General features: G+C 66.3%; 51 protein-coding genes and 1 riboswitch (2 of these 52 cut by a window edge). Of the genes, 19 read left to right on the top strand and 32 right to left on the bottom strand.

Translation table 11 applies throughout. The features are described from left to right. Positions 1 to 316, bottom strand: the 5' portion of a protein-coding gene (gene yaaA / locus PMI02_RS01515; protein WP_007677704.1) for a peroxide stress protein YaaA. It extends 437 nt beyond the left edge of the window; the window shows 316 of its 753 coding nt (coding positions 1–316); it begins with the start codon at positions 314 to 316; the stop codon falls past the left edge of the window. 167 nt (positions 317 to 483) lie between these two features. Between yaaA and PMI02_RS01510 the strand changes: the two genes are divergently transcribed. Next, on the top strand, positions 484 to 1356 hold the full coding sequence (locus PMI02_RS01510; RefSeq protein ID WP_007677703.1) for an SDR family NAD(P)-dependent oxidoreductase: 873 nt from the start codon (positions 484 to 486) through the stop codon (positions 1354 to 1356). Positions 1357 to 1459: 103 nt separating this feature from the next. Here the strand turns inward: PMI02_RS01510 and PMI02_RS01505 are convergent, their stop codons facing one another. The 14 genes from PMI02_RS01505 to PMI02_RS01445 all read right to left on the bottom strand — a co-directional run bounded on the left by PMI02_RS01505 (position 1460) and on the right by PMI02_RS01445 (position 15315). Further along, complete coding sequence (locus tag PMI02_RS01505; protein WP_007677702.1) at positions 1460 to 1807, bottom strand: UrcA family protein; 348 nt, start codon at positions 1805 to 1807, stop codon at positions 1460 to 1462. Positions 1808 to 1918: 111 nt separating this feature from the next. Further along, the gene (locus PMI02_RS01500; RefSeq protein ID WP_007677700.1) at positions 1919 to 2290 is read right to left on the bottom strand and encodes a hypothetical protein; all 372 of its coding nucleotides are present in this window, start codon (positions 2288 to 2290) and stop codon (positions 1919 to 1921) included. Beyond that, positions 2281 to 2442 (bottom strand): hypothetical protein, encoded by a 162-nt coding sequence (locus PMI02_RS26860; RefSeq protein WP_007677685.1) that lies wholly within the window; start codon positions 2440 to 2442, stop codon positions 2281 to 2283. Before PMI02_RS26860 ends, PMI02_RS01500 begins: the two co-directional genes overlap by 10 nt. Positions 2443 to 2533: 91 nt before the next feature. Beyond that, a complete protein-coding gene (locus PMI02_RS01495) occupies positions 2534 to 3472 on the bottom strand; it encodes a LysR family transcriptional regulator (protein ID WP_007677683.1) in 939 nt (312 codons plus the stop codon). 112 nt (positions 3473 to 3584) lie between these two features. Continuing rightward, on the bottom strand, positions 3585 to 4532 hold the full coding sequence (locus PMI02_RS01490; protein ID WP_007677659.1) for a hypothetical protein: 948 nt from the start codon (positions 4530 to 4532) through the stop codon (positions 3585 to 3587). Positions 4533 to 4577: 45 nt separating this feature from the next. Then, positions 4578 to 6347 carry an allophanate hydrolase gene (gene atzF / locus PMI02_RS01485; RefSeq protein ID WP_007677656.1) on the bottom strand — a complete coding sequence of 590 codons (1770 nt, stop codon included), beginning with the start codon at positions 6345 to 6347 and terminating at the stop codon, positions 4578 to 4580. Then, positions 6344 to 9940 (bottom strand): urea carboxylase, encoded by a 3597-nt coding sequence (uca, locus tag PMI02_RS01480; protein WP_007677654.1) that lies wholly within the window; start codon positions 9938 to 9940, stop codon positions 6344 to 6346. Before uca ends, atzF begins: the two co-directional genes overlap by 4 nt. Next, positions 9937 to 10575: an urea amidolyase associated protein UAAP2 gene (locus tag PMI02_RS01475; RefSeq protein ID WP_007677652.1), complete on the bottom strand. Its 639-nt coding sequence runs from the start codon at positions 10573 to 10575 to the stop codon at positions 9937 to 9939. The genes uca and PMI02_RS01475 overlap by 4 nt, the downstream gene beginning before the upstream one ends. A 17-nt stretch (positions 10576 to 10592) precedes the next feature. Next, positions 10593 to 11417, bottom strand: a complete 825-nt coding sequence (locus tag PMI02_RS01470) for an urea amidolyase associated protein UAAP1 (protein WP_007677650.1) — start codon at positions 11415 to 11417, stop codon at positions 10593 to 10595. Then, entirely contained in the window at positions 11414 to 11896 is a 483-nt protein-coding gene (locus PMI02_RS01465; protein ID WP_007677648.1) for a CopG family ribbon-helix-helix protein, read from the bottom strand. The genes PMI02_RS01470 and PMI02_RS01465 overlap by 4 nt, the downstream gene beginning before the upstream one ends. 13 nt (positions 11897 to 11909) lie before the next feature. Then, positions 11910 to 12692: an ABC transporter ATP-binding protein gene (locus PMI02_RS01460; RefSeq protein ID WP_007677646.1), complete on the bottom strand. Its 783-nt coding sequence runs from the start codon at positions 12690 to 12692 to the stop codon at positions 11910 to 11912. Beyond that, positions 12689 to 13504 carry an ABC transporter permease gene (locus PMI02_RS01455; protein WP_007677644.1) on the bottom strand — a complete coding sequence of 272 codons (816 nt, stop codon included), beginning with the start codon at positions 13502 to 13504 and terminating at the stop codon, positions 12689 to 12691. Before PMI02_RS01455 ends, PMI02_RS01460 begins: the two co-directional genes overlap by 4 nt. 39 nt (positions 13505 to 13543) lie before the next feature. After that, on the bottom strand, positions 13544 to 14623 hold the full coding sequence (locus PMI02_RS01450) for a putative urea ABC transporter substrate-binding protein (RefSeq protein WP_007677642.1): 1080 nt from the start codon (positions 14621 to 14623) through the stop codon (positions 13544 to 13546). A 179-nt stretch (positions 14624 to 14802) separates the two neighbouring features. After that, entirely contained in the window at positions 14803 to 15315 is a 513-nt protein-coding gene (locus PMI02_RS01445) for a CopG family ribbon-helix-helix protein (RefSeq protein ID WP_007677640.1), read from the bottom strand. 243 nt (positions 15316 to 15558) lie between these two features. On the opposite strand from PMI02_RS01445, the gene PMI02_RS01440 reads away from it, so the two are divergent. The 4 genes from PMI02_RS01440 (at position 15559) to PMI02_RS01425 (ending at position 21512) form a co-directional block, all read left to right on the top strand. Beyond that, positions 15559 to 16647, top strand: a complete 1089-nt coding sequence (locus tag PMI02_RS01440) for an MBL fold metallo-hydrolase (protein WP_007677638.1) — start codon at positions 15559 to 15561, stop codon at positions 16645 to 16647. 17 nt (positions 16648 to 16664) lie between these two features. Further along, positions 16665 to 17678 (top strand): MBL fold metallo-hydrolase, encoded by a 1014-nt coding sequence (locus PMI02_RS01435; protein ID WP_007677636.1) that lies wholly within the window; start codon positions 16665 to 16667, stop codon positions 17676 to 17678. Positions 17679 to 17942: 264 nt separating this feature from the next. Beyond that, positions 17943 to 18905 carry a sterol desaturase family protein gene (locus PMI02_RS01430; RefSeq protein WP_007677635.1) on the top strand — a complete coding sequence of 321 codons (963 nt, stop codon included), beginning with the start codon at positions 17943 to 17945 and terminating at the stop codon, positions 18903 to 18905. A gap of 198 nt (positions 18906 to 19103) precedes the next feature. Continuing rightward, the gene (locus PMI02_RS01425; protein WP_007677634.1) at positions 19104 to 21512 is read left to right on the top strand and encodes a TonB-dependent receptor; all 2409 of its coding nucleotides are present in this window, start codon (positions 19104 to 19106) and stop codon (positions 21510 to 21512) included. Between the two features lie 95 nt (positions 21513 to 21607). On the opposite strand, the gene PMI02_RS26855 is transcribed toward PMI02_RS01425, so the two are convergent. From PMI02_RS26855 to PMI02_RS01405, 4 genes are all read right to left on the bottom strand, one after another. After that, positions 21608 to 21775 carry an ethanolamine ammonia-lyase light chain EutC gene (locus PMI02_RS26855; protein ID WP_007677632.1) on the bottom strand — a complete coding sequence of 56 codons (168 nt, stop codon included), beginning with the start codon at positions 21773 to 21775 and terminating at the stop codon, positions 21608 to 21610. 66 nt (positions 21776 to 21841) lie between these two features. Next, complete coding sequence (locus PMI02_RS01415) at positions 21842 to 22903, bottom strand: HoxN/HupN/NixA family nickel/cobalt transporter (RefSeq protein WP_007677631.1); 1062 nt, start codon at positions 22901 to 22903, stop codon at positions 21842 to 21844. Then, positions 22900 to 24399: a PepSY domain-containing protein gene (locus PMI02_RS01410; protein ID WP_007677630.1), complete on the bottom strand. Its 1500-nt coding sequence runs from the start codon at positions 24397 to 24399 to the stop codon at positions 22900 to 22902. Before PMI02_RS01410 ends, PMI02_RS01415 begins: the two co-directional genes overlap by 4 nt. 11 nt (positions 24400 to 24410) lie before the next feature. Then, a complete protein-coding gene (locus PMI02_RS01405) occupies positions 24411 to 26384 on the bottom strand; it encodes a TonB-dependent siderophore receptor (protein ID WP_036501743.1) in 1974 nt (657 codons plus the stop codon). A gap of 170 nt (positions 26385 to 26554) precedes the next feature. Beyond that, a riboswitch (cobalamin riboswitch) is annotated at positions 26555 to 26798 on the bottom strand. 63 nt (positions 26799 to 26861) lie between these two features. Here PMI02_RS01405 and PMI02_RS01400 point away from each other — a divergent pair. From PMI02_RS01400 to PMI02_RS01390, 3 genes are read left to right on the top strand one after another with little or no spacing between them, the layout of a single operon-like run. Beyond that, on the top strand, positions 26862 to 27092 hold the full coding sequence (locus PMI02_RS01400) for a hypothetical protein (protein WP_036501740.1): 231 nt from the start codon (positions 26862 to 26864) through the stop codon (positions 27090 to 27092). A 36-nt stretch (positions 27093 to 27128) separates the two neighbouring features. Continuing rightward, positions 27129 to 28154, top strand: a complete 1026-nt coding sequence (locus PMI02_RS01395) for a glycosyltransferase family 2 protein (protein WP_007677628.1) — start codon at positions 27129 to 27131, stop codon at positions 28152 to 28154. Further along, on the top strand, positions 28075 to 29508 hold the full coding sequence (locus PMI02_RS01390) for a DegT/DnrJ/EryC1/StrS aminotransferase family protein (protein WP_052025402.1): 1434 nt from the start codon (positions 28075 to 28077) through the stop codon (positions 29506 to 29508). The genes PMI02_RS01395 and PMI02_RS01390 overlap by 80 nt, the downstream gene beginning before the upstream one ends. Positions 29509 to 29559: 51 nt before the next feature. Here PMI02_RS01390 and PMI02_RS01385 read toward each other — a convergent pair whose 3' ends face one another. Then, positions 29560 to 30786, bottom strand: a complete 1227-nt coding sequence (locus tag PMI02_RS01385; protein ID WP_238538942.1) for a glycosyltransferase family 1 protein — start codon at positions 30784 to 30786, stop codon at positions 29560 to 29562. Between the two features lie 318 nt (positions 30787 to 31104). Here PMI02_RS01385 and PMI02_RS01380 point away from each other — a divergent pair, with 318 nt between their 5' ends. The 8 genes from PMI02_RS01380 (at position 31105) to PMI02_RS01345 (ending at position 40666) form a co-directional block, all read left to right on the top strand. Further along, entirely contained in the window at positions 31105 to 32562 is a 1458-nt protein-coding gene (locus tag PMI02_RS01380) for a GMC oxidoreductase (RefSeq protein WP_007677623.1), read from the top strand. Beyond that, positions 32559 to 33005 (top strand): hypothetical protein, encoded by a 447-nt coding sequence (locus PMI02_RS01375; protein WP_007677622.1) that lies wholly within the window; start codon positions 32559 to 32561, stop codon positions 33003 to 33005. The genes PMI02_RS01380 and PMI02_RS01375 overlap by 4 nt, the downstream gene beginning before the upstream one ends. A 180-nt stretch (positions 33006 to 33185) precedes the next feature. Beyond that, a complete protein-coding gene (locus PMI02_RS01370; protein ID WP_007677621.1) occupies positions 33186 to 33449 on the top strand; it encodes a hypothetical protein in 264 nt (87 codons plus the stop codon). 143 nt (positions 33450 to 33592) lie between these two features. Continuing rightward, complete coding sequence (locus tag PMI02_RS01365; RefSeq protein ID WP_007677620.1) at positions 33593 to 34933, top strand: polysaccharide pyruvyl transferase family protein; 1341 nt, start codon at positions 33593 to 33595, stop codon at positions 34931 to 34933. Next, positions 34930 to 36264 (top strand): glycosyltransferase family 4 protein, encoded by a 1335-nt coding sequence (locus PMI02_RS01360; RefSeq protein WP_007677618.1) that lies wholly within the window; start codon positions 34930 to 34932, stop codon positions 36262 to 36264. Before PMI02_RS01365 ends, PMI02_RS01360 begins: the two co-directional genes overlap by 4 nt. 3 nt (positions 36265 to 36267) lie before the next feature. Beyond that, entirely contained in the window at positions 36268 to 37134 is an 867-nt protein-coding gene (locus PMI02_RS01355) for a glycosyltransferase family 2 protein (RefSeq protein WP_007677616.1), read from the top strand. Positions 37135 to 37136: 2 nt separating this feature from the next. Further along, on the top strand, positions 37137 to 39164 hold the full coding sequence (locus PMI02_RS25695; RefSeq protein ID WP_007677607.1) for a glycosyltransferase: 2028 nt from the start codon (positions 37137 to 37139) through the stop codon (positions 39162 to 39164). After that, a complete protein-coding gene (locus PMI02_RS01345) occupies positions 39161 to 40666 on the top strand; it encodes a lipopolysaccharide biosynthesis protein (RefSeq protein WP_007677605.1) in 1506 nt (501 codons plus the stop codon). The genes PMI02_RS25695 and PMI02_RS01345 overlap by 4 nt, the downstream gene beginning before the upstream one ends. Before the next feature lie 73 nt (positions 40667 to 40739). On the opposite strand, the gene PMI02_RS01340 is transcribed toward PMI02_RS01345, so the two are convergent. From PMI02_RS01340 to PMI02_RS01300, 9 genes are all read right to left on the bottom strand, one after another. Further along, positions 40740 to 41468, bottom strand: a complete 729-nt coding sequence (locus PMI02_RS01340; RefSeq protein ID WP_238538941.1) for a calcium-binding protein — start codon at positions 41466 to 41468, stop codon at positions 40740 to 40742. A 367-nt stretch (positions 41469 to 41835) separates the two neighbouring features. Next, positions 41836 to 43062 (bottom strand): cell wall hydrolase, encoded by a 1227-nt coding sequence (locus PMI02_RS01335; protein WP_238538940.1) that lies wholly within the window; start codon positions 43060 to 43062, stop codon positions 41836 to 41838. A gap of 125 nt (positions 43063 to 43187) precedes the next feature. Then, on the bottom strand, positions 43188 to 44285 hold the full coding sequence (locus tag PMI02_RS01330; protein WP_007677602.1) for a polysaccharide pyruvyl transferase family protein: 1098 nt from the start codon (positions 44283 to 44285) through the stop codon (positions 43188 to 43190). After that, positions 44282 to 45217 (bottom strand): phosphoribosyltransferase family protein, encoded by a 936-nt coding sequence (locus PMI02_RS01325; RefSeq protein ID WP_007677601.1) that lies wholly within the window; start codon positions 45215 to 45217, stop codon positions 44282 to 44284. The genes PMI02_RS01330 and PMI02_RS01325 overlap by 4 nt, the downstream gene beginning before the upstream one ends. Beyond that, positions 45217 to 46710 carry a hypothetical protein gene (locus PMI02_RS01320; RefSeq protein ID WP_007677600.1) on the bottom strand — a complete coding sequence of 498 codons (1494 nt, stop codon included), beginning with the start codon at positions 46708 to 46710 and terminating at the stop codon, positions 45217 to 45219. The genes PMI02_RS01325 and PMI02_RS01320 overlap by 1 nt, the downstream gene beginning before the upstream one ends. A gap of 28 nt (positions 46711 to 46738) precedes the next feature. After that, positions 46739 to 47902, bottom strand: coding sequence for a glycosyltransferase (locus tag PMI02_RS01315; RefSeq protein ID WP_007677584.1), 1164 nt, complete (start codon positions 47900 to 47902; stop codon positions 46739 to 46741). Continuing rightward, entirely contained in the window at positions 47899 to 50040 is a 2142-nt protein-coding gene (locus tag PMI02_RS01310) for a Wzz/FepE/Etk N-terminal domain-containing protein (RefSeq protein ID WP_007677582.1), read from the bottom strand. The genes PMI02_RS01315 and PMI02_RS01310 overlap by 4 nt, the downstream gene beginning before the upstream one ends. Before the next feature lie 57 nt (positions 50041 to 50097). Continuing rightward, the gene (locus PMI02_RS01305) at positions 50098 to 51309 is read right to left on the bottom strand and encodes an outer membrane beta-barrel protein (protein ID WP_007677580.1); all 1212 of its coding nucleotides are present in this window, start codon (positions 51307 to 51309) and stop codon (positions 50098 to 50100) included. A 50-nt stretch (positions 51310 to 51359) separates the two neighbouring features. Continuing rightward, entirely contained in the window at positions 51360 to 51983 is a 624-nt protein-coding gene (locus PMI02_RS01300) for a sugar transferase (protein WP_036501736.1), read from the bottom strand. Between the two features lie 582 nt (positions 51984 to 52565). Between PMI02_RS01300 and PMI02_RS01295 the strand changes: the two genes are divergently transcribed. Both PMI02_RS01295 and PMI02_RS01290 read left to right on the top strand, forming a co-directional pair. Beyond that, a complete protein-coding gene (locus PMI02_RS01295) occupies positions 52566 to 53105 on the top strand; it encodes a polysaccharide biosynthesis/export family protein (RefSeq protein ID WP_238538939.1) in 540 nt (179 codons plus the stop codon). Between the two features lie 438 nt (positions 53106 to 53543). Next, complete coding sequence (locus PMI02_RS01290; RefSeq protein ID WP_238538938.1) at positions 53544 to 54143, top strand: response regulator transcription factor; 600 nt, start codon at positions 53544 to 53546, stop codon at positions 54141 to 54143. Between the two features lie 303 nt (positions 54144 to 54446). On the opposite strand, the gene PMI02_RS01285 is transcribed toward PMI02_RS01290, so the two are convergent. From PMI02_RS01285 to PMI02_RS26850, 3 genes are all read right to left on the bottom strand, one after another. Then, positions 54447 to 55862, bottom strand: a complete 1416-nt coding sequence (locus PMI02_RS01285) for a thiol-disulfide oxidoreductase (protein ID WP_193372868.1) — start codon at positions 55860 to 55862, stop codon at positions 54447 to 54449. A 78-nt stretch (positions 55863 to 55940) separates the two neighbouring features. Then, positions 55941 to 56375 (bottom strand): DCC1-like thiol-disulfide oxidoreductase family protein, encoded by a 435-nt coding sequence (locus PMI02_RS01280; protein ID WP_007677564.1) that lies wholly within the window; start codon positions 56373 to 56375, stop codon positions 55941 to 55943. Then, on the bottom strand, positions 56372 to 56569 hold the full coding sequence (locus PMI02_RS26850) for a hypothetical protein (protein WP_157222315.1): 198 nt from the start codon (positions 56567 to 56569) through the stop codon (positions 56372 to 56374). Before PMI02_RS26850 ends, PMI02_RS01280 begins: the two co-directional genes overlap by 4 nt. A 484-nt stretch (positions 56570 to 57053) precedes the next feature. Here PMI02_RS26850 and PMI02_RS01275 point away from each other — a divergent pair, with 484 nt between their 5' ends. Next, positions 57054 to 57671 carry the 5' portion of a nucleotide sugar dehydrogenase gene (locus tag PMI02_RS01275; RefSeq protein WP_007677562.1) on the top strand. Its footprint extends 549 nt past the window's final position, so the window shows 618 of its 1167 coding nt (coding positions 1–618); the start codon lies at positions 57054 to 57056; its stop codon lies off the right edge, out of view.

The following is a 57671-nucleotide window of genomic DNA, read 5'->3' as shown; positions in this document are numbered from 1 at the left end:
TGCGGACGTGATCCTGCGCGAAAGCGACCCCCGCCTCGTCCAGCGTGTGCGCCTCGAAGCCGGTATAGACGTCGCCTGCAAAGGCGAACAGCGCCTGCCGCTGGGGCAGTTCGGCGAAGTCACGGAAACGGTCGGCGTTCAGCTTGGCGAGGCGCGGAGAGATATGCATCAGCTCCGACAGTCGCTTCTGCGTCAGGTTGGCGGCCGACCTGGCGAGCACTTGCGCTTCCTCGGCGAAATGGGGGGCGGTCATGTCGAGCGGCGGGAGCGCGCGTTCGAAGTCGAGGGTCTTGGCGGGAGACAGCAGGGCGATCATGGCACCGGCGGTAGCGGCGGCAGGCGCCGGCGTCAAACCGCCGGCGCCTCGCCTTGCCGGCCCCACCAGTGGACGGATCGGTGATCCATCGTCCCTGCGCTTGCGCCTGCATTGACGGGGCCGCTTCTCCGGCCAAAGAAGCGTCAAATTCGTGCGGGAGATCGATGATGGCGGATGAGGCGATGCGGGTCGCAGTGGTCACCGGTGCCAGTTCCGGCATCGGCAGGGAACTGGCGAAGGCTTTGGCCGGCCAGGGTTGGCGCGTCATCGGGACCGGCAGGAATCCGGCCCGGATCGCAGATGCGGAGGCCGAAATCCGCAGCGTGTCGACGAGCGGCCAGGTGGAAATGCTACGTGCGGACCTGTCGCTGATGGCGTCGGCACGGGAGACGGCGGACCGGATCGGCGCGCTTACCGATCGCATCGACCTTCTCGTCAACAACGCGGGCGGAATGGCCAGCGAAATGGTGATGACGCAAGAGGGTCTGGAAGCGAACTTCGCCGGAAATCACCTCGGGCCGTTCGTGCTCACCAATGCGCTGCTGCCCCTGCTGCGTGCTGCCGCGAAGGACCGTGAGCCGGGCGCAGTGCGGATACTCAACACTGCCTCCGACGCGAGCGAGATGGTCCCCGCCATCGACCTGGACGACATGCAGAGCCTGGAGCGTTTCAGCCCCGGCCTGGCCTATTGCACGGGCAAGCTCGCCAACGTGCTGTTCGCGCGCGCCCTTGCGACCCGGCTTGGACATGAGGGGATCGCCGCCCATGCGGTCCATCCGGGCGCGGTCGATTCGAATTTCTTTTCCTACGCCCCCAAGGATACGCAGGAGCGCGCCCTGGGCCTCGACAAGGCTACCGAGGCAGAGGGGGCGGACACGTTGATCTGGCTTGCTACGGCTTACGAAGGTTGGCGGACCAACGGTGGATACTGGTTCCGCCGGGAACTGCGCGCACCGAACCCGGTCGTCGACGACCCGGCCGTCGTCAATCGCTTCTGGATCGAAAGCGAACGGCTTGTGGAGACGGCCTCTCGGGCTTGAAGCGCCGCCTCAGCCAGCCATCAGCCGACGGCACACTGCGCCGTCGGCCGCTGCCAAGCGTCAAGGAGTCAGGTTCGCCCTCGAGGGGCGAACCCGCAGAACGTCAGCGCGCGCTTGCGAACTGGGTGCGCGAAACGGTCGAAGCGTCTGCGGTGCGTGCCTCGATCCGCGTGCGGATGTCGGCCATCACGGCCGCGCGGCATTCCTGCGACTTGCGCTCGAGCGAGAGGTGGATGCGCTCCATGCCTTCGCCGCAGACCGAGCGGGCAGCCTGGTCCATGCGGATGGCGAGGCGCTGCTGTCCTTCGGCGGTGGCGAGATCAAGCCCCTTGAGTTGGAGCACCGCCTGGTCCTTGGCAAACGGATTGTCGCCGCTGGTGGCAGGCGCGGTCGCCGCCGAGGCGGTGGTGGCAAAGGCGAAGGACGCCAGGGCCAAGAGGCCAATCTTCATCGTCATCTCCTGAATACATATCGAGGTCGCTCTGCGGCGACCCCACCGTACATAGCGTCCGGTAGGAGAATTGACAATGGAAGGATCGCGCCGCCGTGCGGCGCGCGGGTATCAGGCTCCGATGACCAAGGATGCAAGCTCCGTGACGTGGCCCAGCAGCCCGATGGGCAGGTCTGCGCGTTTGGTTGTTTCGGCGGCCGCACCGGGATCGCGAACCGTGACGTCGATGGTCCGGGCCATTGGTGCCGACCACGCGCGGACCGTATCGACGGGAAGGCGAACCTTCCAGGTCTGTCGCCCTTCGACCGGCACTGCATGGCCGTTGATGCGGACTTCGGAAGCGGCATCGGCGCGCTGACCGGAGACCAGCAGGCAGCTTTCTTCGCCGCACGAGACGAGCCGGGTGTCAGGCGCCGACGCGGCCATGGCGGACGGAGAAAGCGTTGCGGCGAGGAGTGCGGCGCCGATTGCGATCATGCGCATCGGTTGCGCTCCTGCGGCCGGCTGCCACCGATCGCCTGCGACCTTGCTTCGATGGCGGCGGCGATTACCTTGAAAATCGATGCGCCGATGGTCGCGACATGCCCGGCAAAGCCTTGCTTGCCCATGTGTCGGAGAATCGCCTTGTCGTGCATCTGCAGCCTTCACCTTGCCTTGGCCCCAAGGGTGCGCCGGGCAAGGCCATCAAGGCAGATGCAATTTTACAATGGCAGGCATAGTTTGAACCTATGCCCTCGGCAAAGCGCGGAGCCGGCGGAACACCTCGTCTATGAAAAGCTGCGTGGCCGTGTCGCGCGCGGGCTCCGCCCGGGCGAGGAGGAAGATGTCGTAAGAAGGCTGGAAATCCGCGTGTAGCAGCGGCCAGAGCGCACCGCTCGCCACTTCGGTCCGAACCACGGGCTCCGGCAGGAAGCCGATGCCGACGCCGCAGAGGATCAGGCGCCGCGCTTCGTTCACGTCCTCGGCAAGGCCGGCCACCTTGGCGCCCAGACCGTAACGGCGGCGCAGGTGGGTCACGCCCTCGAGTTCGTCCTCGCCGGTAAGCACGAAGGCTTCGGTCTTGAGTTCCTTGGGCTGGCCGATCCGGTAGCCGAACAGCGGGTGGCTGCGCGAGCAGTAGAGCTGCTGGCGCTCGACGAACAGCGGCTCGTAAACAAGGCTGCCACGCACGCTGCTGTCGTAGCCGATGCCCACTTCCACTTCGCCACGTTCGAGGGCGTCGAGCACCTGGCGCCAGGGCGAGACGCGGATTTCGATGCGGATGTCGGGGTTGCGCCGGTGGAAGCTGGCGATCGCCTCGTCGAATTCCGGCGAGACGATCGCCGAGACCATCTGGATCCGCACGATCCCCTCGACCCGCTTGGTGGCCTGCGCGATCTGGTGCGGCACCATCCGCGCCGTTTCCAGCATGTCCTCGCACAGCGCCATCATCGCCTTGCCGGCCGAGGTCATCTCGACGCCCGAGGCGGAGCGGCGCAGGAGAGTGGCGCCGACGTGGTCTTCGAGCCGCTTGAGCGCGGCGCTGATGCTCGGCTGCTGCTTGTTGAGCTGCCGGGCTGCCGCGCCGATGCCGCCGGCCCGGACGATCTCGACGAAAGTCCGCATCAGGTTCCAGTCGACCTGGCTGGCGAATTTCCGGTCGGGCAGCTGCGTGGGTTCACTCATGCGTCACGGTTCCATCGATGTGGTCGGGGCGGAGGTAGCCCATGCTCCGCCCCGAGCCATAGATGGAAACGATGAAAACCGGCAAATTGATGCGCCGGCGCTTATGCCCTCGTCACTTGGCGGGCTCGGGCTTCAGCGACTTCTTCGGCCACCAGGTGAGCGTGTGCTCGTCGTGCGCGGTGGTCCACACGCCGGACTTGGTCCAGCGCAGGGCTCCGCTGCCCGCCGGCTTGCCGAGACGCGACACCACGGTCATCGTCTTCACGTCGATCGCGGCGAAGAGCTGGTCGTCGGTGGTGCGCAGCCAGACCTTGCCGGCGCCGGTGTCGATATCGCCCCACTTGAGGTTGTCGCCAACCTTGACGCGGCCGGTCACTTCGCCAGTCGCCGGGTCGACGCGCGCGACGGTGCCGTCGCCCTGCTCCTGGACCCAGATGGCGCCCTCCCCCGCGGCAAGGAAGCCCGGCGCCTTGCCGAGCAGCGTCCGCTTGGTGACGGTGTTGGTCGCCGGGTCGATGCGCTGGATCGACTGCTGACCCAGGGCGACGGCCCAGATCGATCCATAGCCGGACACGACATAGGACGTTCCGGGATCGACGGTGACGGACGCCACCACGCTGTTGGTCGCCGGATCGACGCGCGCGATCACGCCTTTGACGTCGGTGGCCATCCAGATCGATCCGGCGCCCGCGGCGACCATCATCTCGGCGCCGCCGGTGAGCTTGGGGATGCCGGTGGGGATCGTCGCGGCCAGCTTGCCGGTGTGGATGTCGATCCGGTTCAGCGTGCCGTCCGCGCAATTGGCGACCCACAGGCTTTCGTTCGCGATCACCATGGCGCCGCAGGGGTGGGCGACGGCGACTTCGGCGAGCTTGCCCTTGCGGGACCACTGTTCCACCCGGCCCTTGTTGGTCGTCCAGACGGTCTTGCCGTCGACCGCCAGGAAGTCCGCAAAGCCGGGGACCTGGATGACCTGCTCGCCCTCGGCTTGGGCGGAGGCGGAAAACGCGGCGAGCCCCATGGTCGCCGCCAGCACTGCAATCGTCTTGAACCTGCGCATGTTTTCCCCCTGTGATCGTCCTGGAATGGTCCCCGGAGCCTGGCCTCAGGCGCCGCGTGCGATGTAGGCGCGCCAGCCCCCGAGGCTGGTGATGTCCTCTGCCCCGGTCAGCGCGCGCGGCTCGGAGACGAAGCCCTTGACGCTGCTGCCGTCGGCCAGCGTGACGGTGCCGATGGCGAGCGGCGCGGGCACGTCGACGACGAAGCTGCCGAACTCGGCGACGCCCAGTTCATAGACCTCGACCTTGATCGGGGCACCCTCTTCGCTGTGGACCAGCGCGGGCTTGGGCGGAACGCTCTCGGCCATGGCGTAGAGGCGGTAATTGGGCGCGGTCTCGAAGGCGCCGACGAACTTGGCGTCGCGCGAGGTGAGCTGCCAGTGGAGCGGCATGTCCTTCAGGTGGGCGCCGACGACGGCGAGTTTCACTGTCTGCATCTTTCCCTCGAAATCTAGTGGTGGCGGAGACGGAAGGTTGGCGGCCGAAAGGTATTCGTCGGCCGCCTCCAGCAAGGCGCGGTCGCTGTCGGCGGGGCCGATCAGGGTGATCCCGAAGCCGGTCGCATTGGCACGGATGCCGGCGGGCACGGCCAGCGCGGCCATGTCCAGCAGGTTCACGAAGTTGGTGTAGAAGCCCAGCGCGCTGTTGAGCGCGACCGGAGCCGCCAGCATTTCCGCGACGCGATAGGTCGAGCCGGTCGTCGGGAAGACCATCATGTCGATGGTTTCCCAAAGCTGGTCGGCGTGGCGCTTGATCTCGGCCATGCGGTAGATGCCGTTGAACAGCTCCACCGCGCTGACCGTCAGGCCCGGCTCGACGACGGCGCGGACCGTCGGGTCGATGGCGTCGGGGTTGTTGGCCAGCATGTCGGCCATCGCGGCGGTGCGCTCCGCGACCCAGGGGCCGCCGTAGAGCAGCAGCGCGGCTTCCTGCAGCGGGGCGTAGTCGATCTCGACCAGCTCCGCGGTTTGCGCGAGCGTTGCCAGCGCGCGGTCGTAGAGGTATTCGGACTCGGCATCGCCGAACCAGTTGCGCTGGGCGCGGCGCGGCACGCCGATGCGCGCCTTGCCGAGCGGGCGGTCGGCGAGCGGCTTGGAATAGGGGTCGGCGGGATCGAAGGCGGCCACGACCTGATCGACAAGGCGCGCATCGGCGGTGTCGTCGGTGAAGACGGTGATGCAGTCGAGCGTGCGGCAGGCGGGCACGAGGCCGCGCGTGCTCCAGCGGCCCTTGGTGGGCTTGAAGCCGACGAGGTGGTTGAAGGCGGCGGGGACGCGGCCCGAACCGGCGGTGTCGGTGCCCAGCGCGAAAGGCACCAGCCCCGCCGCCACCGCGACCGACGAGCCCGCGCTCGACCCGCCGCTGACGTAGGACAGGTTATAGGCGTTGCGCGGGATGCCGTAGGGGCTGCGCGAGCCGTTGAGGCCGGTGGCGAACTGGTCGAGGTTCGTCTTGCCGATGCAGATCGCGCCGGCTTCCAGCAGCCGCTCGATCACGCCGGCCGAGGCTTCGGGGCTGTAGGCGAAGGCCGGGCAGGCCGCCGTCGTCTCGAAGCCGGCGACGTCGATGTTGTCCTTCACCGCGAAGGGGACGCCGGCCAGCGGCAGGCTCTCCCCGGCGGCGATGCGGGCATCGACGGCGCGGGCGGCGGCGAGGAACTGCTCGCCGCTCGCCCGGCTGATCCAGACCTGCGGCTGGATCGCATCGTATGCCGTGACACGCGCCAGGGTTTCCTCGGCGACGGCGACGGCGCTGGTTTCCCCGGCGTTGACGGCGGCGGCGATGGCGGCCGCGCTGCGGCGATCGTAGGCCGTCATGCGCCGCGCCTCAGGGCGAGCATCGGCGCACCGGGTTCGAGCGACTGCCCCTCGCGCATGTAGAGCGCCGCGACCGTGCCCGAACTGGGGCTTTCCACCGAAGTTTCCATCTTCATAGCCTCTATGACTGCGATCCTGTCGCCCGCCTCCACCTTGTCCCCGGCGGCGACGAGCAGCTTCGTGACGCTTCCGCCATAAGGCGCTTCGACGAGGTCGGAGCCTTCGGGCAGGACGATTGCGTCGGCCGCGGGGGCTTCGACCTCACCGGCATCGGCGGCATGGTCGAACTCGCCATTGCGCTGCCATTCGGCGCGCTCTTCGTCGAAGGCTGCCTTGCGGCGCTCCTCGAACGCGGTGATGCCCGCCGCGTTCTCGGCAAGGTAAGCGCGGTAGTCGGCGAGGCGGAACTCGGACGGCTCGATGCGGATCGAGCGGCGGCCGGCCGGGAATTCCCGGCGCCAGTCGGTGAGTTCGTCCGCGCTGACCGGATAGAAGCGGATCTGGTCGAAGAAGCGCAGCAGCCACGGCTTGCCTTCGGTGAAGGCGTCGGTCTGGCGGTAGGTGTTCCAGACCTGGATGGTGCGCCCGAACAGCTGATAGCCGCCCGGCCCTTCCATGCCGTAGATGCACATGTAGGCGCCGCCGATGCCCACGACGTTGGGCGGCGTCCAGGTGCGCGCGGGGTTGTACTTGGTGGTGACGAGGCGGTGGCGCGGATCGACCGGGGTCGCGACCGGGGCGCCGAGGTAGACGTCGCCCAGGCCCATCACGAGGTAGTTCGCCTCGAAGATCAGGTTCTCGACGGCGGCGGCATCGTCCAGGCCGTTGATGCGGCGGATGAACTCGATGTTGTCCGGGCACCACGGCGCGTCGGCGCGGACGGTGGCCATGTACTTCTCGATCGTCTCGATCGTCGCCGGGTCCCGCCAGCTGAGCGGCAGGTGGACGATGCGCGAGGGGATCGTGAAGTCCTCGAGGTCGCCGAGGCGCTCCTCCGCCGCGATCAGCGTCTCCAGCGCGAGGGCGGGGGTCATCGCCGCGCCGTCGAAGTGAAGCTGGAGCGAGCGGATGCCGGGCACGATGTCGATGATGCCGGGTAGCGCGAGCCGTTCAAGCTCGGTCATCAGCGCGTGGACGCGGATGCGCAGCTCGATGTCGAGCACGATGGGCCCGTATTCGACGAGGATGTTGCGGTCGCCCTGCTGGCGGTAGACCGTGCGCGGACGGCCCGGGCCTTCGGGGATTTCGGCGAGGATCGGCGACAGCGTCTCCACCGCCCGGACCTCGGAAGGCGCGGGCGTTGCCCCCGTTGCGACGAGATTGCGCTGCGCGGCATCGGCGTCGGTCGCATCGGCGATGTTCACCGGTGCGAACTTCAGCTTGTCGCCCGGAGCGAGCTGGCCGATCTTCCAGCGGTCCGCCGCGATCACCACGAACGGGCAGACGAACCCGCCGAGCGAGGGCCCGTCGGGACCCAGGATGATCGGCATGTCGCCGGTGAAGTCCACGGCGCCGATGGCGTAGGGATTGTCGTGGATGTTGGACGGGTGCAGCCCCGCCTCGCCGCCGTCGGTACGGGCCCAGCGTGGCTTGGGACCGATCAGTCGGACGCCGGTGCGGTTGGAGTTGTAGTGGATTTTCCACTCGGCGGCGAGGAACGTCTGGACGTCCTCGTCGGTGAAGAAATCGGGAGCGCCGTGCGGACCGTAGAGCACGCGCAGCGTCCACTCGGTCGGGATCTCCGGTAGGTCGACCGAAGGGAGCCCCATGTCGGTCTCATGTCCGCCCAGGTGCAGTGTATCGCCGGCAAGGAGACGCCGCGCAGCATGGCCGCCGAACTGGCCCAGCTCGAAGGTGCTGCAGCTCTCGAGGTATGGCGCGATGTCCAGACCGCCCGCGAACAGGATGTATCCGCGAAGGCCGCCGACCGATGCCCGGCCGAGCGCCAGCGTCTGTCCGGCCGTAATGTCGGTAGGAACGCCGCGCTCGACGGCCACGCCGTCCAGCGTCGCGCCGAAGTCCGCGCCCATCAGGCAGATGCGCGCCGGCGCCACGAAGGCCAGCGTCGGACCGGTGACGGTCGCCTCAAGTCCCGCAGTTCCCTCGGGATTTCCGAGCAGGCGGTTGCCGAGGCGGAACGACTGGTCGTCCATCGGGCCCGAAGGCGGAACGCCCACGGCCCACAGCTTCTGGCGTCCCGGCCAGTCCTGTACCGTCGTCGCGGTGCCGCCGCTGACGACGCGGATCGAGCGGGGATTGTAGGCGATGCCGTCGAGCACGCGGGTCGAAACCTCGCCGCTGACGAAAGCGGGCGAGCGCACCACGTCGCGCAGCCAGCGCAGGTTGGTCTCGATGCCGTCGGCGCGGGTCTGGTCGAGCGCGGCCTGCGCGGCCTCGACTGCCTCGGCGCGGGTGGGCGCGTGGACGATGAGCTTCGCCAGCATCGGATCGTACCAGGCGCTGACCGCCGTGCCCGACGAGCACCATGTCTCGACACGGATGTCGGACGGGAACTGCAGGCAGGTCAGCGATCCCGAAGTAGGGCGATAATCGAGCGAGGGGTCCTCGGCATAAAGCCGCATCTGGACCGAATGGCCCTTGGGCGTGGGCGCTTCGCCGTCGAGGAAGGCGAAGTCGCCGGCCCCGCCGCGCACCATCCACTCGACGAGGTCGATGCCCATCACCGCTTCGGTGACGCCGTGCTCGACCTGGAGGCGGGTGTTCATTTCGAGGAAGAAAAATTCCTCGCGGTCGGCGTCGTAGAGGTATTCCACCGTGCCGGCCGAGCGGTAGTTCGCTGCCTGGCCGAGGCGGATGGCCGAGGCGATCAGTTCGCTGCGCACATGCTCGGGGAGCAGCGGCGCAGGCGCTTCCTCGACGACCTTCTGGTTGCGGCGCTGGAGCGAGCAGTCGCGCTCGCCCAGAGCCATGACCCTGCCCTCGCCGTCACCGAACAGCTGGACCTCGATGTGGCGCGCGCGCCGGACGTAGAGTTCGAGGAAGACGCTGGCATCGCCGAAATTGCTCAGGCCCTGGCGGGCGACGACATCGAACGCCTCGCGCAGTGCGGCTTCGTCCTCGCACACGCGCATGCCGATGCCGCCGCCGCCGGCGGTGGCCTTCAGGATCACGGGATAGCCGATTTCGGCGGCGGCGGTGACCGCCTCGTCCGCGTCGCTCAGCAGGCCGGTGCCCGGTGCCAGCGGCACGTCATGGGCGGCGGCGAGCGCGCGGGCGCTGTGCTTGAGGCCGAAGGTGCGGATATTGTCCGTGGTCGGGCCGATGAAGACGATCCCGGCCGCCGCGCAGGCCTCGGCGAACTCGACGTTCTCGGCCAGGAAGCCGTAGCCCGGGTGGATCGCGCCTGCCCCGGTCTTCTTCGCAGCGGCGAGGATCGCGGGGATGTTGAGATAGCTGTCGGATGCTCGCGCCGGGCCGATGCACACGGCCTCGTCGGCTTCGGAGACGTGGTTCGAACCCTCGTCCGCCTCGGAATAGACGGCGACGGACTTCAGCCCCATGGTTCGCAGGGTGCGGATGATACGGGTGGCGATCGCGCCCCTGTTCGCGATCAGGACGGTGTCGAAGCTCATGCGGCGGTTACGATCATGCGCACGGGCGTGGGGTTGAAGCCGTTGCAGGGATTGTTGACCTGCGGGCAGTTGGAGACGACGACGACGACGTCCATTTCCGCACGCAGGTCAACGGTCAGGCCCGGCGCGGATATTCCGTCGACGATGCCCAGCGACCCGTCGGACTCGACAGGAACATTCATGAAGAAATTGATGTTCGAGACGATGTCCCGCTTGCCCCGGCCTTCGGTGAGGTTGGCTTCGAGGAAGTTCTCCACGCAGGCGTGTTCGGCCTTGGTGTGGTGGCCGTAGCGCAGCGTGTTGGACTCGCACGAGCAGGCGCCGCCGATGGTGTCGTGATACTCGACCGAGGTCGACGCGATGGTCATCATCGGCCGGCCCTCGTTCGACAGCAGCCTGGTGCCTTCGCGCAGGAACAGGTTGCCCTGTGCGGAGACTGTGTCCTGCGCGCTGTAGCGCTCGGCGTCGTCGGCAGCCGAATAGAGCAGGAAATCGACGGCCTGGTTGCCTTCGAGGTCGACGATGCGCAGCGTCTGGCCGGCAGCGATGTGGTGCAGCCACGGCGCCCGGGCGGGCACGACGACATCATGGATCACGGCGCCGGTGAGGCCGGACATATGGGGATCGGCAGTCATTTTGGACCTGTCCTCTTTCAGCGGCGGAAGTAGTCTTCGACGTTCTTGAAGGCGCGCAGGCCTTCAGGCGTCGCGGTGCGGACAGCGTCGTCTTCGGTCGTCACCGGCCCGCGCCAGGCGGAAGCGCGCAGCGGGGTCACCGTATAGTCGTCGCGCGGGTCGAGGACGTGCGGGCAGTTGGCGATCACGACGATCACGTCCATCTCGGCGCGCAGGACCACGGTTCGGCCGGGCTCGAACGGGCCGATCTGCGGAGTGATCGCGCCGTCTTCCTGGATCCGCGCACCCTTGAACAGCGTGACGCAGGGGTGGACGTCGCGGCGGGTGAGCCCATGCTTGGCGGCGCCCAGCAGGAAACGGTCGCGGCCGCTGGGGTAGGGGCCGCTATTGGTGCCGTTGCCGTACTTGGCGGCGTTGGTCGCGGGATTGGAAGTGCCGCAGAACGTGTCGTGCGTGCCGGCATCGTCTTCGAGGATGCTCATAATGACGCGGCCCATGTCGGACAGCAGCAGCTTGCCCTCGCCGAGATAGGCGTTCCACTGCACCTTCACTGTGTCCGCGACGTTGAGCCGCTCGGTGGGCATTTCGGCGTTGAACAGCAGGATCGAAGCGCAGGCATCGCCGCGCAGATCGATCAGGCGCAGGCGCGAGCCGCGCGCGAGGCGCCGCGTGGCATAGCCGCCCGCCGCGATGGTTTCCTCCCAGAGCAGATCCTCGGGCGCCACTTCCGGCGGCAGGTCGTCGGCGACCGGCGGGAGCACGGGCATGCTCTCGATCACGGTACCTTCCATGCCGCGCGCGTGATCGCGGGCAGCAAGGGGATTGGCCAGGGTCTCGGTCATGCATTCGCTCCGATGATCGGGTTGGGATTTCCACCTTCGGGTTCGTAGAGGGGCGGCAGCAGTGAGGTCGTGGTGACCAGAGCCAGTTGCTGCACCCCGCGGACCCGCCTGATGGCGTCGCACAGCTCCTTCAGCCTCACGGCCGGACCTTGCACGAGCAGGACTTCGAGGGACTGGTCATCCTCCAGCACGACGTGCTGCGAGGAGATGACTTCCTTGAGATAACTCGCCTGCGTGTGGGAAAGCAGGTGGCGAACGCGCCCCCGCTCACCGCGGTAGACGAGAGTGATGGTGCCAGCGAGCATCTCTTCCGGCCGCATCAGCGAACCGTGCTCGGCAAGCGCGTGGCGGATCAGCTCGGCGATGAGCTGCGAGCGGGAAGGCAGGCCGCGTTCCGCCACCATCATGTCGAGCTGTCTGAAGAGGTCTGCCGGGAGGCTCATGCTGAGCCGGGCCAGGCTTGCGGATTCGGATCCCATGACCACCCTCTTTTCAATTATTACGAATTACGTCAACAGTAATATCGTCATTGTTTGCAGGAGCGGTTTCGTCGCGGTTGCGCAGCGGAATGTCGTAGACCGCCGTGGCACCGAAACGGTGCGGCGCGTGCGGATCGTGGCGGCGCTTGTCGAGCGCGAGCACGCGGGTCCCGAGGGTGAAGGCTTCCCGGATGTCGTGGGTCACCATCACGATGGTCAGCGAGTATTCGCGCCAGAGATTGCGGATCAGGACGTGCATGTCCGCCCGGATACCCGGATCGAGCGCACCGAACGGCTCGTCGAGAAGCAGCACCCGGGGCCGCTTCACGAGCGCCTGGGCGATCGCCAGCCTCTGCTGCATGCCGCCAGACATCTGCGCGGGATAGAGGTCGAGGCTGTGGCCGAGGCCGACCGCGTTCAGCATCGCCGTCGCCTCGTCCTGCGCGGCGCGGCGGGCCGCACCGAACAGGCGCCCGGAAAGCGGGGCCTGCGCGCACTCCATGCCGAGGATCGTGTTGCGCAGCGCGGAGAGGTGCGGGAACACCGAGTAGCGCTGGAACACGACGCCGCGGTCCGGTCCGCATTCGGGCGCCAGCGGCGTTCCGTCGAGCAGGATGGAGCCGCGTGACGGCGCCTCCTGGCCGAGGATGAGCCGCAGGAAGCTGCTCTTGCCCGCACCGGACGGTCCGACGATCGAGACGAAGGAGCCGGCCTCGATGTCGAGGTTGAGTTTCTCGATGATGATCCGGTCGCCGTACTCGACCCAGACGTCGCGGAAGCTGAGAAGCGTGCTCAATGGCTTTCTCCGTGCGCCCAGGGGAACAGCTTGCGGCTGAGGAATGCGAAGGTCACGTCCATCACGATCGCGAGGATCGCGATCCAGGCCACGTAGGGCAGGATGACGTCCATCGAGAGATAGCGGCGGACGAGGAAGATGCGGTATCCGAGGCCCACGTCCGAGGCGATCGCCTCTGCCGAGATCAGGAAGACCCAAGCAGGCCCGAGCGCCAGGCGCATCGCCTGAAGCAGCCGTGGCATCGCCTGCGGCAGCGCCACGCGGATCATCACCTGCCAGCTGCTGGCGCCGAGCGTCTGCGCCTTGATGATCTGTTCTCTCGGCAGCGCCGCAACATGGGCCGCGATGTCGCGGATCATGACCGGTGCGATGCCGATGACGATGAGCGTGACCTTCGCCGTCTCGCCGAGGCCCAGTGCGATGAACAGGATCGGCAGCAGCGCGATTGGGGGGATCACGGCGATCCCGGTGACAAGCGGACCGAACGTCGCGCGCACCGGCGGCAACACGCCGAGCGCAAGGCCGACCATGATCGCCATCAGCGTCGATATGCCGAGGCCGATGCCGAGGCGCTGCAGGCTCGCCAGCGTATCGGCCCAAAACACCAGTTGCCCGGTGAGTTGGTCAGGCACGAAGATGAGCGCCGCCATGCTCTGCGCCATCGTGCCCGGCAGGGGCAGGATCTTGTCCGACGGGTTAACGGCGTGACGACTGGCGGCCACGACGATGTAGATCACTGCCAGAAGCACTATCGGGAGGGCGCCGAGAAGCAGCCGATCCCCTCGCCGGACTTGACGATTCACCCAACGCATTGCGGTCATCTCACTCTTGATGAAGCGAATTCGAAGCGATCAGAGCTTTCCGTCGGCGGCCAGCTTCATGTAGCTGTCGTCGAAGCGAAGCGTCACGTGCTGCGCGTCGCCCAGCGTCTTGCCGCCGGGGAAGGACATGCCCACCGCATCGGCGGACGTGGCGCCCTTGAACAACCCTTGCGCGAAGCTGAAGTCTCGCACCCGCGTCATCGTCGTCACCAGCGACGGAGCCGAAGTCGCTGCAACCGCCGCCTTGGGATCGGTGTAGAGGTAAGTCGTGGTGAGCTGGCTGTCGAAGTCTTCCGGCGTCGCGCCGGCCAGCTTGGCCATGGCCGCGCGTGCCGCCTTGCCTTGCGCATCCTTGCGCGCCATCAGCGCCGTGGTCTCGTACCAGATGCCGGCGAGCGCCTTGCCGAGGCTCGGGTTGGCCTTCAGCGTGGCGGTGTCGACGACCATCAGGTCGAGGATCTCGCCCGGGATGTCGGCGGAGCTGAACACTTCCTTCGCGCCGGCCTGCGCCTTCATCGTCGAAAGCTGCGGGTTCCAGGCGACGGCCACCTTGACGTCGGGGCTGGCGAAGGCGCCGACGATGTCGGCGTCGCCGGTGTTCACCGTCTTCACGTCCTTCATGGCGAGCCCGACCGAGGACAGGCCGCGCGCCAGCAGGTAGTGGGAGACCGAAAGCTCGACGAGATTGATCTGCTGGCCCTTGATGGCGCGCAGGTCGCCCGCGCCCTTCATCAGGATGCCGTCGTTACCGTTGGAATAGTCGCCGACGATGATGGCGCTGGTGTCCTTGCCGCCCGCGGCGGGGATCGTCAGCGCGTCCATGTTGGCGACGCTCACGCCGTCAAGCTTGCCGGCGGTATACTGATTGACCGATTCGACGTAGTCGTTGACCTGCACCATGTTGATCTTGATGCCGTACTTGTCGGCCCATTTCTTCACGATGCCGGCCTGCTGCGCATAGGGCCAGGGCATCCAGCCCGCGTAGATCGACCATCCGATGTTGAACTCCTGCTTCTTCGGCGCATCGCCGGGCGCCTGGGAGCAGGCGGCAGTCAGAAGCACTCCGGCCAGCAATGCTGCCTTGGCAGTCCTACGGATCGTTACGATCATGAATCGGTCCCCTTTCGCAATGCAACATTGCTGCGATTGCAAACGCTGTCCATCAAAATTATTACGACACTTGAATTTTGTAATACTTTTGGCGGCTGATCACGCGCACGATCGGCGCGAGGCCGCTGCAGGGGGAGGTTTGCGCTCGCCGGGGCCGCGGTGTCAGGCGCCAGCCGCCGTCAGGCAGCGGCGACTTCGCTGCCGGCGCGCTGCTTGCGAGGCTTGGCAGCGTCGGCCGCGCCCACCTCGTCCTGCTCGTGGAGAGGCGGCAGCAGCGCCGTCGTGGTGACCAGCTGAAGCTGATGCACACCCCGGATCGCACGGAGGCTGTCGCACAGGTCCTTCAGCTTTGCAGCCGGTCCCTGCACGAGCAGCACCTCGAGCGACTGGTCGTCCTCCAGGAACACGTGCTGGGAGGAAATCACTTCCTTGAGATAGTCCGCCTGGCTTTGGGCAAGCTGGTGCCGCACCCTTCCCCGATCGCCCCGATAGACCAGCGTGATCGTCCCCGCGAGCATCTCCTCAGGCCGCGTCAGGGCTTCGTGTTCAGCCAGCGCGTGGCGAATGAGCTCGGAAATGAGCTGCGAGCGCGACGGCAGGCCGCGCTCCTCCACCATCGCGTCCAACTGGCGGAACAGTTCGGCGGGAAGGCTCATGCTGAGCCGGGCAAGGCTGCCGGGGTCGGTGCTCAAGCTGCGTCCCTCACCATCGTCAAATCCTCAAAAACGTCCGTCACGGCATCGGTGGGCATAGGCGTCACGCCGGTGCCAACAACCCTGCCCTATACCATGCAGGGCGACGATGACAGTCCATGATCGGCGATTTGCCGCGTACTTACCAGCTGAAATTATTACCATTGTCAGACAAGGTAATATCGATATCCTGCCCCTCGTTCGGCGGAGTGTCGCTACTCGCTGCCGACTATAAGGGGCATCATGGCGCAGAATTCGGCTTACAATCCGGCGTTGTCCGGCAATCCGCAATCAGCCACGGGACGCGCCTACCCCAACGGCAACCCCGACCTTGGATACAATCCTTCCGGTGTGCGCAATACCGACAGCGCCGTGCCCCTGCACCGCGACAAGCCGGTGCTCCACGACTACGCGTCCGACGGTCCGGCGCCGGGCGCTCTCGGGTTCCGCTGGACTTATGGCTCCAATGTGGCCGCCAAGAACCGAGATCCGCGCGTCCAGGTGGTGCAGTACAACGAAGACACCTTCGTCCTGCGCCAGAACGTCTGCGTCCACTGGGAGGCGCCGTTCACCTATCTGCTCTTCGGCAACAAGGGCGCCCTGCTGATCGACACCGGCGCCACTGCGGCGGCGAACCATTATCCCCTGCGCGAGACGGTCGACGCCATCATCGCGCGCTTGGCCAAGGCGCGCGGACGCAGCAAGGTACCGCTGACGGTGGCGCTGACCTCCGGCGAGGACATCGCCCAGAACCAAGGGTTAGTGCAGTTCGCCGGCCGCGAGGATACGACCATCGTTCCCAAGCCGCTGGAGGCGATGAAGCACTTCTACGGGGTCGGAGGCACCTGGCCTTCGGGCTCGGGCAAGATCGACCTAGGCGACCGTGTGATCGAGGTCATCCCGACGCCCGGCACGCACAGGGACGGCGTCACCTTCTACGACCCCTACTGCGACTTCCTGTTCACCGGCGACCTGCTGTTCCCCGGCAAGATCAACATCGGCAACGACCGGGATTTCATCGCCTCGCTCGAGCGCCTGCAGGCTTTCGCGGCGAACCGGCCCGTGAAGTGGGTCCTTGGCGGCCATGTCGAGATGATGTTCGTGCCGGGCAAGTACTACCCGCGCTTCGCCACCTACAAGCCCTACGAGCGCGTGCTCGAAATGACGCCGGACCTGATCGGCGAGGCGCTGAAGTACGCACAGGAGGTCCAGGGCAAGGACATGATGCTCATCCGCCCCGACTTCGCACTTTTCAACGGCGTCAGCCCCGACCAGCGAACGCAGGTCTGGCCCGAGGGCGTGCCCAACATCAACCCGCCGCGTCCGTTCTGACGACGAGGAGACCAGTCGTGGATAGACGCACTTTCCTGAGCTACAACGCCGCTGCCGCCGCCATCCCGCTGACGGGAGCGGCGCTCACCAGCCTCTCCGAAGCGGCCTCGGCCGCTGTTCGCCTCGCACCGATCGATTTCAAGAGCAACGTGCCCGCCGCGGGCAGCTTTCCCAAGCGCTGGATCTGCGGGTCCTCGTGCTGCATGGACAACACTGACCCGCCGGTGCAGGTCCACTGGTACAACCCGCATACGGCGATCCTGCGCCAGAACAAGGCGTACAGCTACGAGGCGCCGTTCGCCCCGCTCTACTTCGGCAACGACCGCGTGCTCCTGCTGGACGAAGGGTTCGTGCAGCTGCGCAACGACTGGGACCTGCGCGGTGTCGTGGACCAGTGCATCAACGAGTGGTGCCAGCGCAACGGCCGCGATCCCGCCAGCCTGGAACTCCTGGTCGCGTTCAGCCACCTCCATGCTGACCACTACGCGGCGACCAACCAGTTCGCCGACCGCCCCAACACCCGCTACATGGGCCTCACCCACGAGGAGATGGTCGGTTTCTGGGGCATGACCAACTTCCCCGAGGAACGCGTGACGCTGGACCTGGGCGGCCGCGAGATCCTTATCTGGGGTTCGCCCGGCCATGTCGTTTCCGAATTCGCCTACTACGACAGCTATACCCAGATCCTCTACACCGGCGACATGTTCTACCGGGGCCGCTGCTACATCAGCTTCTGGCAGCCCTGGTTCGACAGCATGAAGCGGCTGATCGACTTCTGCGACACGCATCCGGTGACCCACGTGATGGGCTGCCACGTGGAGATCAGCAAGGACGGGCAGGACTACGCCTATGGCATGACCTGGCAACCCGACGAGGCGCCCGTGGAAATGACGGTGCAGCAGCTGCGCGAAGCCTTCGCCCATGCGCAGACGATCACGAAGCCCGGCATCTATTTCACAGGCACCGTCTTCCTGTGCAACCAGACGCGCGGGACGACGACAATCGACAAGAACGCCTACCGGTATTCCTGACGCCGCGCGACTCGGTAGCAGTGCGCAAGCCCGCGAGCGCCGACCGGTTCGCATGGACCGTTCGGGAAAAGAAATAGTGTTACGCTGTTCCATCAAGACCGCAATAATCCGGGATTCGCAGCAAAACGTACCACCGCTAGATTAATACGCTTGACGCAAAACGTAATATCCATACCGTGTGTCGTGTCGCCAAGAAGAGCGATAAACCGGGAGAGAGAACTTTGTAACGGCAGGCCGGGGAACCGGCTTGGATGGGGGTTTTCGATGGAACAACTGCCAGTCTACAACACGGTTCTCTCGTCCCACGAGCGAGTGATCGGCGATGGCCGGGACGCCGGCGGAATGAAGCAGACGCTCTTCAATCTGGTGCCGCCCGCCTTCATCGCGATCGTCATTGCTTTCTGGGCCTATGGTCCCAAGTCGTTGGTTGACCACCCGTTGGCCCTCGTGGTGACTTCGTCACTGATCACCCTCGCCGTCCTCGGGCTCGAGTTCGTCCACGAGCGTCATTCCGACTGGCGCATGAACAAGCGCGAATTCGCCACGGACCTGTTCTACGTTGCCTTCATGTCCACCGTGATTTCCTGGGTGACGACCAAGCTGGCGGAAGATCCGCTGCTGGCGTTCAAGAAATCGCTGGGCATCACGACCGAATGGGCGATGCACCTGCCCTTCATCGTGCAGGTCGCGCTGGTCGTTTTCCTCATCGAGTTCGGCCAGTATTGGATGCATCGCCTGATGCACAACTGGACGCCCTTCTGGCTGACCCACGCGCCGCATCATCATCTCACGCAGCTGAACGCGGCGAAGGGCGCGGTGGGCAACCCGATCGAACTGTTCCTCATCAGCCTGAGCGTGGTGGCGCTGTTCGATCTTTCGACGCCCGCGATCTTCTGCGCGCTGAACGTCATGGGCGTGATCTCCACCTTCGCCCACGCCAACGTGCGATCCGACCCGCCGAAGTTCTACTCGTTCTTCTTCACGACGATCCGGCACCACAGCCTGCATCATTCGACGGACTACGAGAGCACCCGCTGCAACTACGGCAATTCGCTGATCCTCCTCGATCGTATCTTCGGCACCTATCGCGAAGGCGAAGCCATGGTCGTCGGCCAGGATGAACGCAAGCGCCTGTCCATCCGGGAGCAATTCCTGTTCCCGTTCCAGCCCGCGATCGAGTGGATCAGGGCGAAGCGCGGCACCCAGGCCGCGCGCTCGGCCTACTGAGCAGCCGCAAGCAGAGAGCAATACCAAGGGAGCGAACGCCTCGACGGAATTTTGAGAACGTCGAGAGCAGCGCGCCGGCAAGACATCCGTCAAGCGATGGCCGGCGCAAGAATGAGGTCCTCAAGCACAACGCCCCCCGGGTCCGACAGGAGCCAGGCCCGGGAGCGGCTCACTGTAACCAGAAAATGAGGGAAGCACATGACATATCGCGCGAAACTGAAGGCCGGCCTGCTATCCGCCACCATCTTCACGAGCACGGCGCTCGCCATGCCGGCCATGGCGCAGGATGCCAGCACCGCCGCTGACGAGGGCGACGCCATCGTCGTCACCGGCACCCGCCGCGCTACGACGATCATGGACACGCCGATCAACATCTCGGCGATCGGCTCCGAGGAAATCGCGCGCCAACGGATCGACGACGTGCGCGACCTCGCCGACTTCACCCCCGGCCTGACGATCTCCGACACCGGCCCGGGCACCACCGGCTCGATCGTGATGCGCGGACTCAACGCGTCGGATTCGGGCTCGAACGGCTCCAACTACGACGACTCGCTCGGCATCTATCTCGGCGAAGTTCCGCTCTACTACGACTTCAAGCTGCTCGACATCGCGCGCGTGGAGACGCTGCTCGGCCCACAGGGCACGCTCTACGGCCTCGGCACGCTGGCCGGCGCGATCCGCTACATCCCGAACCGTCCCGACGTGAACGAATGGGAAGGCGAAGCGCACGGCCGCGCCTATACCAAGAGCCACGCGGTCGACCTGGGCTACCAGGTGGACGGGATGATCAACATTCCGATCGTGAAGGACCACATCGCCTTCCGTTCGGCCACCGGCTACTACTACGATCCGGGCTTCATCGATTATCCGCTCCTGCTGCAGGAGCCGGGCGTCTCGCTGCCCCAGCCATCCGGCACCGGCGGCGTCTCGGGCGACGCCTACAACGCCAACCTGCGCAAGCGTGAGGATCTCAACTTCGAGAAGACCTTCACCACGCGCAACCAGTTGCTGTTCCAGACCACCGAAGACCTCAAGGTCATCTTCACCTACGCCTACCAGCAGACCAAGACCGACGGCGCCCAGTCCAACAGCGCCGGCGTGCTCGGCACGGGCAGGTACGAGAACGCCGGCCGCTACGAGGAACCCTCCAAGCGCCGCGCACACCTGGGAAGCATGGAGATCAACGCGAACCTTGGTGACATCGTCGACCTCGTGTCGACGACCGCCTATACCAACGTCAGGACGCGTTCGCAGTCCGACAACACCGACCTGCTGCTCGACCTCGACTATGACTACGAACTGTTCCCGGCCTTCTCGAGCTGGAACGAAAGCGATGGTCGCCGCAAGCAGTTCAACCAGGAAATCCGCCTGGTTTCGCGCCACGGCGGTCCGTTCAACTGGGTGCTGGGCGGCTTCTACAACGAGCAGAAGTACCACAACGACTATGCCGAGCACACGCCCGGCCTATCGGACTTCTACGGGGTTCCCGACAATCCCGAGGACCTGGAATATGTGAGCTACACCAAGTCCAAAGTCACCGAGAAGGCGATTTTCGGCGAAGGCACGTTCAAGATCACGCCAGAGTGGCAGGTCACCGGCGGCGCGCGCTATTTCAAGTACAACTCGGAAGTTCAGGGCGCGCTCGTGCTGCCGCTGCTCGGCGATCCGCTCAGCCCCTATGACCTCTCCCCCTCGGGCGGCAAGGCCAGCAAGGACGGCTGGGTCTGGAAGTTCAATACTTCCTACAACTTCACGCCAGACTTCATGGTCTATGCCACTTACAGCAAGGGCTATCGCATCGGCGGCCCCAACAGGGTTGCCCCCTGCCCCAACCCGGTGCCGGTCAACCAGCAGAACGCCTGCGCCCTGCCGAACGAGATCCAGTACGGCCCGGACACCACCAAGAACGCCGAAATCGGCATGCGCGCGCAGCTGTTCGATCGCAACCTGTCGTTCAACTTCAACGTCTACGACATCAAGTGGGAGGGCATCCAGGTCGATTCTGCGACGTTCTACGGCGTAACCGGGATCACCGTGAACGGCGGTGCGGCCAAGTCGCGAGGCTTCGAAACCTCGTTCCAGTTCAGGCCGGTCCCGGAACTCTCGATCCAGGGCACCTACTCGTACACGGACGCGAAGCTGACCGAGGACGTGCCGGGCATCATCACGGTACGCACCACGCCGAACAACTATGATGGCCGCCCGAAGTTCACCCAGCTCGACGCACTCGACGGCGATCGCCTGCCGGGTTCGGCCAAGAACTCGGGTAGCCTCGGCGCGACCTATACGATGCCGATGGGCGACGGGAACCTGATCGCCAACTGGACGGCGACCTACCGCGGAAGCGTCGTCTCGCGGCTCGGCTGGGATCGGGGTTATGGCGACAAGCTCAAGGGCTATGTCCTGAACCGCGCCACGATCGCGTATGAGACCGACAAGTACAGCGTCAGCCTCTTCGCGAACAACATCTTCGACAAGTACGCGGTGGTTTCCACCGGCCAGGACCGCTCGCGCATCGGCGTCAACGACGGCATCGCGGTGCGCTACTACCAGCAGACCGTGCTCAATCCGCGCACGGTCGGCATCGAAGCCCGCATAAAGTACTGACAACACGAGAGGCGCTTTCCCGAAGGGGAGAGCGCCTCTACTTTGCGGGCCTCGCGCCTCATCAACCTGCTCCGGCAGGCGATTGGGGCGCCGGCCTACTCAGCCGGCGGCAAGGCCGACGCGCAGACCAGACCGGCGTTCAATCGTTCGCCAATCGTATCCCCGATCGCGACACGGCCCATATGGGCCACCACGATCGGTGCGATGCGCCAGGCGGCGAGGCGGTCGATCAATTCGAAGGTCAGCGACGCGGCGTGGGCCATCGCGAGATGACGGCCGATCTGCGCTGCTACAGTGCTTGGACGCCGGCCGCGTTCCAACGAGGGTGACTACATGTCCACATCCGGGCGCCCCGAAACCGCAACGACTTCGACCCGGTCGAAGTCGCTCCATCGGTAGACCGCGTAGCTGATCACCCAGCACGCGACGAATATGCCGATGATGAGGAAACCAAGCGTGTTGAAATGTTCCGACAGGGCGGTGGCGGTGTCCCAGGGCCCACCGTTCAAACGGAACTTCTCGGCCAGCAGGGCGGCCGTCTGGATCGAGCCGATGACCAGCGCCACCAGCGCCGATATCGAGGTGATGGTAATGTTATAGTAGAGCTTGCGGATGGGCTTCACGAAAGCCCACTCGTAGGCGCCCAGCATGATGACGCCGTCGGCGGTGTCGACAAGCGCCATGCCCACGGCAAACAGGATAGGGAAGACGAGCAGCGTCGCCAGCGAGACACCCTCGGCGGCGTGGGCGCCGGACAGGCCCAGGATCGCTACTTCCGTGGCGGTATCGAAACCAAGCCCGAACAGGAAGCCGAGCGGCGCCATGTGCCAGCTTTTGCGCACCAGCCTGAAGACCGGGCGGAATATCCGCGCGAGGAATCCTCGCCCGGCGAGCAGCATGTCGAGGTCGTCGTCGGCATATGTGCCGCCCCGGCGGACCTGCTGGAAACGGGTCCAGACACCCTGCAGGATCACCAGGTTCATGATCGCGATGGCGAACAGGAAGCACGCCGAGACGATAGTCGCGATGACCCCTCCGGTCTGGCCAAACGCTTCGAAATCGGTGAGCGTCCCGGCGGCGAGCGCGATCGTCGTAGCCGCGATCAGCACGATTGCCGAGTGGCCGATGGCGAACCACAAACCGACCGTGATCGGACGCTGCCCGTCCTGCATGAGCTTGCGGGTCACGTTGTCTATCGCGGCGATGTGGTCGGCATCGACCGCGTGGCGCAGGCCCAGGCTCCACGCGAGCAGCGCGGTGCCGATCATCAGCGCGTCGCCGTGGAAGGCGCTGAACGCCCAGGCCCACGCCGCGGCGTTCGCGCCGAGCAGCGCCGCGAACAGGACGAGGATGCGCGGTCGCAGCCTCGGATTGACGGAGGGTCGGGTCATGCGGTGGCTCCTTGGGAAACGAGCGCCTTGCGGCGGCGGCGGCGATTGCGGGATCGGCGCAGGTCGCGGCGGACCTTCTGGATGCCCATCCATGCGCCCGTCCCGCAGATCAGCGTGACCATGGCGAGCAGCGGCAGGACCACGAGGTCCCACAGCGGACGCGCGCGAAGGCCCGGCAGGTCGAAGCTGTGGAGGCCGTTCATGAGCCAGCGGAAGCGCCTTCCGTTGGCGTCGAAAGCACGGATCAGGCGGCCGGTCGCAGGGTCGATGTAGAGGCGGGTCGCCTGCGGGTCGGCTAGCACCGCCCGCCATACCGGGAACGGCGCCGGGTTGTGGTGGGTGTAGTAATAGGCGTCCGGCTCGTGCAGCAGTTCGAGCGATGCCACGGGGGGACCGTTGGCCAGCGCCGCGCGCAGCTCCGGCTCGCCGAGCACGGATAGATTGCCGTCACCATCGATACGGCGTCGGTCGCCGTCGGTCGCCAGCACCGTGAGGAAAGTCCTGCCGCCGAGCGGCGCGGCCTCGATCCGGACGGTGCCGGCGGGTAGCCCCTCCACGTTGGCGAGCGCCTTGCGCAGGTCTCCCCAATGCAGCGGACCCGATAATCGCTCGCGCTCGGCAAAGCCCGCCATGCTGTCGAGGAAACCCCATGGGTTCATCGAGAACAGGCCGCTCGCGACCCATGTCAGCGTAAGAATGCCGAAGAACAGCCCGGCCATATGGTGCCACCACCACAGCCCGCTATAGGGTGAACCGAGCCGCCCCTCCCGGTTGCGCCGCAGGCGGGCGACGCCGATCCACAGGCCCGTCACGGTGAGGAAACAGCCCAGCAGCGAGGTCCATATCACCACCTGCGACCACAGCGCGCCGTTCTGCCGCAGTAGCGTGGGATAGAGCCAGTGCGGCACCGCGCCCAGCCATCCCCAGAACCGCTCGGCACGCGTGGTCTGCTGCACTACCTCGCCTGAACCGGCGACATAGGCCGTGGCGCCGCCTTCATAGTCGATCCGCCAGAGCGGCTGGTGGCGCCGCGCGGTCTGGACGGTCCACTGGTCGATCACGACGGGCGTTGCCGAAAGCGCCGCGCCATCGATCCCGAAGCTGGCCCCGAACGAGCGCCCCTGCGCCAGCGCTTCGGCGCGGGACAGCGGCTCGACCGGACGACCGGAGACGAGGTCGATGTTCTCCGGCGCCGCCCGCATCTGCGCGATGGGGCCTGCCGGATCAAGCGCCGGGGTCACGCGCAGGACCGTGCGCTCCCCCAGCCGCTCGATCCGCGCTGAGGACAGGATGGTATCGTCGGCGAGGCCGAGGTGGGCCCAGTCGATGCCGGCCGGCAGCCGTAGGGGCGCGAGCCCCCGCAGCTGCTCGGCCGGCTGCAACCGGGGATAGGACGAATAGATCATGACGAAGCCGGACAGGCACCAGACCGTCATGACCACGCCGACGATGATCCCCAGCCAGCGGTGGAGGAAAAGGATCGGACGCAAGGTCATTGCCCCCTCCCTCAGAACGCCAGGCCGTAGCTCATCCGCAGCGTTCGGGGCACGCCGCGCGTGAAGTAGAGGAAGCGCCCGCTGCCGTTGTCGCGCAGTGCAGATCCGAGACCCGAGGCGTAGTCCTTGTCGAAGATGTTCTCGACGTTCAGCCCGAAGCGGTGCCGCCGGGCGTCGCCATCCGGGTAGATGTGCAGGCCCGCGTCAACGACGAGGTACTGCCCGTAGTTCCGCCGTCCAAACCCGGATACCGTCCGCCAGGTGTCACCCACCCAGTTGACCGAGACGTTGGCGCCGAAGGGTATGTCGGTCGGGCGCCAGGCGATCGCGCCGCGCGCGAAATGCTCCGGTGTGCGGTCGCGCTGGAGGCCCGAGCCGGAATTGCGCGAGCGGGTGTAGGTGTAGCTCGCCGAAAGCTCCCAGCCGTCGCCGATTTTGGCGCCCAACTGCAGTTCAGCGCCGCGCACGTTCACCTTGCTGTCGACGTTGGTGTAGATGCCGTCGGGATAGGCGGGATCGTCGTAGTCGATGTCGATCAGGTTATCGATGCGCCGCGCGAAAGCCGTCGCCTTCCAGGTCACGGCTCCGCTCGCGAGCCGGCCGCCGACACTGACGTTGACGCCGAGGCTTTCCTCAGGCTCGAGATTCGGGTTGCCCTTCTCGCAGCACGGATCGATCTGATAAAGCTGGGACGCGGTGGGGAGCAGGAACGAGGTCCCCCCGTTCGCCTCGAGATAAAGGTCCTCGCTCACGTCGAAGCGGCCCGAGACGTTCCAGACCGTCTTTTTCGACCCGCTGCCGTCGTTGTAGCGCAGGCCGGCCGACAGGCGCGCGCGGTCGGAGAGGTCGTCGGTGGTGCGCACCTGCAGGACGCCGGCCTGCACCTTCTCCTTGGTCTTGCCGATCAGCAGGACGTCGTCGCGGCCTTTGAAGTTCTGGAAGTCATAGCCGACCAGGTACTCCAGCCCGCGATGCGGTCGCAGCTTGACCACGGCGCTGCCGCCGAAGTCCTTGTAGCCCCAATAGGTCCCGGCCGGGTAGATCACCACCGGCTCGCCGGTCGTCAGGTCGTTGCGGATCTGGACGTAGGCGGTGTTCCAGTCGTGGTAATAACCCTTGAGGAAGAGCTGCACCGTGTCACTGCCGACATAGTCGAGGCGGATGCTGGCGATCTCCTCGTTACGATCGTTGCGGCTTTCACGCACGCGGATCGCGGAGAGGTTGTCGAGCTTGGCCTCGGTATGCTGGTACTGCAGGTTCAGCAGCAGGTCGGAATTGAAGTCGTACTGGTACTTGCCGCCGATCGACCACAGGTCGTAACCGCGCTTGCGGTCGGTCGCGCTGGGCTCCATCTCGCTGTAGGGCCGGTAGCCCTCCGAGCGATTGTGCGAACCCCAGGCGACGAAGCGATGCCTGCCCACGCTGCCCCGGACGTAGCCATCGACGTTGGTGCCCGCACGGCTGTCCACCTGCGCGTTGACCTGCCCGCCGAACTCGTCGCTGAACGAGCGGGTGACCACGTTGATGACGCCCGCCGCCGCCTGCGTGCCGTAGAACAGGCTCTCGCCGCCTTTCAGCACCTCGATCCGCTCGACCATGCTGGCGGGCAGCGTGTCGTTGGGCGAGGTGCTGCCGTAGAGCCGGTTGTTGATGCGGATGCCGTCCACCGTCCAGAGAACGTCCTGCGTGCGCGATCCCTGCAGCGAGACGTCGACGTAGCTGAACGGCCCGCTGCCCGGCATGACGTAAAGGCCCGGCACCGTCTGCAGCGCGGCGGCGACGTCGACCGCGCCCCGGTCGTCGATGTCCTGCTCGCTGACCTGGTAGAGGTCGCTGCCGTAGCGGCTGAGTTCCTGCGGCAGCGTCTCCTCGACGCTCGTGCCGGTAACGATGATGGAATCCGCGTCCTCGTCGGCCGTGGCCACGCCGGGCGCAAGCAGGAGGGCGGCGACAAGCGCCGTGTGCGAAACGTATCGTGATTGCATTGCAAATAGCCCCGTCGGCGCCAGCGAAACTGACGAGGGCTTCCGCGCGAACGGCCGGTGCACGCGCCGGACGGACGCCATGAGCGCCCGGCACATGTGCCGGTGCGGCCCTCGCCGCACATGCGTCGCTCAGACGGAGTTCCGTGCCGCAGCCATCCCCTGGACCAAGGCAAGAGCGACCATGCGCGGGCAGGTCTCCTGGCTCACGGGTCAATGCGTCGATGCACGGCCTTCCCAGGCCTCGCATGACTTAGCGTCCGGCCCAGTGGCTGGCGGCGTGGAACCTTGTCCCGCCGCACATGTGCATCGCGCTCGCCGCTTACAGTTGCAGGGACAGCCTCGGATTCGGACAAGAAGTCCTCACCGTGTTCCCTATTAAGCCCCTTGCGGGGCACCAGCGCGATCTTGCCGAAGTACTGTTGAGTGCTTCGACTGCGCCGCATGTAGACACAGGCTTTTGTAACCGCAAGACGTTCGATGCATATCGCGGCCACGGTCCGATTCCGCATCCTGCTGCAAGGCGGCGACGCCGCCCTCGGCCGCCGTAGACGGGCGCGCGTGTCCATGATTTCGGGAGGATGGAAACGCCATCCGGTAATCAAGGGAATTGCCGATGAGCCGCACAATTCTGCGGATTACGACAACTGGCGAAAAATGCTCAAGATTTCGCCGTATGGACGTGCATCGCAGCTTGTGATGTATTTTTAGGTGGCAAGGGAATGCCTGTTGCAATCGGGAAATAATATGCCGCGAATTTCGATCTGCATCCCCACTTACAATCGATCGACTTGTCTCGCAGAGCTCCTCGACAGCATCATTGCGCAGGCCACGCCCGAAGTCGAAGTCGTCGTCGCCGACGACGCGTCCCCTGACGACACGGCCGAAGTGCTGGAGCGATATCGCGACCGGATACCCGGGCTCGTCAGTTTTCGTCACCCCGTCAACGTCGGCGTCGACCGCAACATCGCCGCCGTGACCGCGCGCGCGACCGGCGATTACGTCTGGCTCATGGGAGACGACGACCGGGTGGAACGCGGCGGCGTGCGGCGCGTGCTCGCGGCGCTGGCGCAGTGGCCCGAAGCGGTTGCCGTCACTGTCGGCGTGGTCGACTACGACGTGACGATGCGCAAGATCACCGGCATAAGACAGATGCCCCGGACACAATACATCAAGGGCGCCGGACCGGCATTCAGCCGCCTCGCGGAACTGCTCGGGTACATATCCGCCACTCTCGTGAAACGCAGCCGTTGGGAAAAGGCAGCGGCCGACCCCCGGTCGGCGTCGATGGCGAACCTTTACTCGCAGGTCTTCATCGCCGGGCTGGCGGTCGGACGCGACGGCGGGTGGGGCGTGGTCCACGAACCTTGCGTGGGCTTCCGCTCCGGCAACGACCAACTCAAGCGCCGGGTCGGGTGGCTCGAGCGACTGCGGGTGGACGTGCGAGCCTACGACGAGATCGCCGGCGCCCTCTTTGCCGACGACCGCGCAGCGCAGCGGGCCATGAGCAGGCGCATCTTCGACACCCACGTGATCGCACGCGTCGTCAATGCCAAGACCGAAGGCGCCTCCTTCGGGGAGACGGTGCGCGCGGCGATGTATCTGGCCGGTCGCTACGCCTCGGTTCCGCGCTTCTGGGCGCTCGCCCTGCCGCTGCTGGTCACGCCGGGAGCGATGGTGCGGGCGGTTCGCCGTGCCTACCAGCGCACCGTCCGAACGTCCGGCACCGGCAGAGGGCGGCAGTTCCTGCTCCAGGCGCCCAGCGGTCGCTGATCGTCCGGGCCGCACTTTCGCATCGCATACAGGAGACAGCGTCATCGGCTTCTTTTCCCCCGGCACGCGGCAACCATCGCTGACCGACGATGCCGAAACACCCGGCGACTTCGGACACCTGTGGGCGATCGGCAGCGCCGGCTGCCCCGCCCCGGCCGACCGATGCCCGACCTTCGCCAGCACGACGCACCGCAGGCTGCTGGCCTACGAACCGCTCTTGCCCACGACCGACGCCATGGCACCCTACTTACGGCAGATCGACCGGTCGCGGATGTACTCGAACCAGGGGCCGCTGGTCACGGCGCTGCAAAAGCGTCTGGCGGCGCGGTTCGAACTGGCGGACGGCAGCGTCGTTGCCGCCAGTTCGGGCACCGCAGCGCTGGTCGCCGCCATCCTGGCCCATGCGGGACCGGCGCGTCCGGAACGTCCGTACGCCATCTGCCCCGCCTATACCTTCGTCGCCACCGCCGCTGCGGTCAGCCAGTGCGGTTACGAGCCCTATCTCGCCGACGTCTCCCCGGAGACATGGACGCTCGATCCCGACCGGTTGGCGGAGCACCCGATGCTCGACCGCGTGGGCGTGGTGGTGCCGGTCTGCGCCTACGGACGCCCGCTGGACGTCGAGGGGTGGGCGCGGTTCCAGCACGCCACCGGCATACGCGTCGTAATCGACGCCGCCGCCGCCGTGGAGGCGCTCGCCGACGGCAAGATGCACGGCGATGCGCGCGTGCCGCTGGCGCTGAGCTTCCATGCCACCAAGGCGTTCGGCTGCGGCGAGGGCGGCTGCGTCGTCTGGCCGGACCCGGCGCTAGCTGCGAGGACGATGCAGGCGACGAACTTCGGCTTCATGGGGTCACGAAACAGCCAGGGGGCCAGTCTCAACGGCAAGATGAGCGAATACCACGCCGCCGTCGCGCTGGCGGAGCTGGACGGCTGGGCCGGCAAGCGCGCGGACTTCGACCGCTCCACGCGCGCCTACCGCGCGGCGTTCCTGCACGAAGGGCTGCCCTCCGGAGACCTCGTCGTGCATCCGCAGATCGCGTCGAACTACATCCTCTACCGTTGCACCGACCCCGCACGCGCCGAAGATCTCCGGCGGGTACTGGAAGAGTCGGGTATCGAGGCGCGGTTCTGGTACGGCGGAGGCATGCACATGCACGACCACCTGCGCGAAGCCCGTCGGGACGCCCTGCCGGTCACCGAAGACCTGTCCCGCACCCTCCTCGGTCTGCCCATGGGCTCGCGCATGGCCGCAGCCGACATTGCCAGGGTCGTGTCAGCCCTGGCGGCAGCGCGCGGACGCGTGCAATCGGTAGAGATACCTTCCGTACGCACCCTGCCCGCGATCGCCTGACGCCGATCAAAAGGGGTATCAGGCGGGTCCGACGAGGCCCGCCGGATCATCCTACCCGAGGACTGCCGCGCATAGGGTCGCGGCCTGCTCGCTCCAGCGCCTCTCACGAGCCATGTCATGCCCGGCGGCTATCGCCTGCTCGCGTTTTGGGGAATCGCCCAAGACCTCGCGCATCGCGCGCAGGATCGATTCCACCGAGGTCGGGTCGCAGTAGGTCGCGCCCCGTCCGCAGCGCTCCCACATGGCGGGGATGTTGGAAACCACCGCCGGGCAGCCGAAATGCGGCGCCTCCACGGGAGGCAGCGGGCAGGCTTCGTACAGCGAGGGGAACAGCAGCACGCGGGCGTCCCGGTAAATCCGGGAGAGGCGCGCGGGGTCGTTGACCTGGCCGACGAAATGGATGCGGTCTGCGACGTCCGCAGGCACTTCGCGCCGAGGCTCGCGCAGCACCTTGCCCGCCGCGCCGACGAATACGAAGTGCAGACCGTCCTCGCGTGCCAGGCGAATGGCGGCGGCGAGGGTCCGGCCGAAGTTCTTGCGATGCGACAATGACCCCACATAAAGCCCGTAGCCCGGCGGCGGCAGCGCTGGCTCCGCTCCCGCGGCCGGGCCGGGAGCTGCCTCGTCTGCGCTCCATCCGCCGTTGGGTGCCACGGTGATGCGCGGCGCGCTTTCGGGGACGAGCCGCTCGAGCCGCGCCCTTTCTGTCTCGGATACCGTGAGGATGGCCCGCGCCCGTCGCATCAGCAGTGGCAGCATCAGCCTGTGACCAAGCCGATAGAGGAACTTGTAGGCTCCAGGATAGTCGAGGAACGACACATCGTGGATCATCACGGCCACGCGCGTCTTGGGGTCCAGCAGGGCGCGGGCCGGGGCACTGTTGCCCAGGCAGAGCAGCGTGCCCCCCTTCACATGGCCAGCAAGCGCCACCTGTTCCCACAACAGCCCTCTAAATCTTCCGATCGTCTCAACCCTGATGCGATTCAACGATAGACGCTGGACCCACGGGCCCGGGGGCACCAGCAAGGTGATATCGGCGCAAAGCTTTCCGTTTTCGAGCATGCGATCGATCTCGGTGGTTATCTCCCGGGCAACGCGCTGGACGCCGGTCACCTGCTGCACCAGGAAGCGGCCGTTGATGAACAGCCGGGGCTGGTCGGGAGTGGGTACGCGTTGCGATGGCCAGTCGATGAGCGGACTGGCATGCGCGGATAACTGGGTTGCCATGGTCGATCCCACCATTGCCGAATTGTTGTTAAGCCGCTTTCCATCGCTCATCCCGACTGACGCTCCAAGTACCCCATGGGATTACTCCGATTTCGCGCGCACGCGCGGGTAGCAGATGGAGCAATCACGCCGTTTTTCACGGCGGACGATCGGCTGCCGCGAAGGTCCTGGCTACCCGATAGGACTAATCCCTCAGGTACGATTGCCGCCGCGTCCGAAATGGAATTTCCTTGTGTCGCAAAACCGGAGGGCCGGTCCGTCCGGCAATGCCCGGAGCGTCATCTGGAGATACCAAGAGTGCAGCAGAACGAGGGGGCCGGACGCGGACCGATGGGGAAGCCCGTCGGCCATTCGAGAAACGCACGCTAGGTGGCGACGCTCCAGACACAGGTCAGGGCGCAGGACGTTGCGGGCGGCCATTTCGACACCGTCATCATCGGTTCCGGCTTCGGCTCGGGGTTCTTTCTCCATGAGGCGCTGAAGCATGCCCGCTCGGGCCGTGTCCTCGTCCTGGAATGGGGCGAGATCCGCAGCCATTCCGATCAGTGGGAAGACGGCAGGCAAAGCCATATCGCGCCCGGCTCCACCTACGACAACGCCGGCCCCCGCCCCTGGAACTTCACCATCGGCTTCGGCGGCGGCACCAACTGCTGGTTCGCCCAGACGCCGCGTTTCCACCCTTCCGATTTCCAGCTGCACACGCGCTACGGCGCGGGTCGCGACTGGCCGTTCACCTATGCCGATCTGGAGCCATTCTACTGCGAGGCCGAGGACGTCATGTCCATCTCGGGGGACGAGGAGATGGCCCGTGTGCTGCCTCGTTCGCGCCCGTTCCCCCAGCCACCGCACCACCCCTCCGCGCCCGACGCGCTGCTGAAGCGGGCGAGGCCGGACCTCCACTTCGTCATGCCAACCGCCCGCGCTCGGCAAGCGACCGAGACGCGCACCGCGTGCTGCGCCAACCACCGCTGCTCGCTGTGCCCGGTCGATGCGAAATTCACGGCCAACAACGGATTGATGGATGTCTTCCAGAACCCGCGCGTCAGCGTCTGCCCGGGCGCCGAGGTCACCCACCTCAACACTGCCGCCGGCGCGGTGCGCTCGGTCCGGTTCAAGTCCGGGGGGAAGGAGTACACCGTCCACGGCGACCTCTTCGTGCTGGGCGCGAATGCGATCCATTCGCCAGCGATCCTGCTCCGCTCCGGCATAGATCAGGGACCGGTCGGCAAGGGTCTGCACGAGGCCTACGGCGTCGAGGTGGAAGTCATGCTCGATGGGGTCGACAACTTCGGCGGGAGCACGATCACCACGGGGCTCGACTACGGCGCCTATGACGGGGCATTCCGCGGCAAGTCGGGTTCGGCCCTCCTCTATTTCGAGAACCGGTGGAAGTTCGGGTTCCGTCCCGAGCCCGGCAAGTGGCGCCAGACCCTGCCGATCGTTATCGTCGCCGAAGATTTGCCGAACGACGACGACGCCGTGGTACTCGGCGCCGACGGGGGTGCGAAGGTCGTCGGCGGGGAGCCCGGCGCTTATGCACTGGCCGGGGCGGAGCGGGCTTTCGCCCAGCTCCCCTCCATCCTCGCCGCCTTGCCGGTGGAGCGGATCGAGCGGCGATTGGTGCGGCCGACGGAAAGCCACCTCCAGGGGAGTTTACGCATGGGCAACGAGGCAGGTGCTTCGGTGGTCGACGCGCAGCAGGTCCATCACACCCTGCGCAATCTCGTCGTCGTCGGCTCGAGCGTGTTCCCGACATGCTCGGCAAGCAACCCCAGCCTGACGGTCGGGGCGATGTCCATCCGCTCCGCCCGGAGCGTGCTGGCGTGAGCGGGGGCGGCAGGATCAGCCGGCGGGGCGTCCTTGCCGGGATCGGCATCGCGGGACTGGGCGGCGTCGGGGCGCTCGCGGTGTTTGCGGGCACCGGCGACCAGCGCGACGCGATCCGGGCGATCCTGCACCGCCTCGTCGGCCCCTTCACCATGGCCGATGCCGATTTCAACCGCTTCGTGACGGATTTCAGCGCCGGCACCCGGGAGCTGAAATCCACGGAGGCGGACATGCTGCGGCTCCTGGAGATCGTGCCCGGAGCCCAGGCGCTCGCTCACCTCGACCACGGCCTGGCAGCGCGATCCGCCGCGTTCGACCGCAAGCTGCTCACCGAATTTGCCCTCGCCACCGGGCTGGACGGGTTCGGGAAAGCCGGGCAGCTGGAGTACCGCGGGCTGTTCCGCGACAACCCCTGCACCAACCCCTTCGCGCAGTTCGCGTGACCCGGCGCCCCCTCTTAAGGGCTAGGATGCCGCCGGGGCCCGCTCGAAGTGATGAACACTTCATAGAAATGGCGCTGTTCGGGCACCTTCCCGATACAGGCAGGCCGATTCAGGGGCCGCCCAAATACCTTCCCGAGGCGCGCTTCCGTTTTCGTATTCCTCAAAAGTTCGAGGTGGACGATGCACGATGTTTCCCCCGTCAAGCGCATGCTGCAGTACGTCAGCACGGCGGACATCGACTACCGCGATCTCGCGCCCGCCTCGCACGAGCTTACGGCGATTTATGCTCGCATGATGAACACCGGGCTGCCGGCGAACGCGCTGGCGCTTGCCATGCTGGGAGCGACCGTGAACTTCTACGATTGCTTCGACATGTCGGGCGAGCTTCCCGAACTGCTGCGCGCGCTGGCCGACAAGCTGGAGTTCGACGGGGCGGCCTGTTGAACGCGCCGTCCTGCGCGTCCTGGGCCCCGCGCCCGCCTCTACCCCTTCGGTAGCCCCCCTTTCGCGCCTCTTCGCCCTTGGGGCGCTGTCCCATACCCTCGTGGTCATGACGGCACATGATGCAGGCAACGCAAGGATCATCCATGGAAGCCGTTGACCAGCTGTCGTTCCGCCGCCCGCCCCACGATCCGCCGGCCGGCGGCGGCCCCGCGCATGGCGATGGAACCGCCGCCGCTCACCGCATCGCCATCTTCAACGTTAAGTACAGTCCCAACCTCGGCGACGGCATCATCGCCGAATGCCTCGAGGGGGAACTGCGCCGCGCCGACCCGCTCATCGATCCCGTGTCCATCGATCTTGCCGGCCGCACCGGCTTCAGCCGGCGGCATGGCCGCAGCCGCATGGGGATGCTCTCGATCATCGAGATGCTGCCGCCCCAAGTGCGGTCGGTGCTCGTGCCCGCGCTGCTGATGGTGCTGGTTCGTTTCCGCTTCGCCCCGCGCTGGCGCCGGTGGCTCGGCAAGTGCGACGGTGTCATCGTCGGCGGCGGCGCGCTGTTCCAGGACGTCGACCAGAACTTTCCGGTTAAGATCGCCCAGGGCCTGAAGCTCGCCAATGCGCGCAAGCTGCCGGTCGCCATCGCCAGCGTTGGCGTGTCCGGCGGTTGGTCGGCGGCGGGGCGAAACCGCCTCGCAGCGCGGCTGCTGGGCGCGCGTCTGGTCAGCGTTTCGGTGCGCGATGTCGATTCCGTCGCGATGTGGCGGTCGGTCATGGGTGCTCTCGGCGTCGGGGAAGCTGCTCTGGCTCCCGACCCGGGACTGCTCAGCGCACGCCAGTACGGAAGCCCTCGCAAAGCGGCTGAGACTGGCGGCATAGGGCTTTGCGTGACGGCGCCCATCGCGCTGCGCCTCCATCACGAAGGCGCCCACGATGACGGGCAGCACGAGGCGTGGATGCGCGCCGCCGCGCGAGAGCTCATGAAACTAGGCCGAGACGTCGTGATGTTCACCAACGGCAGCCCCGAGGACCGGCTGTTCCGCGACCGCCTGCAACTGGGCCTCGAGCGATATCCCGGCATCCGCTTCGCGCCCGACTTCAGCTGCCCGGAGGAACTGGCGCACGCGCTCGCGGGGTTCGACTGCGTACTGGCCCACCGGCTCCACGCCTGCATCGTCGCCTATTCCTACAAGGTGCCGACGGTGGGCTTCGCATGGGACCGCAAGCTGCGCAGCTTCTTCGAGCAGACCGGCCGGGCCGGCTTCGTCATCGACCCGCGCGAGACCAGCCCGATGCACCTCGCCGACCTCGCCTCCATCGCCATCGAACTGGGGATCGACGAGGACGTGCACGCCGACCTGGTCGGAGGTGCGGCCGGTGCGATCCATGCGCTGGCGCGAAAGCTGACGGCAGACGCCGCCGAGATGCCGATGCGACCGATGCCGGTAAAACTGGCTAGCGCTACAGCGGGAGCGGCGGCGCGATGATCGACCGCATCGTCGTCATCAACGATCTTGCGCAGCCGCGAGGCGGCGCGTCCCAGCTGGCGCTGGAATCGGCGGTCCAGTTCGCCCGGCGCGGCCTGCGCGTGACGGTCCTGTGCGGATCGGAGGGCAACGACGACCTCGTGCGCGAAGGGATCGAGGTCGTCGCGCTGGGCCAGGCGCGGTTGCTGGAGGGTAGCCGCGCGAAGGCGATGGTCCAGGGCCTCTACAACCGCTCGGCCGTAATGATGATCAGGGGCTGGATCACAGAAAACGACACGCCGCGCACCGTCTATCACGTCCACGGATGGTCGCAGGTGCTGTCGCCGGCGCTGTTCAGCGCGCTGGCGGCGGTGCGCGGGCGGACGCTGGTCCACGCGCACGATTTCTTCTTCACTTGCCCCAACGGGGCGATGTTCCATTTCGGCAAGGATGCGCCCTGCCCGGCAACGCCGATGAGCCTCTCGTGCATCACATCCGCCTGCGACCGGCGCGGCGCGGTGTCGAAGGCCTGGCGGGTGGCGCGCCAGGGCGTCCAGAACCGCGTGCTTGCGGACTACCTGCCGCCGCTGCTGCTGATCCATGGCGGCATGGCCGGCTACTTCGCCCGCTCCGGCCTGACGCCGAGCGATATGTCGGTGCTGCCCAATCCGGTGCGGCCCTTCGTGACGGAGCGCATCGCCGCCGAGCGCAATCACGGCGTCCTCTTCGTCGGCCGCATGGAAGCGACCAAGGGCATCGACCTTGCCGCCGAGGCATGCCGGCGCGCCGGTGTGAAGCTCATCGCGGTGGGTACGGGCGAGATGCTGGATGAACTCAGGCGCCGTTACCCGGAGATGGACTGGGTTGGCCGGCACCCCCCCGAGGCGGTCGGCCAGTTCGCGCGCCGGGCGCGCGTCGCCGTCATGCCGAGCCGGCACATCGAGCCCTTCGGCCTCGCCGCCGTCGAGGCCCTGTGGAGCGGACTGCCGGTGATCTCCTCGCGTGACGCGCTTATCGCGCCGGACATCGTCGCCGCCGGGGCCGGCCTGGCGGTAGACCCGAGGAACGTCGATGGGTTCGCCGCTGCCATCGGCTCGCTGTTCGACGACGACGATCGGACCCGCCGCATGAGCGAAAACGCGCAGCTGCGTACCTCCGCCCTGGCCCTGTCGCCCGAGCATTGGATCGACGCGCTGCTCGAGGGCTACGAGGGATACCTCGACGCCGGACGGGTTGGCCTCATCGCCGCCGTGCGGCGCAGTGTCGATGAGGCGGGGCGGGACCCGCAGGATGGTCCCGCGCCTTCCGTGGTCGTGCCGCTGCACGGCCGCCGCGCCGCAAGGGGAATGTAATTCATGCGCATCCACGTCGTCTTCGCCACCGTCGGCCGGGCCGAGCTTCTCGCCCGCACCGTCGATCGCATGGCCGACCAGTCCCGCCCGCCCGACGGCATCGTGGTCTCCGCGACCCGGCCCGACGACGTGCGGGGGATCGAGCAGGGCCGCGTGCGGGCCGAGGTTCTGTTCGGCGAGAAGGGCCTGTGCCGCCAGCGTAACCGGGCCTTGCGACTGCTCGCGGGGCGCAGCGACATCGTCGTCTTCTTCGACGACGATTTCGTTCCCCACAACGATTACCTCGCGGTGATCGAGGAGACGTTCGCGGCCGATGCGGGCATCGTCGGCGCGACCGGGGAACTCCTGGCGGACGGCATCCACGGGGACGAGATCCCCTTCGAGGCGGCGGCGGCGCGGCTGGATGCCCATGTCGTGCCTTCGGCTGCGTCGATCCGGCGGCGGGAAGCGCTCTACGGCTGCAACATGGCGGTGCGCCTGTCCGCCACGGAAGGCCTCTGGTTCGACGAGGCGCTGCCGCTCTATGGCTGGCAGGAGGACATCGACTATACCTACCAGCTGTCGCGGCGCGGGCGCCTGGTCGCGGGCGAACGGCTGACCGGCATTCACCTCGGCACCCGCAGCGCCCGTTCTCCCGGCAAGCGGCTCGGTTATTCGCAGGTGGCGAACCTCGTCCACCTGTGGCGCAAGGGCACGATGCAACCGAAGCTGGGGCAGCGGCTGCTGGCGCAGAACCTCGCCTCCAACGCGGTGCGCAGCCTGTTTCCCGAACCGCACATCGACCGGCGTGGCCGCCTGCTCGGCAACCTGATCGCCATCGGCGACTGGGTGACCGGCCGGATCGATCCGCGCCGCGTGGAAACGATGTGACGATGCCGCAGCCGATCTATTTCAACGGCAAGTTCTACGGCGGCGGCCTTAACGGCGTGCACCGCGTCGCCGACCGCCTCATCCGAGAATGCGACCGCGCACTGGCGCTCATGCCGCCCAACCAGCGCCCGCGGGCCTATCTCATGACTTCGGCCGATGCCAGCTGGGTGCCGCCCCTGAAGGTCATCGAACGGCGCAACTATGCCCGCACCGACCAGATCTGGGAGCAGGTAACGCTGCCGCTGGCGGCACGCGACGGCGTTCTGGTCAACCTGGCCAACCTCGCGCCGATCGCGCACCGCAACAAGATCACGATGATCCATGACGTGCAGTTCCTGTTCGCGGACTGCGGCTATCCGGCGCGCCAGCGGATCGGCTACCGCTGGCTGACGCCGCTGCTGGGCCGATCAAGCCGGGTGACGCTCACCGTGTCCGAGTTTTCGCGCCGGATGCTGGACCAGCATTCGATCTCGCCGATGGCGCGCACGCGGGTGATCGCAAACGGCGCCGACCACATCCTCGACGCCGAGGAGGACCCCGCCCTGCGCATGGCGCTGGGGCTGGAGGAACGCAGCTACGCGGTGATGTTCGGCAGCCCGAAGGGATACAAGAACAACGCTGTAGCCTTCGCCGCCTTCGCCTCGGGCGCAGCCGGCCCGACACGCCTGGTCGTGGTCGGCCCGGGCCGCGAGCAGCTCGTCACTGCGGGGCTGGCGCCGCCGCCGGGCACGGTCTTCGCCGGCCGCCCCGACGACGGCGCGCTCAAAGGCCTGCTGTCGGGCGCGCTGGGAATCCTGTTTCCCTCGCGCACCGAAGGGTTCGGACTGCCCCCGCTCGAGGCGATGCTGTGCGGCTGTCCCGTCGTCGCCAGTCCGGCGGGCGCGATCCCGGAGGCCTGCGGCGACGCCGTCCTCTACGCCGGGACCGACAGCCCCGGGGAATGGGCCGATGCGCTCGAGCGGCTGCGCAACGATCCGCAGCTGCGCGCCGACAAGATCGCGCAGGGCCGCCTGCAGGCTGCGCGCTTCACGTGGAGCGCGGCGGGCACGCGGCTCATGGACGTCATCAACCAGGTTCGAGGAGAAGCAGCGATGACGCAGACAACGGATAATAGCATGCCGGATCTCAGCGTCGACGTGGTGATCCCCACCTACAACCGGCGCGACCTGCTGCCCGCCGCGATCGCCAGCATCAAGGCGCAGACAGTGCCGGTGACGAAGATATACGTGGTCGACGACGGCTCCACCGACGGCACCATCGACTGGCTGCGCGAGGTCTGCGCGCAGGACGAGACCATCGAGCTGGTCGAGATGCAGCACGGCGGAGCCAACCGGGCGCGCAATGCCGGGATCGGACTGGCGGGGTCGCAATGGGTGGCCTTCCTCGATTCCGACGATGCCTGGGAGCCGGACAAGCTGGAGCGGCAGTTCGCCTTGCTGGATGCCCGGCCCAACCTCGTCGGCCTGTTCTGCGGCTTCCGCCTCGTCGGCGGGAACGTCGAGCTGATCCACCGCCCGCGCGACAACCCCTCGCTGCTGGACCTGCGCTGCGCCAACGCGCTGGGCAGTACCTCGGGCGCGGTGATCCGGCGCGAGGCGCTGCAGACGGCAGGCGGCTTCGATCCTCAGCTCCCCAGCTGCCAGGACTGGGACCTGTGGTTCCGCCTGCGCCATATGGGCCCGATGGGCGTCGCGCGCCTTCCGCTGGTGCGCTTCAATTGCGGCCCGCACGAGCGCATCACCACCAACATGAACAAGGTCCTCGCCGGCCACCGGGCGATATTCGCGCACCTCCTCGCCGATGTCGATCGGGCCAGCGAGCGCGCCACGATCGCCGCCCAGCACAAGCTGGTCGAAGCCGACATCAAACGCCGCTTCGGGGAAAACCGCGCCGCGCTGATGCTCATCGTCCGCTCCTTCCTGCAGGTGCCCAGCAAGCGAGCACTGGCGGTGGCATGGCGGACGGCGCGCGCCATGTGGCGCGACGGCATCCGGCGCGAACCCCAGCCCGGCCCGGCCGCGGCGGCATGAGCAAGGCCGGGGTCGCCAGGGGCGCCGCCGCGCTCGGCGTGACACGCGTGGTGACCAACCTCGCCAACCTGGCGGCGCTGGTGGTGCTGGCGCGCCTGCTCACGCCGCAGGACTTCGGCCTCGTCGCGATCTGCACGACGGTGCTGGGCATCCTGGTCGCGCTGACCGAGCTGTCCGTCGGCTCCGCCCTCGTCCAGCGCCGCGAGGTCACGCGCGAGCACATCGACAGTGCCTGGACCATGGCGCTCGTGCGCTCGGCGATGATAGCGGGAGGCTTCGCGCTGGCGGCCCAGCCGCTGGCGTGGCTCTACGGCGACGACCGGCTGGCACCGCTGTTCGTGCTCTCGGGCATCACCGGCGCGCTGAGCGGCCTGACCAATCCCCTCGTCGTGCTGCGCACGCGCGAGATGAGCTTCAAGCCGATGATCCTGCTGCAGATCGTCCAGAAGCTGTCGGCACTGGTGATCTCGATCGCCCTTGCGCTTTGGTTGCGCAATTACTGGGCGATCATCGTGGGCTCCGCGATCGGCGGCGCTCTCGGCACCATCCTGAGCTATCTCGTCGTTCCCTACCGCCCGCGCTTCACGCTCTCTCGCTCCAAGGACCTGCTGGGCTTCTCGAGCTGGCTGTTTCTCGGCCAGGCGATGAACGTGATCAACTGGCGCTTCGACCAGCTCATCATTGGCCTGTTCCTGCCGCCGGCACAGCTGGGCGCCTATTCGATGGCCGACAACATCTCCGCCATACCGAGCCGCGAGGCGACGACGCCGCTGGTCCAGACCCTGTTCCCCAGCTTCGCCCGGATGCAGGGCGACAAGGAACGGCTGCGCAGAGCCTACCAGGTCGCGCAAGGGGCCATCGGCATCGTCGCGCTGCCGGTCGCGGTAGGCTTCGCGCTGCTGGCCGAGCCGATGGTACGCGTCGCCCTCGGCCCCAAGTGGATGATCGCTGTCCCGCTGATCGAGATCATTGGCCAGTGCTACGCGATGCAGACCCTCGTCACCGGCTCGCGCCCGCTGGCCATGGCGGAAGGCGCCACGCGCGCGCTGTTCGTCCGCGACCTCTGGGGCCTGATGCTGCGTGTCCCCTGCGTGACCGCCGGGCTGGCCGGATGGGGCCTCATGGGGCTGGTCTGGGGACGCCTGCTCAGTTCGGTGGTCGGACTGGTCATCACCTCGGCGCTGGTGACCAAGCTGACCGGCCTGTCCGGCCTCGACCAGCTCCGCGCGCATCGCCGTACCATCGCTGGAGTGGCGGTGATGTCGGCCGCCGTCCTTTTGGCGGATCACGAACTGCTGAAGCTGGGCACCGGCCCCATGGCGCGGATCGCGCTGCTCGCGCCGCTCGGCGCCTTGGCCTACGTGGGCTCGCTGCACCTGCTGTGGCTGGCCAGCGGCCGCTGTGCAGGCGCCGAAGCCGAACTGCTGGGCCTGCTGCGCGGGGCGATCGCGCGGGTGCGAAAGAAGTCCGTTTCGCCGGTGGTCTCGACGGGGGTACCGTAAGGACAGGCCGCCGCCCTGAAGGACAGGACGGCGGCTGCCTTACAGCCGGGCCTGCGCCCGGCCTTCTTAGATGTTACGCGATCACCGACTTGATCGCCGCCACTGCGGGACGGGGGCTCAGGTCGTTGTTGAACAGCCCGAAGTTGGTCATTTCGCTCGTGCCCTTCCACGCGAACAGTTCGTAGATGCTGATCGTGTGGACATAGGACTGCGCCAGCGCGGCGCGCACGTCCGAGGCCAGCAGGGTCGCCTGCTGGCTTAGGCTCACGGGCGGAGAGGTGCTGTTCTTGGCGCCGCCTCCGGTGGTGCGGCCCCACTCGGTGATGACACCCTGGCTATGCTTGCCCTCGACGACCTTGGTGCGGAAGCCGGCCACCCGCGCCTTCACGTCCGACGGCGGCGTGGGATAGATGTGGGAATTGGCGAAGTCGCAGTACCGACCCTGCTGCGACTGCATGAAGTCGTTGCTGGCGATCAGCGGGATCGAGCACAGGACCGGGTCCACCTTGATGGCGGCGTGGAAGTCCTTGATGAATGCCATCAGCGCGGGTGCATTGCCGGTGCGGAAGCCCATGCGCTTGTCGGTGACGCCGTTGTAGCTCACGGGGTTGAGATCGGGCTCGTTGGGGAACTCGATCGCCCAGATGGAGCCGGGCGCGGCGACCAAGAAGGCCTTCATGTCGGCGATGCTGGTGCGGATGTCGCGCACCGAGAGCGTGAAGCAGAACTTCACGCCTTCCTTCGCCAGGCCGACGTAAGTCGCCCAGCCGGCGGTTCCGCGATAGGGCTCGCGGCAGCGCATCTTGCGTACGCCTCCCAATTTGTTAAGCGCGGGCAATATGTTGGCGAGCTTATAAGGGGAGCCGGTATCCTGCGGCCTTCCCTGGACCATGAGCCTGTTGATGGAGGATGAGGATGCGGCCTTGGCGACAGCGGGCACAAACGGTGCCGCTGCCAGCGCACCGATCAGGGTGCGCCGGGATATACTAAACGGTTTTTCGGACATGCTTTGCGATGCTCCATTGCGACTCGCAATGGGGCCTAGATGAACCCCTAAGGGTAATCACCTAGGGCAAACTTGACTTAAGGTGAGCCGTTGTTCACGCACGTTAGCTTGTGGAACTAAACAAAAGTTTAGGCGTTTACTTCGGCTTAATTTGCATCAATCCTTAATTATCATTAACTTGTATTTGAAGCAGGCGCCTGACGGCAGCGGCGTTGGCCGGCATGCACTGCCGCTGGTCGGGCCGGGGCACCAGGGCGCAGTCCCAAAGGACGAACTCGCTACGCGAGGCTGCATTGCGGATGAAGATGAACGCCGGGACGTCGCGCTGTTCCAGGGCACGCATGCGGTTGGATTCGAGCTGGGCGGCGGATTTCCAGCCGATCACCTGGCAATTCGCCTTCTGCGCGCAGCGGGACAGCGCATCCATGGCCCACCGCCCGGCGGGCACGGCCGGATCGACCGCCAGGAGAATCGCGTTTCCGCCCGCTGCGACACCGCCCGCAAGGGGCGCGGGGTGGGCGGGCACCAGAGCGGCCGCGGACGCCGCCGTCACCGGGAGGGGTGACGGACCGACGGACGGCTCCTCGCCTACGAGCGCCGCCAACTGCATCACGACCGGCTCGGGGCCGTTCAGTAGCGCGGTGGGCTTGCCGCCGCTGCGCCCGGGGAAACGGTAGAACACGTGCGCGCCCACCGACGCGATCTTGGTCAGACTGGGCGCCCAGTACGGATAGACGTAGTTCGCATGGTAATGCGTTGCCTCGCCCACCACCGGGTCGACCGCCCCCTCGAGCGCGGCCCGGGCCAGCGCGCGGGCGCGGTCCCACGCCGGCCCGCTCGGCCGGCGCGCAAGGGCACCGTCGCAGGCGAACGTGAACTGGCAGCCGGTTGCGAGTTCGGAGCCTTGGAACACCACCCCGCAGACACTCGCAGGATAGGCGCCGTGGCGCAGCCGGTTGAGCACGACCTGGATCACTGCACGCTCGCCGGCGGCATCGTCCCCCGCCTCGTACCAAGCCGCGGCGGCAAGGCAGGCGAGCGCCCTGCCCCGGTCCAGCTCCGCCCCGGCGAAGCCGAACGGACGGCCCAGTCCGGGCGCAGCGTCGAGCGGCCTTTTGAAGTTGATGAGACGGGCCGCATCGGGAGAGCCGGCGGTGTCCGCCTCCGGTGCCGCCGAACCGAACGGCGGCCGCGCGGCCGGCGCCGCCACCGGGCTCCGCATCGCGAAGGGCCGCGACGGCGGCGCCACGGCGAGGCCCGAGGAGAGGGTAAAGGAGGACAGGCTCACCGCCAGCGTCGCCGCGACCGCAAGCCGACGGACCAACCGGATCGCGCTGGACCGCACGAAGCCTTTAGGCTCCGCCGATGTCGAGGCAGCTTCGTCGTGCACCCGCGCATGATGCGCGAGGTCCGAGCCGTCGCGAAACTCCAGGAAGGGTGAGCGGCGGCGCAGAGGGGGTAGCACCTTCGGAGGAAAGCCGTGCTCGGTGCAGCTCATGTCGCGTCAGGTGACGTCTATGTCAGGTTCAGTGCCGCTCGGCGCGCAAGGTCAAGCCTGACCCGTGCGCGCTGGTCGCGGTCAAAGGAAAGCGCCGCCGCGACCAGTCCCGCAGCCCCACCGGCATCTTCGCGTCTTATGACGTTGATGGCGAAATCATCCGCGACGACACGTACCTTGCTTGTCCCATCCTCGATCGCAAGGGCCGGCGCTTCGGCGAGAACCGCGAAAATCAGCGAATGCAGGCGGTTGGTCACGACCAGCCCGGCGTCCCTGTAAAGATCCGTCAGCACCCCCAGTTCGAAGCTGTCGAACACCTGCGGATCCCGGCTGCTCCAGCGCGCAGCCAGCCTCGAGGCCGATGCCTTGTCCATGCTCTCCCGAGGATCGTGGCAGGCGATGGCGATCCGCGCTCCCGGCAACGCCACCAGGGCCGCCTCGAGCACCGCATCGAGCGCCGGCCCGTCGAGCGAGCGCCGCTCTCCCCCGTCCTCGCAGGGTGCCACGACGATCCATCGCCGCTCGCCCCCGCGCGGGATCGCCGCGTGGATGGCCGGGGTCGGCAGAAACACCATGTCGGCATTGACCGCCACCTGCTTGCCCGGCAGCAGGTCCGCCAGGTTGCGCGCCGAGACCTTGTCACGCACGTTCACCACGGAGCAGGTCCCCAGCACCACGCGCCAGAGCAGGCGCCGCAGGCGAGACCGGATCGCGCTCACGCCCAGTCCCCGCGTGATGACCCGGCCCCCGCCGATCTGGGCGCTCAGCGCTGCGATCGCCAGCCCCAGCAGCGAGGGGATCGAGACGTTGTCCCGCACCAACTGGCCGCCGCCGATGACCAGTTCCGCCCCGAAAGCCCGCCGAGCGAACGAAAGGACCCGGCGCCCCGGAACGAGTTCGCCGCCCGCCTCTCCAACCTGCCTCACGATGGCGTCCGGGAGGTCCGCCCAGCGCCGCACCGCGCCGCCGCGGCCATGGGTGAGCGCCAGGTTTTGTAGCAGCAGCTTGAGATCGCCCAAATTATGCAGATCGCCGGCAACGAAGACCTGTCGGCGCACTGCCCCCGTGGCGGCCTTGGCGACGGGTCGCGCAGACAGGTCCGGAATAGCCGTCATCCCGCCTGCAACATCCGCGATACGACGCGGCCGACCCGTGCGCGCATCCGGCTCGGCGCCAGCTTGTGGCCGATCGCCTGGACGTTGAGCGCTCCGGGCACGAGCATCTGCGGTCCCTGCAGGCTGAGGACCGGCTTGCCGGCAAGGCGGGCGATGTCGCGGGCCTGGTGCAGTTCGCTCTCGACGAACAGGGCACACGAGGACCCGCGGTAGACTTCCGCCTTGAAGCCGGCGTGCGCGCCCAGTCGGCGCCGCGTCGCCGCATCGGGAAGGTCCAGCATGCGCAGTTCGCCGTAGCGGATGCCTTGGCGCTCCAGCCAATCCTCGGTTGGCGCGCGGTACTTTTCGAGACGACTGGTCACCAGCATCGCGATCTCACGGCGGGGGCGATGGAGCGGCACGGCCTCCGCGAGGAAGCTCAGGTAGCGGGCACCATCGTCGTTCTCCGCCTCGGTCGGATCGACGCAGAGCACGCCGTCGATGTCGAAGCAGGAGCGCGAGACGATGGGATGATGCAGCACGTTCCATTCGAACACGCGCGGCTCGGGGACGGCCGCGAAGATTAGGTCGACTTCGCCTGAGCTTTCGCCTGTCCCGTAGACTGCCGCGAAAGTGATACGGCACCCGAGATGCGCCAACTTTTCGCGCGCCTCGCGCATGGATGCGCCGGTGCGGCAACTGTCGTCGATCACCAGCGCATGGACGAAACTGCCAGCCCCGGTATCCTCCCGGCGGGTGTGGCCGACACCAAGTGCCTGCCCCGCCGCGAAGCCGTCGATCTCCGCCAGCGGAAGGTTGCGGGCAAGCGCGATCATCGTCGCGGGCAGCATTCCGCTGCGCGGAATGCCGACCACCACGTCGATGTCGTGCGGCACCCGCGAGAGTCCCCGCCAGACGTCCTTGTAGAGATCGGCGATCGAACGGAAATGCATCAGGTCGTTCCTCCGGAAGCGCTGGGGCGCGATGCGGTGCTGGATGGCGCCGATTGCGGCAGTGCCCCCGAAATGCCGCGACTGACCGCCAACGAGAAGTCGGGCGTGACGACCTGGCGCGGCAGCATCCGGCGCAGGGCGAGCGCTGCGCCCGCGAACATCGCAAAGCTCGTGCCCGGATGGCTATTAGGAGAGGCGATCGCGGCGGGGACGAGTATGATGACGGCCGTGGTGGCGCACGCGCGCATCACGGCGCTTATCGCCCCGCCGCCCTGCGCGCTTCCGCCGCGGCCGTAGGCGGGCAGTTTCACGACGTTGAGCAGGTAGAGCGCGAAGGTGAGGATGCCGATCACGCCCATCGTGCCCAGGATCGCCATGAACAGGCTCGACGAGCGGAAGCTGCCCGGACCCACTCCCAGCCCCCCGGAGGCGGTGAAGGCGGTGACGCCCTGCATCGCCCAGAACAGGCGCTGCTGACCGGACGAGCTGTCGCTCTTGTCCACCGTCATGTGGAGGATCATGTCGCCGATCTTGGCCGCGCCGCCGGGCATGACCGCCAGCGCCAGCGCTGCCAGCACGACCATGGCACCGACGGCGACGGCGGCCTGTCGCAAGCGGACGGGATTGGCGCTCCCCGGCGCGATGGCCGCGCGGCCCAGGAAGAACGCCGCATAGCAGCCGAGCCCGACATAAGCCGTGCTGGACGTGCTGATGAACAGCACCGCGCCCAGTACCAGCGCCGCCGCCCCGGTGTGCCTGGCCCAGACCGAACGATACCAGCACTCGCAGTTGAAGATGAACCATCCGAGACCGAACGCTGCCCACCCCGAGGCTTCGGGAAAGAACCCATCGATGCGGTTGAATCCCTGGTAGGACTGGTCGAGCTGGGCGTAAGTCCCGTTGCGGAATAGCGCGAAGAAGCCTTCGACCGGCGTCCCCTTGGTCTGCGAAGCGACAAGCCCGCTCAGGGCATGGATCCAGGCGATCACGACCCCGCCCTTGACCAGCGCCTCGATACCGCCCGCGGTGCGCACGGCGACGTAAGTCCCCAGCGTCGCCAGCAGGGCGCCCAGCAGATACACTGCAGCGGTGATGTTCTGCGCGGTCGGCCGCAGAGGCACCGTGTCGAACAGACTGCGCGCGTCGTCGAAGCGCATCGGCGCGACGTTGATCTGGTCGGCGAAGATGCGCGGGGCGATAAACGCCGCCGCCATGCCGTAAAGCGTGAACAGCACGAGCATGAAGTTGTCCTTCACGCCCTCGGTCCACAGGCCGAAGTAGCCGCCGCTCGGCATCATCACGCGCAGGTAGACGAAGATCAGCGCGAACTGGATCGGCGGGATCGAACTGTTGCCCAGAGCCGAGACGGTCAACGCCGCCGAGCCTCCGAACAGCCCCGAGGCCATCAGGAACACCAGCATCGCCGGCATCGACCGGAACAGCAGCATGGACCCGATCATGAGTTGGAGGAGGCCGATGAATGTAAAGCTCATCCGCGCCCTCCGCGCCCGAACCACGGTGTCACGACGAGTGTCCCACCGCTGCCAGGATCTTTCGGTCGAAATGTTCGGGCGCAAACAGGTTCGACTGCGCTACCGACCGCCTGGGGTCGAATTCCGGCAACCAGCGCTCGAACCTCTCGATGCCGTCGACCAGCGAGTCGGCGGTCTGCCGCTCGAAGAACAGGCCGGTCTCGCCGGGGACGACGCTGTCGAGCACCCCGCCCCGCCCGTAGGCAAGCACCGGTCGCCCCGATGCCATCGCCTCTACCGGGACGATACCGAAATCTTCCTCCGCGGTGAAGACGAGCGCCCGTGCGCGGGCGTAAGCCTGGCGCAGTTCATTGAACCCCAGGCGCGAGACGAACCGGATATTAGGCCCGGCAATCCGCTTCAGCTTGGCGAGCATGCCGCCCTCCCCCACCATCAGCAGTGGCAGTCCGGTGCGATTGAACGCTTCCACGGCGAGGTCGGGCCGCTTGTAGGGCACCATCTGGCCGACCCACAGGTAGTGGTCGTCCACTTCCAGGCTGGGCGTGAAGATGCGCGTATCCACCGGCGGGTGGATCACCTCCGCTTCCCGGCGCCAATACTTGCGCACGCGGTCCCGGATGAACGTGCTGTTGGCGGCAATGTTGTCGACCCGGGCGCTAGAGGCGAGATCCCACTGGCGCATCCGGTGATAGATCAGCGGCATCGCTGCGCGGGCGATCGGGTTCGCGTCCTTGCGGTACAGGTGGTAGTGATCCCACAGGTAGCGCATCGGCGAATGGCAATAGCACATGTGCTGCGCATGAGGGCTGGCGATGATGCCCTTGGCCGGGCCGCTCTCGCTGCTGATGACCAGGTCGTATTCCGAAAGGTCGAGCTGCTCCAGCGCCATCGGCATGAACGGCAGGTAGTACTGGTAGAACTTCCGGGAGAACGGCAGTCCGTTGATCCAGGTGGTCGTCACCTTGGCCTGTCGGATGCGCTCGGACATGCGGCTCTCGTCGTAGACGTGCGTGAAGACGTCGGCGCCGGGAAACAGGCCCAGCAGCCGTTCGAGCACTCGCTCGCCTCCGCGCATCGAGACAAGCCAGTAGTGCACGATCGCGACCCGCGGCTCGCTGAAGCGGCCATAGGCGCCGGCAACCGTCGTCTCGGCCCTGCTCGTAAGCACGCCGGGGGTCGCGCCTGGAATCACGCGTAATATCCCTTGTACTGGCGATAGAAGTAGGACGGATCGCTATATCCGAAGAGGCGCCGACGCCGGATGTCGACCTGGTTGATGGTCACCCCCACCACGTTCACGCTTTCGCGCGGCAGCATGTTGAGGGCGGAGCGCGCCGCGCCCTGCATGGTCTTGCGCCAGCGCACCACCAGCACCGTCGCATCGGCCACGCCGGCGATTGTGCGCCCCGAGGCGATCGGCAGGATCGGCGGCAGATCGAGCACGACGTGATCGAAGCAGGCGCGCAGTTCCTCGATGAGCCGCGCGAAGGTCTCGCCGGTCAGGAGGTTGTCCCGCTCCATGTCCGAGGGCTTGATCGGCAGCACGCAGAGGCCGGACTCGCCGGTAACCAGTGCATCGGCCAGTGGCACGTTGCCTTCGAGAACCTCGATGAGGCCCGGATGATCGGACGAGAGCCGCAGGAGCCGGCTGACGCCGCGCCCGCGCAAGTCGCAGTCGACGAGGATCGTTCCGCGCCCTCCCACGGCCAGCGTCTGGGCCAGACACGAGGCTATGGTCGTCTTGCCCTCCTTGGGCAGCGCCGAGGTGATCGCGATGACTTGTGCCGGCCCGTAGACGGCGTGCTCGATCGAGGTGCGCAGCGAACGGAAGGACTCTGCAAACGCGGAGCGCGGCTCCTGGGTGATCGCCGGTACCTCGCGCCGCGACTTGCGGCTGACCGAGGCCAGCAGGGGCACCGAGCCGAGGCAACGGATGCCCAGTCCCTGCTGCACCTCATCCGCCGTCGTCACGCCCCGGAACAGGGCTTCGGCCACATAGGCGGCCGCCAAGCCGGCGCCGAGGCCGATCACCAGCGAGAGGATCATGTTCATCGGCACGTTGGGCGAGCTGGGCAGCAGCGGCACTTCCGCCAGCGAAAGCACCCGCGCGTTCGGCCGCTGGGTTCCGTCCTGGGCGACGAGCTGCTTGTAGTTGTTGAGATAGCTCTCGTACATCGCCTGCGACGACTGCGCAGCACGTTCCAGCTCGTCGAGGCCGACCATCGCGGCGTTGTTCCGCGCCAGATTGCCCCGCGCGGCCCCAAGGCTCGTGGTCAGCGAGGCAAGGCGCTGGTTCGCAACGTCGCGCTGCGCCGCGAGGTTCGCCATGATGCGGGTGATCTCGTTCTTGATGTCGCTGCGGACCTCGGCGAGTTCACTCTTCATCCGCACGAGTTCGGGATGATTGGGACCGTATCGGGCCTGAAGATTGGCGACCTGGCCGCCGACCTGCGATTCGCGTGCGCGCAGCCCCCCGATCACGCTGGAGCCCAGCGCCTCGCCCACGTCTTCGCCGGAAGATCCGGAGCGCAGTTGCGCCTGCGCCGTGCCCAGACGGGCTTCGCTTTCCGCAGCTTCCGCGCGGGCCTTGGTCACTTCCTGGTTGTAGCTGGAAATCTCCTGCTCGGTCAGCGACGCGCCCGAGGTGCTGAGCAGTCCGTTGGCGATACGATAGCGCTGCAGCCGTTCGGTGTCGGAATGGGCCTGCTGCAGCAATTGCTGCAGGCGCGGCTCGACGAGGCGGGCCGTCGCCTGATTGCTCTCGCGAGTGGACTCGACCTCGAGCTGGGTGAACTGCTGGGCGTACATGTTGGCGACCTTGGCCGCGTCCTGCCCGCTGGGCGCCTTGAAGACGACCTTCAGGGCATAACTCTCGCCGCTGCGCACGGCCGAGACGTTCGACTGGAACTGGGTCACGATCACGGCCTGCTCGGCCGTCGTCTTCCCGGCGAGGACGCCCAGCGCGCCCGCCACCCGCTGCGCGAGGTCACGCGACTTGAGCGTTTCCACTTGGGTGTCGACATAGGAGCTGTTGGGCGCCGGTCCGGCCTGGCGACCTGCCCCGGCCACTCCGCCCGGGTCCTCGGTCGGAGCCAGCAGGCTCACCGTCGCTTCGGCGGTGTAGGTGACCGGCATCGAATAGGTGATCGCAGCGCCGATCGCGACGGCGGCGGCGGTCACCATCGCGATGAGGCCCGAGCGCCGACGGAAAAACGCCATGGACCCGCTGAGGTCCACGCGGTCCCCTGCCTGCATCAGGGACTGTCCCGGGGCAAAGGCAAGATCCCGCGGGTCGGGAGCGGCACTGATAATCTGGTGTGAACTGTTCATGCTCTGCTCCTGTCGCCGGGGCGGAGGGAGATCCGCCCGGTGGAGAATTCGGAATCTTCAGATCGCCATTCTCGCGCCGATGCGCGCGGCAAGGCCGTCATATTCACGGGGATTGATGCCCGACCCCCGTTGGTGCCTGCCGCTGAAGCCGACGAACGCCGCGATGTTTTTCGTCACCGTCCGGTTGATCGTGGCTTCGCCGTGGATGCGCGATTCGCGCCGGTCGAACCCGTCGTAGTCGTTGCGGAGGAACCCGACCTCGAGCCCGACGAAGGTCCGGCTGCCGACCGCGATCGTCGCCGTGCCGATGATCGTAGACTGGAGGACCGCCGCATCGATCGCGAGAGGGCTCCGCTCGACGTTGCGTTCGCCCTTGAGTTCGAACCGGGTGCGCGGCGTCGGTGTCCAGGAGACGCTCAAGTGATAGTCGACCGCGCCAATGTCGCTCCGCCTCGGATCGTCCATTTTCTGCGTCACGTAGCCGAGCGCACCTTCAACCGTGAGCAAGTCGGTGATGCGGTAACTGAGCCCACCCACGACGGAGAAGCCTTTGGAATCCCTGCTGGAGCCCAGGTCGTAGGCAAGGTGGGTGCCCGTCAGGCGCATGAACACGCCCAGCTTCACCGATCGCCGGTAGTCGATCCGGAAAGCCAGCGCGTCACGCCTCACGTCGCGGTACGACTGGTCGATCTCGACACCGCCGAGAGACGCGTCCTTGTACTCCAGATTGCGGGTGCTCACGCTTGCCTGCCATTCGACGATCCCGCCCATCCGCGAGAGCGTCGCGCCGACTCCGGTGTCCATGTAGACGACCGGCCGGTCGGTGAAGAACTGGTCGCCGAAGGTGCCGCGGCGCTCGATCCGGCGGGCGACGCCCGTGTTTATGGCCAGGACGAAGCGGTTCGCGAAGTCGAGGCGCCCCGCCGCGTCGAATGCCCATTGGTTGCTGTCTTCCGCCGTCATGTCGAAATAGCGCCGCCCCTCGGCCGCGGCATCGAGCCGGATCTGGTGGCGCGAGAAGTCGCTTTGCACCCGCAGGCTCGGCCGGACTACCACCACGCCGTCTTCTATCTTGTCGGCGCGGTTGTAGATGTTGTCGTCGTAGCGCACGTCGAAGTTGACACGCGGAAGGGCGACGAACGAGCCCAGCCGGAAGCCGGTCGGATCAAGGCCCTCCACCACGGTTTCGGGAACTGCGACGGTCCGGTCCTGCGCTCGCGCAGCGGCTGGCAGCAGCACCGGGATGAGCGGCCCTGCAAGCCAGTACAAGGCGGTGGTCCGTCGGAGCCTGCTCAGCAATCGTTTCCCAGCCACGCCTATCAGCACGAGCCACGCCCAGTCGCCACTGCGGGTATCGTCGCGGCGAGGATGCGGGCGTCGAAGACGAGCGTGCGGGCGCGGGTGTACTTTATGTCGGCGGCGACACGCCGCCGGTAAGTCACGCTGCTGCGCCCCGAGACCTGCCACAGTCCGGTAAGGCCCGGCCGAACGGCGTAATAGTGGTGAATGTAGCGTCCGTAGCGCGGGATCTCCGCTATGACGATCGGACGCGGACCCACGATGCTCATCTCGCCGCGCAGCACGTTGAACAGTTGCGGAAGCTCGTCCAGGCTGGTCACGCGAAGGATACGCCCGATGCTGGTCACGCGCGGATCGCTGGGCAATTTGTGGTCGCGTTCCCACTGCGCCCGCAGCACCGGATCGTCGCGCAGGATCGCAGCGAGGACCTGCTGTGCATCGATCCGCATGGAGCGGAACTTGAGGCATGGGAAACATCGGCCGTTTCGCCCGACACGGCGCTGGACGAAAAGCACGGGGCCCCGGTCGTTGAGCCAGATAGCGACGGTGATGCCGATGAACAACGGCAGGAACGCGACGATCATCGCCGCCGCGAGGATGACGTCGAACGGCCGCGCGAGCGGATGATCCGGCTGCCCGAGCACATCCCAGCAATCCCATCGCGAGCGCGCGCTCCCGGCGATCGACGCCGGGCGGAGCGGGTTGCCGCCCTGGCCTGTGAGATGGGAAACGTGGGAGCGCACATGCGCATGACGCCCATACGGATCTTCTTGAGGTGAGTACGAAACCGAGACGGAAGCGTGCTTCCGTTCCTGTACTCCTACCGAGTTTCCATACATGGAGGCTGCCCTTCTATCCGTAGCAACCGAAGGTCGCAGTCACCGAAAGACCTCGCTGCCCCGGTTCAAGGAACAGCCACAGATCGATCAGCCACGGTCAGAGTGACGGCATCCGCCCTTCACAGGCAATCGATCATAAGAATTAAATTCGGCTACCCCTTTTTGACTATCGACCCGGCGCTCCTGTTTTTCCCGCACATCATAAGGGGTATGGAACGGAAAATGTACTTGGATAGGATGATGTTGTTCCCGCCAACCAGTCGGGCCGCGCAAGCAAGGAGGGTGACTTTGCTCTGTTCCAAGTCTGTACCGCATGGACATGAACGATCAGCCGTATTTTCTGCAGCCATGGTTCGGCGCTCCGCCACATTGGTCGCATTGCTTGCGATGACGGCCACGGCCGGATGTGCGACCCAGGACTACCCGTTCGTCGACGTTTCCGAAGCCAATGCCCGCTCGATGCAGGGCACGCGTCTGGACGCCGGCGACAAGGTACGGGTGGCGGTCTTCGACGAACCCTCGCTGACCGGCGATTACGAGGTCGGCAGTTCCGGAAGCGTGACCCTGCCGCTGATTTCCGACGTGCCCGCTGCGGGCAGCACGCCCCAGCAGATGGCCGACGCGATCACCGCTAAGCTCGCGCAAGGCGGGTACGTCCTCAATCCTCGCGTTGCGGTGGACGTGATTTCGTACCGGCCGTTCTACGTCATAGGCGAGGTGGGCAAGCCGGGCGAATATACCTTCACCGGCGAGATGTCGCTGCTCCAGGGCATCGCCAAGGCGGGCGGGTTCACCACGCGTGCCAACAAGGGCACCGTCGTCGTGCGCCGCAAGAGCTGGGGCGGTGGCCGCAAGGTGCCAGTGGGCGATCCCGGCCTCATCATCATGCCAGGCGACACGATCACCGTGAACGAATCCATGCTGTGATGCGGCATTGGCACAACGGCCTGGCTCAAAAATGCGTAGTTTCAACGTGTAATGGGCGGATTGATAAAAAACCCCCATACAGAAACACGTATTTTCAGCTAACTCACTAAGTGTAATCTATATGAGTAATGATCGCGAACATTTTTGATTAATGCGATGTGCTCCTGATGTATTTTAATTATCAATTATAACAAATATGTATCGGGAACAGGGTGTCTTACATTGCGCACGTCTTGCGCCTACTTGTGCTATCCGATGGCAGGACTGACCTGGAAAGGCCGAGAAGGAAAAGCGACCGTATGCTGCGACATTGCGGTGCACGGCTGAAACTCGGAAGGTGGCCCGTTGGGAATTTCAGTCTCTATCATAAACCCCAGTCTCATTTCTCGCGAGGGGCTTCGGCGCATCGTCTCGGAGGGGGGGATCGACGTCATTTCGATGTCCTCCTGCGTAGAGGAACTGCCGGACCTCCCATCGAGGAGCGATCACCTCGTGCTGGTGGACGTGCCGAGCCTGGAGGAGCAACTCAGCGCCCTCCAGTGGCTGGTCGACCGCGAGTGCCTGAGGGGTTTGATCCTGGTCGAGAAGTTCGACCTGGCCGCGATGCTCACCTGCCTCGACAACGGCGCGCAAGGGTATGCCGTCAAGGACATGCCGTGCGACACGCTCATCGCCCTGTTGCAGCTTGCCGCGCTGGGCCACAAGGTCATGCCGCCAGATGTCGCCGACATGCTGCGGCGCGAGGACTTCAGGGTTGCCCCGCCGGAACCGCGGGAGGGACAGTCCAGCACCGCGGCCAACCTGTCCCAGCGCGAGAACGACGTCCTGTGCTGCTTGATGGCGGGCTACTCCAACAAGCACATCGCGCGAAAGCTCCTGGTCACCGAAGCGACAGTGAAGGTCCACGTCAAGGCAATCCTGCGAAAGCTCAACGTCGCCAACAGGACGCAGGCGGCGATGTGGGCCACGGCCCGCGGTCTGCCCAACTACGAACAGCGCTCGAACTTCGAGCGGGCGGACCGCAGCACGGTCTGCTGAGCGCCGCGCGCTGGTAGATGGCGTGAGGGCGCCCCGTCTGCATGAGCCCGTCGCTGCGTCCCACCCCGGTGCCTCGGTGCCGACGCGCCTGCAGATTTCGCCAGGGGCGCGCTCCGGACTTTTCTCATCAGTGGGATGATATAACGGCCTGCCGAGCACGTCGCTCGGCCTCAGGCCCGGCCTTGCGCCTTTGTTCTCCCCGCCGAAACGAGCCGGGCCGGAAAAACACGGCCCGGCCCTTTATGTCTGCCGCCCTTCTCGAAAGGCGGCTCCCGACCTTCGGCATCCGCCACCCCCCCGGATTCAGTGGGTGCAGACCTTCGGCCGGTTCGGATCGACGTGCTTGAAGATCAGGAACTTACGCTCGAACCAGTTCGAGGCGCTTGGCAAAGTGGCCGCAGTGGCGTGCTCGACCAGCCGGCCGTTGTGCGTGAAGGTCACCCATTGGTCCGGATGCCGGCGCAGGAACTCCTCGATCGCGAACATCACGCTCATGGTTCCTTCGTTCGCCGCCCGGGTGAGCGACGGGCTCGACGACGCTACGACCTGCACGATGTCCTGCTGATAGGGGAAGAGATAGGGCGGCTTCTCGAACATCAGGTGATTGGTGCTGCCGCCTTCGGTGTGAAGGTTGCTGAACATGTTGATCGAGCTTTCGGTCTTCAGGCCGACATAAGGCGAAACGCAGCTGATGAAGAACAGCGCCGGGATGATCCAGGTCCATTTCGGGGACGATTGCCGGGGGCCGGTATAGGGCAGGTACAGCATGGCAACGTAGATCATTACCGTCATCGCGATGCCGCCCACGACCGCCCAGGTCAGGATGAAGATCGAATGCAGCAGCATCAGCGCCGGGCGGCCCGGATTGGCCAGTGCCAGCAGCAGAACCACCATTGTCGCCGCCAGCAGCAGGCCGCCCGCCGGAGCCAGAATACCGATCCGGCCGAACAGGGCGCGAAGCGGCTCGACCATGTGGCGGTATACGATCTCGTAGATCTTCGCGCTGGCATCGCGCGGCATCGACAGCATGTAGAGCGCGAAGACCAGGCTGGAGAAGTCCATGTACCAGCTGTAGGCCGAGATCGGGATGATGTAGTGGAACACCAGCGCGCTGCACAGGCCGATGGCGAACCACCTGCGCCAGAACAAGGCGACGATCGCGATGCCCTCGATCACGAACGTGGACCAGATCGCCATGTACCGGCCGATCAGATTGTCCTCGAGACCGAAAGGCGCCGCCAGCGGCTTGTACAGGCCGACCGCGCAGCTTACCGTGGGATCGAGGAAGTCTGTGTTGATCTTGTGAAAGATGCCGTAGAAATACATGATCGCCAGCAGCAGGCGGGCCGGGGTGCGCAGGCTTTCGTAAAAGCGTTGGCGGTCCAGCGATCCTCTCGCCGACAGCACGCATGCGCTGAGCAGGATGCAAAGGTCGAAGGCAGTGGTTATCGTCTTGTTGTTGGAGGCCACCGGCAGGCGCACCGCGTAGAGCAGTACCGTGCAGGCGGCGAGGCCCACGAAAGCCCAGGTCTTGCGCGGGAACAGTATGGTCAACGCGCTGGCACCGACTACCGACCATGCCAGCAGAAGATAGATTATTCCCTCGCGGCCAGTGAGACCGGAGGGGTCACCGACGATGCTGAAAAGTGCGGCGACGCCCCAGCAAGGAGCTACCGCGGTCAACCCGTCGTAAGTCGGCGTGGCACGCTCTGCGGCCATTTTCTGCCATGAAAGTCGGCGGAAAAGCGGGATCGGCTGTACTGTCTGCATAAGGTCCCCCACAAGGCCCCCCGACGGTTACGATATCGATCCGTCAGTGACGCCGGACTGTCTGATCAACTTGCGGCCTCGCAACCACAGGGTCGCCCGCCGGCCAGCCTTGAGCCATGGATAGCTGAGGCGGGCGATTGTCGGCCGCGAGAAAAGCATGGCATTGAGTCTATTGAAGGCGCTGGACGACGATCCCAGCAGCGCGATCGCGTGGACCGCGTCGGAGCCGTGATATATCCGGTCACGGTAAGAAAATACCATGCCCTCGTCGAGGTCGAAGCCTTGGGCCACTATGGCGCGCGCACGCGGATCGTCACTGCGCGCATCGACCAGGTCCACAGTCCCGACACTCTCGCGCAGCTTGATCATTCGCACGTAGTTCTGGCAGAAAATACACTCGCCATCGTAGACGATCAGAGCACGGGGACTGGGGTCAGCGTCGGCCGCCGCGTTGTCGTTCACGGAACGTCCTTGCCCATCTCGCCCGGAGGATCGCGGAAACTCTCGCGATGACACTCACCATAAAACGCGCAGCCGGATACAACGGGAAGGTTCGTGAGCGCATCGAATATACCTACCAGGGTCAGCAAGCCGCTCGAAGCAACGACCAGTATCTTGAGCGGCGACATGCCATGCGTTGCGGTCTGATCTGGCAAGGCCTTATTCCCCTCGAGAAACAGGTAAGCGCAGTTTCACCGCGCCTGAACAGGTTCCCATCATTCATTGGCTATCACAACCATACCTAAGTGATTAACCCGATAGGGTAGAGCAACGAGCGCGGCATCGCGCCGCACCGAATCGCAACCATTGCAGCGCGTTGAGCCATCATATGCTTGGTTTTCCCATGCGGGCACGTTCCCATCCGTGATACTCCGGTCGCGGGGTAGGGATATGAGCGACGAAGACTGAAATAGTCGCCGGCCCACCCTTAAGGGTGACAGATCAGTCGTCTCCCCGCCCTTAGGTTGCCGCTGCAGCACAATCCCGTTGACGCGCTCCGCTGCGATGCCGGATAGACCACCGGGTCGACGGCCAGAGGGCCGCGGAAAAAGCAGGAAAACGAATGGCATTCCAGTGCACTCCCCTTCCGATGCCGGCTATGCCGCAGCGCGATCCTCGAGCAGCGGGAGTGACCCGATAATGAAGATCGCCGTTTTCGGTCTTGGTTATGTCGGTCTTTCCAATGCGGTCCTGCTGGCTCAGCACAACGAGGTGGCCGCAGTCGATATCTCCGCGGAGCGGGTAGCAATGCTGGCAGCGCGCAAGTCGCCGATCGTCGATGCGGAATTGGAGGATTTCCTCGCGACCAGTCCGCTCAACCTGACCGCCACGCTCGATCCGCAGGAGGCCCTGGCCGGCGCCGACTACGTGATCGTAGCCACGCCGACGAACTACGATCCCGAAACCAACAAGTTCGACACGTCCTCGGTGGAGGCGGTGATCCGCACCGCCACGGCCGTGAACGGCGATGCGACGATCGTGATCAAGTCGACCATCCCCGTCGGTTATGTCGAGGACGTTCGGGCACGTCTGGGTACCTCCAACATCATTTTCAGCCCCGAATTCCTGCGCGAAGGCCGGGCGCTCTACGACAACCTTCACCCCTCGCGCATCATCGTCGGCGAACGGTCGGAACGCGCGCGCATTTTCGCCGATCTGCTGCTTCAGGGCGCCGAAAGGAAGGACGTCGAAGTGCTCTTCACCGACGCCCACGAGGCCGAGGCGATCAAACTTTTTGCCAACACCTACCTCGCCATG

Origin of the sequence: Novosphingobium sp. AP12 (assembly GCF_000281975.1) — a bacterium.
Lineage (GTDB): Bacteria > Pseudomonadota > Alphaproteobacteria > Sphingomonadales > Sphingomonadaceae > Novosphingobium.
The sequence above is the reverse complement of the archived record's forward strand: the minus strand, read 5'-3'. Positions and strand labels throughout refer to the sequence as shown.

Bases quoted from the DNA above. Each gene is read 5' to 3' on its own strand.
- PMI02_RS01510 (WP_007677703.1), top strand. From the start codon at position 484: ATGGCGGATGAGGCGATGCGGGTCGCAGTGGTCACCGGTGCCAGTTCC.
- PMI02_RS01505 (WP_007677702.1), bottom strand. From the start codon at position 1,807: ATGAAGATTGGCCTCTTGGCCCTGGCGTCCTTCGCCTTTGCCACCACC.
- PMI02_RS01500 (WP_007677700.1), bottom strand. From the start codon at position 2,290: ATGCGCATGATCGCAATCGGCGCCGCACTCCTCGCCGCAACGCTTTCT.
- PMI02_RS26860 (WP_007677685.1), bottom strand. From the start codon at position 2,442: ATGCACGACAAGGCGATTCTCCGACACATGGGCAAGCAAGGCTTTGCC.
- PMI02_RS01495 (WP_007677683.1), bottom strand. From the start codon at position 3,472: ATGAGTGAACCCACGCAGCTGCCCGACCGGAAATTCGCCAGCCAGGTC.
- PMI02_RS01490 (WP_007677659.1), bottom strand. From the start codon at position 4,532: ATGCGCAGGTTCAAGACGATTGCAGTGCTGGCGGCGACCATGGGGCTC.
- atzF (WP_007677656.1), bottom strand. From the start codon at position 6,347: ATGACGGCCTACGATCGCCGCAGCGCGGCCGCCATCGCCGCCGCCGTC.
- uca (WP_007677654.1), bottom strand. From the start codon at position 9,940: ATGAGCTTCGACACCGTCCTGATCGCGAACAGGGGCGCGATCGCCACC.
- PMI02_RS01475 (WP_007677652.1), bottom strand. From the start codon at position 10,575: ATGACTGCCGATCCCCATATGTCCGGCCTCACCGGCGCCGTGATCCAT.
- PMI02_RS01470 (WP_007677650.1), bottom strand. From the start codon at position 11,417: ATGACCGAGACCCTGGCCAATCCCCTTGCTGCCCGCGATCACGCGCGC.
- PMI02_RS01465 (WP_007677648.1), bottom strand. From the start codon at position 11,896: ATGGGATCCGAATCCGCAAGCCTGGCCCGGCTCAGCATGAGCCTCCCG.
- PMI02_RS01455 (WP_007677644.1), bottom strand. From the start codon at position 13,504: ATGCGTTGGGTGAATCGTCAAGTCCGGCGAGGGGATCGGCTGCTTCTC.
- PMI02_RS01450 (WP_007677642.1), bottom strand. From the start codon at position 14,623: ATGATCGTAACGATCCGTAGGACTGCCAAGGCAGCATTGCTGGCCGGA.
- PMI02_RS01440 (WP_007677638.1), top strand. From the start codon at position 15,559: ATGGCGCAGAATTCGGCTTACAATCCGGCGTTGTCCGGCAATCCGCAA.
- PMI02_RS01430 (WP_007677635.1), top strand. From the start codon at position 17,943: ATGGAACAACTGCCAGTCTACAACACGGTTCTCTCGTCCCACGAGCGA.
- PMI02_RS01425 (WP_007677634.1), top strand. From the start codon at position 19,104: ATGACATATCGCGCGAAACTGAAGGCCGGCCTGCTATCCGCCACCATC.
- PMI02_RS26855 (WP_007677632.1), bottom strand. From the start codon at position 21,775: ATGGCCCACGCCGCGTCGCTGACCTTCGAATTGATCGACCGCCTCGCC.
- PMI02_RS01415 (WP_007677631.1), bottom strand. From the start codon at position 22,903: ATGACCCGACCCTCCGTCAATCCGAGGCTGCGACCGCGCATCCTCGTC.
- PMI02_RS01410 (WP_007677630.1), bottom strand. From the start codon at position 24,399: ATGACCTTGCGTCCGATCCTTTTCCTCCACCGCTGGCTGGGGATCATC.
- PMI02_RS01405 (WP_036501743.1), bottom strand. From the start codon at position 26,384: ATGCAATCACGATACGTTTCGCACACGGCGCTTGTCGCCGCCCTCCTG.
- PMI02_RS01400 (WP_036501740.1), top strand. From the start codon at position 26,862: ATGCATATCGCGGCCACGGTCCGATTCCGCATCCTGCTGCAAGGCGGC.
- PMI02_RS01395 (WP_007677628.1), top strand. From the start codon at position 27,129: ATGCCGCGAATTTCGATCTGCATCCCCACTTACAATCGATCGACTTGT.
- PMI02_RS01385 (WP_238538942.1), bottom strand. From the start codon at position 30,786: ATGAGCGATGGAAAGCGGCTTAACAACAATTCGGCAATGGTGGGATCG.
- PMI02_RS01370 (WP_007677621.1), top strand. From the start codon at position 33,186: ATGCACGATGTTTCCCCCGTCAAGCGCATGCTGCAGTACGTCAGCACG.
- PMI02_RS01365 (WP_007677620.1), top strand. From the start codon at position 33,593: ATGGAAGCCGTTGACCAGCTGTCGTTCCGCCGCCCGCCCCACGATCCG.
- PMI02_RS01360 (WP_007677618.1), top strand. From the start codon at position 34,930: ATGATCGACCGCATCGTCGTCATCAACGATCTTGCGCAGCCGCGAGGC.
- PMI02_RS01355 (WP_007677616.1), top strand. From the start codon at position 36,268: ATGCGCATCCACGTCGTCTTCGCCACCGTCGGCCGGGCCGAGCTTCTC.
- PMI02_RS25695 (WP_007677607.1), top strand. From the start codon at position 37,137: ATGCCGCAGCCGATCTATTTCAACGGCAAGTTCTACGGCGGCGGCCTT.
- PMI02_RS01345 (WP_007677605.1), top strand. From the start codon at position 39,161: ATGAGCAAGGCCGGGGTCGCCAGGGGCGCCGCCGCGCTCGGCGTGACA.
- PMI02_RS01340 (WP_238538941.1), bottom strand. From the start codon at position 41,468: ATGCGCTGCCGCGAGCCCTATCGCGGAACCGCCGGCTGGGCGACTTAC.
- PMI02_RS01330 (WP_007677602.1), bottom strand. From the start codon at position 44,285: ATGACGGCTATTCCGGACCTGTCTGCGCGACCCGTCGCCAAGGCCGCC.
- PMI02_RS01325 (WP_007677601.1), bottom strand. From the start codon at position 45,217: ATGCATTTCCGTTCGATCGCCGATCTCTACAAGGACGTCTGGCGGGGA.
- PMI02_RS01320 (WP_007677600.1), bottom strand. From the start codon at position 46,710: ATGAGCTTTACATTCATCGGCCTCCTCCAACTCATGATCGGGTCCATG.
- PMI02_RS01310 (WP_007677582.1), bottom strand. From the start codon at position 50,040: ATGAACAGTTCACACCAGATTATCAGTGCCGCTCCCGACCCGCGGGAT.
- PMI02_RS01295 (WP_238538939.1), top strand. From the start codon at position 52,566: ATGACGGCCACGGCCGGATGTGCGACCCAGGACTACCCGTTCGTCGAC.
- PMI02_RS01290 (WP_238538938.1), top strand. From the start codon at position 53,544: ATGTCCTCCTGCGTAGAGGAACTGCCGGACCTCCCATCGAGGAGCGAT.
- PMI02_RS01285 (WP_193372868.1), bottom strand. From the start codon at position 55,862: ATGGCCGCAGAGCGTGCCACGCCGACTTACGACGGGTTGACCGCGGTA.